The organism is Gimesia chilikensis (assembly GCF_007744075.1).
Taxonomy (GTDB): domain Bacteria; phylum Planctomycetota; class Planctomycetia; order Planctomycetales; family Planctomycetaceae; genus Gimesia; species Gimesia chilikensis_A.
Window position 1 is genome coordinate 3,100,132 of record NZ_CP036266.1, and the last position, 57,671, is coordinate 3,157,802.

44 protein-coding genes and 1 tRNA gene (2 of these 45 only partly in view) are annotated in these 57,671 nt (G+C 51.5%); 20 read left to right on the top strand and 25 right to left on the bottom strand.

Annotation, left to right across the window (positions count from 1 at the left end):
- Positions 1–452 carry the 5' end (the start) of a DUF1598 domain-containing protein gene (locus HG66A1_RS11805; protein WP_145183756.1) on the bottom strand. Its footprint begins 979 nt before the window's first position, so the window shows 452 of its 1,431 coding nt (coding positions 1–452); its start codon is at positions 450–452; the stop codon falls past the left edge of the window.
- A gap of 394 nt (positions 453–846) precedes the next feature.
- Between HG66A1_RS11805 and HG66A1_RS11810 the strand changes: the two genes are divergently transcribed.
- Complete coding sequence (locus HG66A1_RS11810; protein ID WP_145183759.1) at positions 847–1,932, top strand: alpha/beta hydrolase; 1,086 nt, start codon at positions 847–849, stop codon at positions 1,930–1,932.
- A gap of 226 nt (positions 1,933–2,158) precedes the next feature.
- Here the strand turns inward: HG66A1_RS11810 and HG66A1_RS11815 are convergent, their stop codons facing one another.
- From HG66A1_RS11815 to HG66A1_RS11835, 5 genes are all read right to left on the bottom strand, one after another.
- Positions 2,159–2,473 (bottom strand): hypothetical protein, encoded by a 315-nt coding sequence (locus tag HG66A1_RS11815; protein ID WP_145183762.1) that lies wholly within the window; start codon positions 2,471–2,473, stop codon positions 2,159–2,161.
- Between the two features lie 21 nt (positions 2,474–2,494).
- A complete protein-coding gene (locus HG66A1_RS11820) occupies positions 2,495–2,935 on the bottom strand; it encodes a hypothetical protein (RefSeq protein WP_145183765.1) in 441 nt (146 codons plus the stop codon).
- A 172-nt stretch (positions 2,936–3,107) separates the two neighbouring features.
- Positions 3,108–3,842, bottom strand: a complete 735-nt coding sequence (locus tag HG66A1_RS11825; RefSeq protein ID WP_145183768.1) for an MBL fold metallo-hydrolase — start codon at positions 3,840–3,842, stop codon at positions 3,108–3,110.
- Between the two features lie 95 nt (positions 3,843–3,937).
- A complete protein-coding gene (locus tag HG66A1_RS11830; RefSeq protein ID WP_145183771.1) occupies positions 3,938–8,059 on the bottom strand; it encodes an FAD-dependent oxidoreductase in 4,122 nt (1,373 codons plus the stop codon).
- A gap of 69 nt (positions 8,060–8,128) precedes the next feature.
- A complete protein-coding gene (locus HG66A1_RS11835) occupies positions 8,129–9,304 on the bottom strand; it encodes a sialidase family protein (RefSeq protein ID WP_145183774.1) in 1,176 nt (391 codons plus the stop codon).
- A 130-nt stretch (positions 9,305–9,434) separates the two neighbouring features.
- Here HG66A1_RS11835 and HG66A1_RS11840 point away from each other — a divergent pair, with 130 nt between their 5' ends.
- Positions 9,435–10,493: a GntR family transcriptional regulator gene (locus HG66A1_RS11840; RefSeq protein WP_145183777.1), complete on the top strand. Its 1,059-nt coding sequence runs from the start codon at positions 9,435–9,437 to the stop codon at positions 10,491–10,493.
- Positions 10,494–10,518: 25 nt separating this feature from the next.
- Here the strand turns inward: HG66A1_RS11840 and HG66A1_RS11845 are convergent, their stop codons facing one another.
- Together HG66A1_RS11845 and HG66A1_RS11850 are read right to left on the bottom strand one after the other, a co-directional pair.
- Positions 10,519–11,616 (bottom strand): linear amide C-N hydrolase, encoded by a 1,098-nt coding sequence (locus HG66A1_RS11845; RefSeq protein ID WP_145183780.1) that lies wholly within the window; start codon positions 11,614–11,616, stop codon positions 10,519–10,521.
- Positions 11,617–11,861: 245 nt separating this feature from the next.
- Positions 11,862–13,478 carry a phytoene desaturase family protein gene (locus tag HG66A1_RS11850; RefSeq protein WP_145183783.1) on the bottom strand — a complete coding sequence of 539 codons (1,617 nt, stop codon included), beginning with the start codon at positions 13,476–13,478 and terminating at the stop codon, positions 11,862–11,864.
- Between the two features lie 213 nt (positions 13,479–13,691).
- Here HG66A1_RS11850 and HG66A1_RS11855 point away from each other — a divergent pair, with 213 nt between their 5' ends.
- The 3 genes from HG66A1_RS11855 to HG66A1_RS11865 all read left to right on the top strand — a co-directional run bounded on the left by HG66A1_RS11855 (position 13,692) and on the right by HG66A1_RS11865 (position 17,139).
- Positions 13,692–15,248 (top strand): sulfatase, encoded by a 1,557-nt coding sequence (locus HG66A1_RS11855; protein WP_145040038.1) that lies wholly within the window; start codon positions 13,692–13,694, stop codon positions 15,246–15,248.
- A 224-nt stretch (positions 15,249–15,472) separates the two neighbouring features.
- A complete protein-coding gene (locus tag HG66A1_RS11860) occupies positions 15,473–15,907 on the top strand; it encodes a hypothetical protein (protein WP_145183785.1) in 435 nt (144 codons plus the stop codon).
- A gap of 140 nt (positions 15,908–16,047) precedes the next feature.
- Positions 16,048–17,139, top strand: a complete 1,092-nt coding sequence (locus HG66A1_RS11865) for an acyltransferase family protein (RefSeq protein ID WP_145183787.1) — start codon at positions 16,048–16,050, stop codon at positions 17,137–17,139.
- Positions 17,140–17,145: 6 nt separating this feature from the next.
- On the opposite strand, the gene HG66A1_RS11870 is transcribed toward HG66A1_RS11865, so the two are convergent.
- The 3 genes from HG66A1_RS11870 to HG66A1_RS11880 form a co-directional block, all read right to left on the bottom strand.
- Positions 17,146–17,574: a carboxypeptidase regulatory-like domain-containing protein gene (locus HG66A1_RS11870; RefSeq protein ID WP_145183790.1), complete on the bottom strand. Its 429-nt coding sequence runs from the start codon at positions 17,572–17,574 to the stop codon at positions 17,146–17,148.
- A gap of 135 nt (positions 17,575–17,709) precedes the next feature.
- Positions 17,710–18,645 carry a DUF1559 domain-containing protein gene (locus HG66A1_RS11875; RefSeq protein ID WP_145183793.1) on the bottom strand — a complete coding sequence of 312 codons (936 nt, stop codon included), beginning with the start codon at positions 18,643–18,645 and terminating at the stop codon, positions 17,710–17,712.
- Between the two features lie 485 nt (positions 18,646–19,130).
- Positions 19,131–20,123: a thioredoxin family protein gene (locus HG66A1_RS11880; protein ID WP_145183796.1), complete on the bottom strand. Its 993-nt coding sequence runs from the start codon at positions 20,121–20,123 to the stop codon at positions 19,131–19,133.
- 287 nt (positions 20,124–20,410) lie between these two features.
- Here HG66A1_RS11880 and HG66A1_RS11885 point away from each other — a divergent pair, with 287 nt between their 5' ends.
- Entirely contained in the window at positions 20,411–22,459 is a 2,049-nt protein-coding gene (locus HG66A1_RS11885) for a PEP/pyruvate-binding domain-containing protein (RefSeq protein ID WP_145183798.1), read from the top strand.
- 36 nt (positions 22,460–22,495) lie between these two features.
- Here the strand turns inward: HG66A1_RS11885 and HG66A1_RS11890 are convergent.
- From HG66A1_RS11890 to HG66A1_RS11910, 5 genes are all read right to left on the bottom strand, one after another.
- Positions 22,496–22,577: transfer RNA gene (locus HG66A1_RS11890), tRNA-Leu, on the bottom strand.
- A gap of 135 nt (positions 22,578–22,712) precedes the next feature.
- The gene (locus HG66A1_RS11895; RefSeq protein ID WP_145183801.1) at positions 22,713–23,237 is read right to left on the bottom strand and encodes a UvrB/UvrC motif-containing protein; all 525 of its coding nucleotides are present in this window, start codon (positions 23,235–23,237) and stop codon (positions 22,713–22,715) included.
- 117 nt (positions 23,238–23,354) lie between these two features.
- The gene (locus HG66A1_RS11900) at positions 23,355–23,738 is read right to left on the bottom strand and encodes a CoA-binding protein (protein WP_145183804.1); all 384 of its coding nucleotides are present in this window, start codon (positions 23,736–23,738) and stop codon (positions 23,355–23,357) included.
- Complete coding sequence (locus tag HG66A1_RS11905) at positions 23,738–24,679, bottom strand: DUF6807 family protein (RefSeq protein ID WP_232106809.1); 942 nt, start codon at positions 24,677–24,679, stop codon at positions 23,738–23,740. Before HG66A1_RS11905 ends, HG66A1_RS11900 begins: the two co-directional genes overlap by 1 nt.
- Positions 24,680–24,859: 180 nt before the next feature.
- Positions 24,860–26,356 carry a Gfo/Idh/MocA family oxidoreductase gene (locus HG66A1_RS11910; protein ID WP_145183810.1) on the bottom strand — a complete coding sequence of 499 codons (1,497 nt, stop codon included), beginning with the start codon at positions 26,354–26,356 and terminating at the stop codon, positions 24,860–24,862.
- 323 nt (positions 26,357–26,679) lie between these two features.
- Here HG66A1_RS11910 and HG66A1_RS11915 point away from each other — a divergent pair, with 323 nt between their 5' ends.
- The 4 genes from HG66A1_RS11915 to HG66A1_RS11930 all read left to right on the top strand — a co-directional run bounded on the left by HG66A1_RS11915 (position 26,680) and on the right by HG66A1_RS11930 (position 33,597).
- The gene (locus tag HG66A1_RS11915; RefSeq protein WP_232106810.1) at positions 26,680–27,612 is read left to right on the top strand and encodes a bifunctional riboflavin kinase/FAD synthetase; all 933 of its coding nucleotides are present in this window, start codon (positions 26,680–26,682) and stop codon (positions 27,610–27,612) included.
- A 79-nt stretch (positions 27,613–27,691) separates the two neighbouring features.
- Positions 27,692–28,699: a DHH family phosphoesterase gene (locus HG66A1_RS11920; protein ID WP_145183812.1), complete on the top strand. Its 1,008-nt coding sequence runs from the start codon at positions 27,692–27,694 to the stop codon at positions 28,697–28,699.
- A 124-nt stretch (positions 28,700–28,823) separates the two neighbouring features.
- Positions 28,824–31,874 carry a PVC-type heme-binding CxxCH protein gene (locus HG66A1_RS11925; RefSeq protein WP_145183815.1) on the top strand — a complete coding sequence of 1,017 codons (3,051 nt, stop codon included), beginning with the start codon at positions 28,824–28,826 and terminating at the stop codon, positions 31,872–31,874.
- A gap of 82 nt (positions 31,875–31,956) precedes the next feature.
- On the top strand, positions 31,957–33,597 hold the full coding sequence (locus HG66A1_RS11930) for a S41 family peptidase (protein WP_145183818.1): 1,641 nt from the start codon (positions 31,957–31,959) through the stop codon (positions 33,595–33,597).
- 17 nt (positions 33,598–33,614) lie between these two features.
- Here HG66A1_RS11930 and HG66A1_RS11935 read toward each other — a convergent pair whose 3' ends face one another.
- From HG66A1_RS11935 to HG66A1_RS11945, 3 genes are all read right to left on the bottom strand, one after another.
- Positions 33,615–35,612: a cytochrome b N-terminal domain-containing protein gene (locus HG66A1_RS11935; protein ID WP_145183822.1), complete on the bottom strand. Its 1,998-nt coding sequence runs from the start codon at positions 35,610–35,612 to the stop codon at positions 33,615–33,617.
- A 77-nt stretch (positions 35,613–35,689) separates the two neighbouring features.
- Positions 35,690–36,208 carry a ubiquinol-cytochrome c reductase iron-sulfur subunit gene (locus HG66A1_RS11940; RefSeq protein WP_145183825.1) on the bottom strand — a complete coding sequence of 173 codons (519 nt, stop codon included), beginning with the start codon at positions 36,206–36,208 and terminating at the stop codon, positions 35,690–35,692.
- 468 nt (positions 36,209–36,676) lie between these two features.
- Entirely contained in the window at positions 36,677–37,186 is a 510-nt protein-coding gene (locus tag HG66A1_RS11945; protein WP_232105146.1) for a HEAT repeat domain-containing protein, read from the bottom strand.
- 16 nt (positions 37,187–37,202) lie between these two features.
- Between HG66A1_RS11945 and HG66A1_RS31960 the strand changes: the two genes are divergently transcribed.
- The 3 genes from HG66A1_RS31960 to HG66A1_RS11955 all read left to right on the top strand — a co-directional run bounded on the left by HG66A1_RS31960 (position 37,203) and on the right by HG66A1_RS11955 (position 40,897).
- The gene (locus tag HG66A1_RS31960) at positions 37,203–37,424 is read left to right on the top strand and encodes a hypothetical protein (RefSeq protein WP_187782284.1); all 222 of its coding nucleotides are present in this window, start codon (positions 37,203–37,205) and stop codon (positions 37,422–37,424) included.
- A 1,295-nt stretch (positions 37,425–38,719) separates the two neighbouring features.
- Complete coding sequence (locus HG66A1_RS11950; protein ID WP_145183828.1) at positions 38,720–40,102, top strand: tetratricopeptide repeat protein; 1,383 nt, start codon at positions 38,720–38,722, stop codon at positions 40,100–40,102.
- Between the two features lie 33 nt (positions 40,103–40,135).
- A complete protein-coding gene (locus HG66A1_RS11955) occupies positions 40,136–40,897 on the top strand; it encodes a polyprenol monophosphomannose synthase (RefSeq protein ID WP_145183831.1) in 762 nt (253 codons plus the stop codon).
- A 15-nt stretch (positions 40,898–40,912) separates the two neighbouring features.
- On the opposite strand, the gene panB is transcribed toward HG66A1_RS11955, so the two are convergent.
- Positions 40,913–41,728 (bottom strand): 3-methyl-2-oxobutanoate hydroxymethyltransferase, encoded by an 816-nt coding sequence (panB, locus tag HG66A1_RS11960; protein WP_145183834.1) that lies wholly within the window; start codon positions 41,726–41,728, stop codon positions 40,913–40,915.
- Between the two features lie 640 nt (positions 41,729–42,368).
- Between panB and HG66A1_RS11965 the strand changes: the two genes are divergently transcribed.
- The 4 genes from HG66A1_RS11965 to HG66A1_RS11980 all read left to right on the top strand — a co-directional run bounded on the left by HG66A1_RS11965 (position 42,369) and on the right by HG66A1_RS11980 (position 46,794).
- Complete coding sequence (locus HG66A1_RS11965; RefSeq protein ID WP_232106811.1) at positions 42,369–43,421, top strand: FAD-dependent oxidoreductase; 1,053 nt, start codon at positions 42,369–42,371, stop codon at positions 43,419–43,421.
- 54 nt (positions 43,422–43,475) lie between these two features.
- Positions 43,476–44,615 (top strand): M24 family metallopeptidase, encoded by a 1,140-nt coding sequence (locus HG66A1_RS11970; protein WP_145183841.1) that lies wholly within the window; start codon positions 43,476–43,478, stop codon positions 44,613–44,615.
- A gap of 39 nt (positions 44,616–44,654) precedes the next feature.
- On the top strand, positions 44,655–45,845 hold the full coding sequence (bioF, locus tag HG66A1_RS11975) for an 8-amino-7-oxononanoate synthase (protein ID WP_145183843.1): 1,191 nt from the start codon (positions 44,655–44,657) through the stop codon (positions 45,843–45,845).
- 70 nt (positions 45,846–45,915) lie between these two features.
- Entirely contained in the window at positions 45,916–46,794 is an 879-nt protein-coding gene (locus HG66A1_RS11980) for an alpha/beta fold hydrolase (protein ID WP_145183846.1), read from the top strand.
- Positions 46,795–46,800: 6 nt separating this feature from the next.
- Here the strand turns inward: HG66A1_RS11980 and HG66A1_RS11985 are convergent, their stop codons facing one another.
- From HG66A1_RS11985 to HG66A1_RS11995, 3 genes are all read right to left on the bottom strand, one after another.
- The gene (locus tag HG66A1_RS11985; protein WP_145183849.1) at positions 46,801–48,054 is read right to left on the bottom strand and encodes a DEAD/DEAH box helicase; all 1,254 of its coding nucleotides are present in this window, start codon (positions 48,052–48,054) and stop codon (positions 46,801–46,803) included.
- Between the two features lie 66 nt (positions 48,055–48,120).
- Positions 48,121–50,115: an ATP-dependent zinc metalloprotease FtsH gene (gene ftsH, locus HG66A1_RS11990; protein ID WP_145183852.1), complete on the bottom strand. Its 1,995-nt coding sequence runs from the start codon at positions 50,113–50,115 to the stop codon at positions 48,121–48,123.
- Positions 50,116–50,404: 289 nt separating this feature from the next.
- Positions 50,405–51,262, bottom strand: a complete 858-nt coding sequence (locus tag HG66A1_RS11995) for a glycosyltransferase family 2 protein (protein WP_197993969.1) — start codon at positions 51,260–51,262, stop codon at positions 50,405–50,407.
- Positions 51,263–51,644: 382 nt separating this feature from the next.
- On the opposite strand from HG66A1_RS11995, the gene HG66A1_RS12000 reads away from it, so the two are divergent.
- From HG66A1_RS12000 to HG66A1_RS12010, 3 genes are all read left to right on the top strand, one after another.
- Entirely contained in the window at positions 51,645–52,673 is a 1,029-nt protein-coding gene (locus HG66A1_RS12000) for an aldose 1-epimerase family protein (RefSeq protein ID WP_197997112.1), read from the top strand.
- A 456-nt stretch (positions 52,674–53,129) separates the two neighbouring features.
- Positions 53,130–54,950, top strand: coding sequence for a 30S ribosomal protein S1 (gene rpsA / locus HG66A1_RS12005; RefSeq protein ID WP_145183858.1), 1,821 nt, complete (start codon positions 53,130–53,132; stop codon positions 54,948–54,950).
- 483 nt (positions 54,951–55,433) lie between these two features.
- On the top strand, positions 55,434–56,273 hold the full coding sequence (locus tag HG66A1_RS12010) for an RNA polymerase sigma factor RpoD/SigA (RefSeq protein WP_145040100.1): 840 nt from the start codon (positions 55,434–55,436) through the stop codon (positions 56,271–56,273).
- A 46-nt stretch (positions 56,274–56,319) separates the two neighbouring features.
- Here the strand turns inward: HG66A1_RS12010 and HG66A1_RS12015 are convergent, their stop codons facing one another.
- Positions 56,320–57,375 (bottom strand): hypothetical protein, encoded by a 1,056-nt coding sequence (locus HG66A1_RS12015; protein ID WP_145183861.1) that lies wholly within the window; start codon positions 57,373–57,375, stop codon positions 56,320–56,322.
- Positions 57,375–57,671 carry the end of a hypothetical protein gene (locus tag HG66A1_RS12020; protein ID WP_145183864.1) on the bottom strand. 2,043 nt of this gene lie beyond the right edge of the window, so 297 of the gene's 2,340 nt are visible here — the last part of the coding sequence; its start codon lies beyond the right edge, outside the window; it ends in the stop codon at positions 57,375–57,377. The genes HG66A1_RS12015 and HG66A1_RS12020 overlap by 1 nt, the downstream gene beginning before the upstream one ends.

Genomic DNA, 57,671 nt, shown 5'->3' on the forward strand with positions numbered 1-57,671 from the left:
GCGATCACCAGGTCATGGTTCTCCCGATCGACAAACAGGTAATCAATTCGCCATAACCCTGCCAGATATTGCACCTCGGGGGGCAGTGGCTCATTTTTGGTTTTATATTCCTGGCAGAGTTTCTCCAACTGCACCAGCGAAACCTTGCGGAACTCCGACTTTTGATTGATGTCTGCAGACAGAGCCTGGGCCGCCAGGGCCTGTAACCGTTTCTGGTTTAGTTGCTTGCTGTTCAACGTGATCTGAAACGGCGCCGAAATGACTCCATTCGCATCAATGGTGATCCCACCGGCATTCTGATTGTTGTTCTGGTTATTGGTGTTGTTACCGTTATTGTTGCCTCCGTTATTCGTCTGGGCCAGACTGACTGTAGTGAAACAGGCCATCAGGCAGAGCATTGTTCCGAACTGGATATGTCTTCGTTTATTTCGGAAGTAAGAGAGGAGTTTCATCGACCAGCGCTTTCCGCCCTGTCAGGGCTGTTCCAGATTGCGGCCCGCAAATTCCAGACTATTTATGTCATTCTATCAGTCCAGATACCCCGAAGTCAGACCTGTTTTGTAATTCTTGCCCGGCAGAACCGGATTTGTTTTTCGAACTTTAGTACAGATTTTGTTTCTGTTCTGGAGTAAATACTGACACTCTCACTCGGGGCTCAAAATCGTGGAAGGAATCGGTCCAGGTTGGCTTAAATCAATCTTTTTGTGTCTGTCATGGTAGAAAAAGTATGCGTTATTCATAGTGCCAAAGAATTTGCTTGAGAAGTAACAGCACGGCACTTTAAAATGTCCATCGATTTTCTTGAATCGTTTCCCTCTCTTAGAACTATTGAAAACGGGTGACTCAATGCTACAAATGCGTTTCATAAATATCGCTCTCTGCGTCCTCGCCATCTGTGTCTTTGGGGTTAGCTCGTATCCCGTCTGGGCAGCCGATGAAAAACCGCAGCCGGACGAACGCCTGCAGAAGTTGTTGAAACGCTTTCCGGCGGCTGATAAAAACAAAGATGGTATTCTCACCCGAGACGAAGCGCGGGCTTATCGTCAGCAAATGCAGAAACGTCAGGGAAGACCGTTCAATTCTGTTGAACCGACCCATGCTGATGTGAAATACGGTGACCATGCACGGAACGTACTCGACTTCTACCAGGCCAAATCCGATCAGCCGACCCCCCTGGTCGTCTACATTCACGGCGGCGGATTTGTAGGAGGCAGTAAGCGGGTGAATCCCGGCTTTCTACAGCAGTGTCTGGATGCCGGCATCAGCGTCGCTGCGATTCACTACCGCTTTATTGACGGGAAAAAAGTTCTGCTCCCCGAGCCCCAGCGCGACGGAGCCCGGGCCGTGCAGTTTCTCCGTAGTAAAGCCAAGGAGTGGAACATTGACCCGAAGCGGGTGGCCTGCTTTGGGGGCTCCGCCGGCGCCGGGATCTCGATGTGGATCGGCTTTCACGACGACCTGGCCAAACCGGACAGCGACGATCCCATTGAACGCGAATCGACCCGCATTCAGGCGGTCGGCACCTTTGGCGGACAGAGCACATACGATCCGATCAAAATCAAAGCTCTGGTAGGTGGCCGGGCCTGGGAGCATGCTTCGATCTTCAAAGCTTACGGCGTGGACACAGCAGAAGAAGCCCTGCATCCCACTCTGGAACAACAGAAACGCTATGACGAATCGTCTGCGATCATGCATCTGACGAAAGACGATCCACCACTCTACATGGTCTATAGCGAAGCAGACGGTCCCCTGCCCGCCAACGCCCGCCCCGGCCAGGGTATCCATCACCCCAATTTCGGGCGTGATCTGGTGAAAAAGATGAACGAACTCGAAATCGAAAACGTCTTTATCTACACGCCGGAAGCCAAAGGCCGCAATCCTCAACGCGAAATGCTGGAATTCTTCCAGAAGCAGTTCGCGAAGGTGAAATAGTACTGATATGCTTTCGTGACTTTTGTGGTAGCAAAAAGAACCATGAACAGTTGAATTGAGATCGTCCCTCCCTTACCCGAAAACGAGGCCATTGGGGGGACAATTAACGTCGAATTGATCCGGCGGGATCAGATTCTCTCCAGGGGAAAGACAGTTTTAATCCGATATTGTCTACTTAAAAAGCATAATCAATGGCACTTCATCTGCTGCAAATATGAAAAAGGAATCACCCCGTCTGTTTCGTAACGGTGACTTCTTTCTGGTGTAGCGAGTACTTCAGAGACTCAGGACTTTTTACCACCGTCAGCCCGGGGACTTGATAGTGCTCCATATCAGAAAAATGGGGTTCACCTGCAGCATAAACATACCCGCGACGAATCAGACCATTCTCCAGTTTTAAAGTTTCGGGAACGCCACAACAGGGAGCCAGGCAACGAATGACATCCAATTCCGGCCAGTAACTCTCTACATTTTCAAGAATCCCCAGCAGAGTCCATGGCCGACCACAATGCTTACAAATCTGATCCTCTCTGTGTTTCATTGACTTTTCATCCATCTAAACTCAAAACAGCCCGACGCGCTCAAACACCCGATAGGGGCCGTAGGGAGACTGAGGGGGCTGGTTGTTCCACCAGGACCAGTGGCAGACAGATTTTCCGTCCAGGTCAAACACGACAGTCACGCTGACTTCTTCACCCTTCCAGGTTCGCAGTAAATAGTCCTGGGGCGGACCATAACCGGCTGACTTTGGATTCGTTTCATCCAGTAACATAGTGGAATTAACAATCACTCCCCTGGATTCTTTTGTAAGGTCGGGGGGCGTCCCGATGATGGCATCAGCGTCCTCCACACTGGTCCCCAGTCGAATTTGTGCCGTTTTGATCTCAAGCGGTGTTGGCTCATGCTGCGCACTGTGCTTGTTGTAGACCAGCATTATCATCAGCAGTAGAAAAACGACGGACGGGCCGAAGAGGATCAGTAACTTTCTAAAAGACGGATGCATTGGACAGAACCTCGCGAAACATTCCAAAGGACTCTCACGGTTTATTCTGACGGATCTCAATCAAGCAGGCAAGCACTTTTTCAGTCTGCCGTCTCTCAGCATGATCTCTTCACCAATAGAAACGTTCGTATTTTAAGTCCCTTGCGTGGTGGAAGAAAATGGCCTTGGTTCTTCAACCGAAGACCGACTTCATCGCGGTCGACAGATCCCGAAAGGCCTGTTCCCCATCTCCGGCGAAACTGGAACCGTGCATGATCGCCAGCGTTTTGGGTTTCAGGTCCGCCAGACGGTTGAGAATTCGGTCCGTCTGTTTCGTGTAAGGGATATAATCGGCCAGCGGTCCCGCCTGCATCTGCTGCATCGCGGCCAGCACCTGTTCTGACAGATCGCTTTCGGTGAGCGCATCTACATTCCCTCCCTGATGGAACAGATCCGAACAGAACAGTGTCCCCTGCGTCTCTTCATAGAGCAGACCCGCGTCCCAGCCGTGCGGCAGCTGTGCGGTCGAGCAGAAGCGGTACTGATATTTGCCCGTGTTAAGTTGCTCGCCGTCGACCATCCCTTTGGGCGGCCGGATCGCGAAGTCATTGATATTCACCATTGCCGAAACCAGGCTACAGACCGGCTCCGCCCCGGGAGCCACTTCCAGCCACTGGTTCAGCGCCCCGCATTCATCCGACTCGAAATGACTGAAGGCGATATACCGCAGTTTTGCAGGATCCATCACCTGCGCGACCGCTTGCTGTACCAGCGGAAAGCTGGACTTGTACCCGGTCGTAAACAGCAGCGGTGCGTCATCCCGCACCAGGAAATAATTAAACTGCAGATCCAGGGCTGGCGCATAACATCCAATCCGAAACACATCCGGAGCGATTTCATTAACGGTGGGCGTATCGAAGTCGAACATGGATGCTTCCTGAAGAAAGAGCACTCTGGGAATGAAGAACAAAACGTTCAGATCATACTTCAACTGCGAAAACAGTCAACTTGAGTTTCAGATCCTCAGGAAGACCGTGGTTCAACACTTCCCCATGCTTTTAGGAGAAACGCCCCGCGCGTCTCCCCCGTCGCTGGCGATGTTTCCTCTTCCGCCTGCTGGACCTCTACAGCCAGCTTACCGGGATCCGATGTCCCCTGCTCCATCTGTTTCAGCCCTCGTTCCCACACATCATGGACCGCTTTGGTTAGTGGTTCGTTCAGACGGGCGTTATAGTCGTTGAAGAAGCCTTTGGTGGCGAAGTACTGGGCGGCGGGGATTGAGGGATCTGAGTTGTTGACTTTCAGGTCGTTGAAGAAACTGACCAGCTGCCGGCGGCGGACCAGCGTTTTCAGTAGCAGGTCGGGATTGAGATCCGCAGGCGTGGTTCCCTGCTGCTTTGCCAGGGCGGCGGCGTAACCAGCGGCTTCGCCTGTGGAGAGAAAGACCGGTTCCAGGCGGATTGCGCCCCAGGCGATGTGGGTCGCGGAGAGGCAGACCGGCACCAGCAGATTGTCGACCCCCTGCGGCAACAGTGCGCGATATGGAATCTGAGACGGGCGGGACTCTTCGGTCAGGATCAGTTTGCCGTCATATTTGAAGCCGGGGCGGCTGTCGGTTGTGCAGGAGTGCGAGTCCATGTACCAGTCGGTCACCGCGATGCTGTCCTGGTGGATCGGTGTGCGATGGTAGCCATCCGCCAGCATCCCGTCATTTTCGTTGAAGACGTGCCGGCCCACGATCCGCCGTGCTTCGCGGACGTACATTTCGTAAGGCACGTGATCAAAGTCGGCGTATTCGTCTTTAGGCAGCCCCCATTTAAGGTACTCCTGTCGTTTGGTTTCCGGGATTGATTCATCGTGCTGCAGGAACCACATCAGTCCCAGGCCGAAGTCGAGGTGCTGCTGGATGATCTTCTCGCGGGTCGGCCAGTCGGCTTCAGGATAGGCATGGTTATGACCGGGCATGATCGGGCTGTTGACGTGTGATTTGTGGTTTGGCCCCTGGCTCGCCGGGATGTACCGACGGTGAAAGTCCAGGTAGTTTGCACGATCATAACTCGCCGGCTTTGGGATCGGCAGCCGGTTGGCGGGATCAGACGTCACACAGAACCGGTAGTTATAGGCCTGCACTGCGCCATCCACCGAGAATGGGCTGGTGGGATCGATACTCCCCTGACGGGCACCATAGACGCGGATGTTGAGCCCCTCATTGACGATGCTCTCTGGCCGATGACCGTCAATGTTGACGAAGACTTTGCCCGCGTGTGGCTCGTTATATTCATCGCGGGCTTCGCGGCCCACGCGGTAAGGGACGTCGGCCAGCGCGAACAGATCCCCTTCATAGGTGGCATCAACAATCGTGGTTCCCTTCACCTGAATCGTCCCGGGCGTGCCGTATCGGCAGAGGGTGACTGATTTAATGAGGGAGCCCTGGCGATCGACGTCCGTCGGGTAGTGGTGCAGGAGCAGTGTGATGTTCTTTTCCTGCGCCACCAGCCGGTTGTACTCCCGCTCGGCGACGTGTGGTTCGGCCCAGCCGATCGGGTATTTTTCATGGGTATAACGGACGGTCTGATGATCGCGCGAGTCGCGGCCGAAGGTGTCGATATAGTAGTTTTCGATGTTTTCCAACAGCTCGCTGAACAGCGGGGAACGCGGCCCGCCATACAGGGCGTCCCACTGCATCAGACCGTTGGTCATCATTCCGCCGATATGCCCGTTGTGCTGTACCAGCAGGACCGAACACCCTTCGCGGGCCGCCCGGACGGCTGTTGCCACACCGCCCCCGGTGCCGCCGACCACAATGACGTCATAAGATTTCCCGGCGACTTCATCCGCGTCCGCAGACGGTGCCAGCTGGACCGGCTCGGTGGAGTGCCGCGTCGATTCACCGGGCGTGCGGGGCAACGTCTTTTCCGCCAGCGGGGAGAAGGCGACCTGTGCTGCCTGGGCCGCGTTGGGCTGACTGAATTTCGGTTTGGCTTCCATCGTCAGCTGAGGGTATCCCGATTTTCGTTTCCCCGTCCGTTCTGCTTCAGCGAGTTTCACGGGCAGCAACTGCAGGCCATCGACGACGACATAGCCGTCGGCCCCTTGATTGGAAACTGTGACGGAGGCAGGCTGTCCTGCTTCAAAGTGAAAGGTTCCCAGCGAGACTGGCACCTGTTTGACCAGCGCTGGCTGACGCTGATTGATAATGACGGTTTTCTTGCCGTCGGCACTTTGAATCATCACCGGAACTTTACTGGAACGGTTCGGATGCCAGGTATAGAGCAGCCGGACTTCATAGTCGCCTGACTGTTTGATCGCGGGAGTGAACCGGGCCGACTTCTGGCCCCGGTCCTTGTTTCCATCGTGGGAATAGTTCCTGCCGATTGGTGAAGGCTGACCGTTACTCTCCGCCCAGCTGCCTATGAATTCAGCGTCGGAATCGTCGAGTACGATGCCCGGTAATTTTTCGGGGTTTACGATCACTCGTGCAGTCGACTTCCCGTTTTGCACAGGTGCGGGCCAGTCGAGTAGTTGCCCGTCAGCCAGCAGCTGGGTGCGGAGTCGCTGGTAATTCACTTCCTGAATAGCGCATCCCACATCGATAGCCTGGCTGGCAGCGGTTGCGGCGGATTGGCTGAGAATCATCAGCACTGGTTCCATGCGGGTTGAACCAAAAGCGACGTGACTGGCGGAGATCGCGAAGGTGACCAGCAGGTTATCGCATTCTTCTGCCTTGGGGACGATTGCGTCGAAACCGATCGGATAGGGGCCGCGGGTGCTATGGTGACCCAGCAGTTTGCCTTCCCGCACCATTATTCCGTTGTGCACGATCCGGCGGATTTCGTGGATGTCGATGCCGTACGAGGCCAGACCGACCGATTTGGGGGCGACCACCTGGTGGCGACAAAAATGTTCGGTCATCACCAGGTCGGAGACCATCCGTCGCGATTCGCGAATATAGAGCTGGTGCGGCCAACCTCCGTTATCCTGGAATTCGTCTTTACAGAGCCCGTAGCGACTAACCTGATCACGTACTTTCTGCGGAACGCGTTCGTCCGTCTTCAGAAAGTAGAAGAGGCCGCGGGCGTAGTTTTCGTGTTCCTTGATAATCTGCTGACGCTCAGCGTGTGAGGCTTCACTGTACCCCTTGTTGCCGCCGACGTAGTTCAAACCGAAATAGGCGGTGTTGAAATCAAACTTGCCGTTGGGAAGGGCATCGTGCTTGGTAAACCAGCGGAGGTCCATATCATCGCCTGCTTTCTCACAGGCAGCGATATAGCGGGCCACGATCTCGTAACGGGCCGGGTCGTAGTTGGCAGGAGGTGCGATCGGGATCCGGTTCTCCGGTTGATCGGTGACACATAAACGGAAGCAGTAAGCCTGTACTCCGGGAGCAGCTTCACCGATTGTTCCCAGTTCTCCTTCCTCGATCAGGGGTAGCAGGCCGCTTTCCGGTTTACCAGGGATTTTGTATGGATCGAGGGGGATGGCACGATCCCAGAGCCCCCGTCGATCTTTGCGGCGGCCGATTTTGTCATACTTACCAAAATGGACTTGAGGGATTTCATACAACTGTACGCCGTTCAATGTTTCGTCGTATTGTGAATTGGCTTCACGGGTCAGCGAATACGACACGCCGGCTGCGGCCAGCAGATCGCCTTCGTAGGTGCAGTCGATAAACATCTCTGCTGCGATGCGGGTCCCCTGCTCTGTGGTCAGTTCCACGATCCGTGGTCCCTGCTTTTGAACTTTCTGTAGTGGTTCTCCCCGGATGACCTTCACGCCGGCTTCTTTGATCATTTCTTCAAAGACTGTTTCTGCGACGTGCGGCTCCAGTCGCGTTTCCAGCGGCTTGCCATATTTCTTACCGATCCGTTCGTAGAACTCGCGGGCCATGCCAGCCACCGTGGCTGACTTTCCCATATCAGAGAAGCTGAGTCCACCGGAACTCATGCCGCCCAGGTGCTGGCCCGGTTCGATCAGGATAGCGGTCTTACCAAGACGGGCTGCTTTGACAGCTGCAACGACACCACCAGAGGTGCCGCCATAGACGCAGATGTCGACTTTATGGTCTGGTTCTGCAGCAGACAGAGGGGACAGGATTACGAGGAGGCTGTAGAACAGCACAACAACTAGGCTGAGGGAACGAGGCATGATCAACTTTCAATCGAGTTCGGTGAGCGTAACCGGTGAGGAGGGACGAATGAATTACAACAGACAGGCTCAATCCTCTAATATCCATTTCAATGGAAATCGAGCCACTGTCAAGCCGGTTGTGTCGTAACCGTTATTTTTCAGGCCGCCATCTTCATAGAAGCAGACAATGGTGCCATCAGGAAGGGCTGCCAGATCGCTATAGCCACTGATCCCTGGTTCAAGCACTCTTTTGCCGCTCCAGGTCTGGCAGTCGTTGAAGCTTACCTGCAGTGTCAGGTTTTTGCGGTCCCGGTTGGGGCCTCTGCGTTTGCTGGAACCTTCCAGGTTGTCGGGATTTGCAAACACGATGGCATTCTGAGGCTGAGGCTTGCTCGCCGGAACGCGCAGGATGCTGCCCATGCAGACCGGTTCGAGCAGTTGCGGATCAAAATGTTTATCAGTCCAGCCGGTCGCGCCGTTCTCACTGATGGCAATCAACCGACGGTGCGGCTTCGATTCGGTGCGGATATTCACGAGGACTTTGTCATTAAACAACTGGACGGCAACCGTTTCGCTGGGATTGACGATCGTCTCGCCTGCGATCTGCTCCCCCTGGTTGACGATGATCTCGCCACGGTGCCAGGTCTTGCCGTGATCGTCGCTAAAGATGGTGGAGACGCAGGAAGGACGATGTTTCTTCCCTCCGGTGGAAAGCCAGACTGGTACCAGCAGCCGCCCGTTCTGTAGTTGAATACCATGTCCGGGACCGGTGGCGATGACATTCCAGTCGTACTCTTTGCGGAACTCTTCAAAGACCGGGGTGATTTCTACGCGAGGGCTGAAGGTCTTTCCGTCGTCATTACTTTGGGTGTAATAACAGCGGGCATAGTTTTCACAATAGAGGAGATGCACCTGTCCGGTCTGAGCATCGTTAAAGGCAATGACATTGTTGACTGTTTCTTCTTTCGCATTGTGAATGACCTGTGGCTTTGCCCAGGTCTGTCCCCCATCGGTACTGCGGCGCATCAAAATATCGATATCGGCCCAGTCGCCAGCTGTCTTGCGGGCTTCGCAGTAAGCGAGCAGTGTTCCTTTGCTGGTGGCAATGATGCCCGGAATTCTGTAGTGGTGATATTGACCATCCCGGGCGGAAAAGATCATTGTCTTTTGCAGGTCACCTGCTTGAGTGGCCTGCAGCAGGCTCAAGGTCATCAGCAGGAACAGGGAACAGGTTTTCGCCGGGCGCAGGAGAAAAGGGGGCATGGGCTGATTTCCAGTAAAAAGGTTTAATAATATTTTTGTTGCGATATTATTATCTGTATCGTAATATTATAAAAGTTGATCCGGAAATCAAAGCAAAAACTGTCCTTTTTCGAGTGAATGTACTTTCTCAATGAAACCAGCGATTGTGGATCTGGCCGAGCGAATCCAGTCCGATATTCAACAGCGAAAGCTGCAGCCCGGGGATCCCTACTACACAACCAGTGAAACAGCACGTTCGTTTCAGGTCAGTGGAACGACTGCCAACCGGGCTCTGCAACTGCTCACTCAGCGACGGGTTCTGGTGCGTAAACAACGGGCCGGTACGTTCATTGCTGATCCGGAATCAAACCAGACTGAGCAGGCCCTGCGTCGCGTGCATCTGGTGGTACACCAGAAATATCTCGAACGGGAAGGCCTGCTGGCCGACGGTATTCTGATTGGCCTGCAGCGGGAACTTCCCGAGGCAGAACTTGAATTCAACTTCCTGCCGCACCGGGATGAAGAAGCGTATGTGGAAGAGATTGTGAACCGGGCGCTCAAGTCGAACGAGACTGAAGGCTTTGTTTTGCAACGAGCACAGGTGGGCGTGCAGCGGATCCTGCAGGAGAGCGGACTGCCGACAGTTGTAAATGGGGTACTGCAACCATCGATTACTGGCCTGGCTCATATTGACCGGGATCAGGGGGAGATTGGTCGGCTCTTATTTCAGCATCTGCTCCAACAGAATTGCCAGCGGGTACTGATCGTATTTCGCGATCAAGTGACAGCCGGCGATCATCTTCTACTGGATGCTGTGCAGCGGGAGATGCACGGCGCAGGCTGGGGAATCGATCGGCTGACGGTTCGCTGTCTTCCGGCAGATGATCGGGCGATACAGGTCTCCGCTCAGGATGTCCTGAAACGCTCCTCAGATAAGCATGGAATCCTCTGTCGCTCTGAACCAGCGGCCCAGGCGATTGCGGCGATTATTTCCGAACTGAATTATACGCGGAAGAAGCAGCCTGTAATAGTGGTCGCGGATCATTTTGCCCGCGAGCAAGCCCCCTGCCTGTTCCCGCATATTCGCCCCTGCCTCTCTCCCGAAGCTTATGGGCAGGAGATTGGCAGGATGCTGGTCAGGCAGATGAATGGGGCAGCGCCAAGAAATCTGTTTTGCAACGTTTCGGTTGAGCTCGTCAAACCATCCTGATGCGATTTAGGAACTCAAGCGTGTTTCAGCGGGCACAGCCAGAGACATCGATGATCTGTTCGGGACCCTGGATGGAGATTGTCTGTATTTCCGGAGCATCCAGATTCAGGCAACCTAAATTGACCATCCGGATACTGCTGTCGTCATATGTGCGAAAGTAGTAACGCAGGTTTGTCAGATCGGAGACGCCGGTCCACATAGTGTAATCGCCGACGACTTTTCCCTGTTCGACTCCGCGAGCAACTCCTTTGGGAATGTCGAACTGATTCAAAATGTGAAATGTCTGTAGTACTCCCTCTTTCGCAGTTGTGACCGGAAATGCCGACGAAGAAAAAGCGACAGCACGTACAAAGCGGGATGGCGGTGTAAAGTCGCCAGGCAGGCCGAGCATTCCACTTCCCTGTCCGAATCCTTTTATTTCGACTCCTTCGACTTTGATATCGGATATATTATTGGTGAGCAGGTTGACGTAGTTGCTCAGGTTAGTTATCTGCCAGTCAAACGTTGGCGCATTGGTCAGAACACCCAGTGGGTTCTGATGGATATTCAACTCACCATTCACGTATTCGATTACAATCGATTTTCCACTTGTGTCATTGGCAATGTAGTGGAACGGGGGGACGCCACCCAGTTGAGGCATGACCACGTTGCCGACTTTGATTTTTTTTACCGCAGAAGTTACTTCATCGACATTCCGGCAAGTCCCCATCAGGTACAGAGGCAACTCAACAGGAGAAATACTGTGGGCCAGATCCTCCTCAGACAAATTTTGATAGTCAGTATAACCGGGAAAATAGAAGATGCCGACATGCAGCCCTTTTTCGTTAAGACCATCGACGATCACCGGTAGATTAAAGGCGTTCATACCGACCATCGCATAATTCGATGTCCAGCTTAAACCCGGTTTCTGATTCGGAGTACTTCCGACATTCTCACGATTACGGGGGATGATGATGATGTTGGATTTCAGGTCTTGAGCGAATTCCAAAGTACGGCCGAAGATGGCTGAACCATCTTTGGGCTTGATTGTGATCCCGGTGCAGGCGGATGTATCAGAAGCAGGAATTGAAAGAGTTAAAACAAGGGCAACCAGGATGGCAGGCAAACCTGTGAGGCGTTTCACGGTATTTCTCCCGGGTAGAGAATGAATTCAAGTTGTCAGTGACTCGAACATTATCACTAACGTTGGTTTCGGCACTCTTTGATTCGGCTGAAAATGGAACAAAGGATGAGCATTGCGCAAGACATTTCGTTCCTCATCTTGAATTGTGGGACAGGATATCGACAGCACCGATTACGAGAGCTGGAACTGTTGCGAAAGCAAACTGAGACTTCTTTTTTATCAGCGTTCCCTGATGTATGCACTGATTAATTTTTGCCATCGCGGAGCATCTCCCGTGCTGCATTGCGACCGCAGGCGCCCATCACACCCCCCCCCGGGTGCGCGGCACTCCCACACAGATAAAGTCCCTTGATCGGAGTTCGGTAATCACTCCAGCCAGGGACGGGGCGTAGATTATAAAGCTGATGGGCGGGCATTGCCCCCTGAAAGATATTGCCGCCGGTTAAGCTGAAGGTTCGTTCCAAATCAAGTGGAGAGAGAATCTGGCGATGCAGGACTGATGCAGGAACGTTGGGGGCGAATTCCGCTATCCGTTGCAGGCAGCGGTCGGCGAACTCTTCTTTGATTTCGTCCCAGTTCCCCTGCTTAAGCTGATAGGGGGCGTATTGCACGAAAAGAGAGAGGATGTGCTGGCCTTCTGGTGCCAGGGTGTTGTCGACTGCAGTGGGGATCGTCATCTCGATAATCGGCTTTTGTGAGGGCATGCCATACTTGGCATCGTCGTAGGCCCGTTCTATTTCTTCGCAACTGGCGCCGATGTGGATAGTTCCCCGATGTTGTGGGCCGGGTTCATTATGGCCAGGCAGACAGGTGAAATCAGGTAGTTCACTAACAGCTACGTTGATCTTCATGCTGGCGCTGCTGTAATCGATGCGGCTGACCGCTGCAGAGAAGTTCTGAGGAAGTGTTCCGGCAGGGATCAGTTTTTCGAATGTCACATGTGCGTCGGCATTGGAGGCCACGCTCCGCGTGGCTATTGTTTCACCGGAGGAGAGGCGGACGCCGGTTGTCTGCTGTCCCTGGATCAGGATTTCATCCACCGAAACGCCGGTACGGATTTCGACACCGGATGCCTGGGCAGAGGCGGCCATGGCCTGACTGAGTGCGCCCATTCCCCCCTCGACGTAACCCCAGACACCACGCGCACCACCGGCAGAACCCATGACGTGATGCAGTAAAACGTAGGCGGTTCCGGGGGCGGAGGGGGGCTGAAAGGTGCCGATGATTGCGTCGGTTGCCAGTGTTGACTTCAGAACGTCTGATTCAAACCAGCGATCCAAAATCGGCAGAGCTGGTCCGGTGAGCAGTTCGATTGCTTCCGGGATTGTTTCTCCCAGTCGTTTCAGTGACTGATGCAGGTGGTAGGCTGTTTTCGTGTCGCGGAGTTTTTTCCCCAGGCCGATTGATCTCCAGGATGCGGGGAGAGGAAGCAGGTCGGGAGGAGTCTGTACCAGCGCAGGCTCCAGGCACTCGGCGATTCGTTCCAGCATCGCTTCATAGCGGGGGAACTGCTCTGCATCGCGCTGGCTGAACTGCGCGATCTGTTCCTGGTTTTGTTTCAGATCCGGTCCCAGCAGCAAAGAACGCCCATCAGTACAGGGGGTGAAGGAACTCGGATTGCGCGGCAGGACACGATAACCATAACGAGCCAGTTCCATTTCCTGTTCAATTTCAGGCAGCAACAGGCTGACCAGGTACGACGCGGTAGAGACCTTAAAGCCGGGCCAGAGTTCTTCGGTCACACAGGCTCCGCCCACAAGCTCGCGGCGTTCCAGGACCAGCACCTTCCAACCCTGTCGTGCGAGTTGATGTGCACAGACCAGTCCGTTATGCCCTGCTCCAATAATGACACAATCGTACATTCCATTGTTCCCTTTGTGGAAAATTACGTATGGATTTACAGCCTGTATTATGCGGAGATTTACAGGTGTTGCCAGAGTACGCGTTGTTTCCCGAGCTGCTTTTATTGTATTGGCTTGTGCCCTTTGCTAACTTGGGAGTGTATAAGTTTAATCCCGTCTGTGTGACAATCCGTCTCTAACCAAGAATTACTCTCAATTTATACTGGTGTTGCCATGCGATTGATTTCGACGCTCTGTCTACTGGTCCTGATGGGGACCACTTCCCTGTCCGCCGCAGATTCCGCTCCTGCAGATCTCAAACTGGAAAAGATCAAAGGTGCCAAACCGCGTAATGTGGTCTTTATTCTCGCGGACGATCATCGTTATGACGTGATGGGTTTTGCCGGTCATCCCTGGGTAGAGACTCCTGCAATGGATGCGATGGCCAAACAGGGGGTTTACTTCAAGAATGCAGTCGTTACCACCTCGCTCTGCTCTCCCAGTCGGGCTTCGATTCTGACCGGACAGTATATGCACAATCATGGTGTGGTCGATAATAACGTACTGACCCCGCCTGGGACGAAATTCTTTCCCCAATACCTGCAGGCCGCCGGCTACCAGACAGGTTTTTTCGGGAAGTGGCACATGGGCGGTCACTCGGACGACCCACGGCCCGGTTTCGACAGATGGGTTTCCTTTCGCGGCCAGGGGCACTATTACCCGCCCGAACATTTGAAGAAATGGTCATTGAATGTCGATGGCAAAAGAGTTCCGCAGAAAGGTTACATTACCGACGAACTGACGGACTATGCCATCGACTGGTTGAACGAAAGTGTCAAAACGCAGGATAAACCCTTCTTCATGTATCTCTCACACAAGGGAGTGCATGGGATGTTCCACCCTGCGGAACGTCATGCGGGACGCTACAAAGATAAATCGATGCCGATCCCTAAAACGATGGCCAATACCTCTGAGAATTACTTCAACAAGCCGATGTGGCTGAAGAACCAGCGAAACAGCTGGCACGGTGTTGATTTTGCCTATCACCAGGATACGGATATCGAAGAGCATTATCGTCTATACTGTGAAGCCCTGCTGAGCGTGGACGAATCGATCGCTCGCGTGCGGAAGTGGCTGAAAGACAACGGCTATGGTGAAAACACACTGGTCATGTACATGGGGGATAACGGCTTTCAGTGGGGCGAACATGGCCTGATTGACAAGCGGACCGCATATGAAGCGTCCATGCGTGTGCCTCTGGTCGGCGTCTGTCCCGGTCTCTGGAAACCAGGCACCGTGGTAGATGAAGTCGTCGCCAACATCGATATCGGCCCTACCTGCCTGGCAGCTGCCGGCTTGAAAACACCGCCTCAGATGGATGGTCAAAGTTTCCTGGAACTGGCAGCAGGGAAATTACCGGCAGCCGATTGGAGGAAGAATATTCTCTATGAATATTACTGGGAATTCAATTTCCCTCAGACGCCAACGACCTTCGCACTGCGGACACCACGTTATAAATTCATCCAATATCATGGTATCTGGGATATTGACGAACTTTACGACATGGAGAAAGATCCATTGGAACAGCACAATCTGATTTTTGATCCTGAATATCAGAAGCAGATCAGAAAGATGCGGGCCGATCTGCATGCGATCCTGGAGAAGTCAGAGGCGAACCGAGTTCCCTTCAGTCACAAACGGAGCATGGGAGCTAACCTGCGGCTTGAGAGTGGATCAAAGCCGGCTGATTTCAACGATAAGCTGTTGCGGGAGAAAAATGCTAAAGAGTAGCGGCTTTGGATCTAAAAGAATTATTCCAGACAAGTCATGTGGCTTCCATTCACTTCGGGTGCTGGTCGGTACACTCCTGTTGAATCAGTCGATTTTTCTGATTGATGAACCACTCTCCTGAAATGACATTGCCAGCCGTTTTCAAGGAGGTACAATTGATCGTGGGCCGACTAAAGGACTGAGCTACCCGCGCTCTTTCTCCTCAAACCAGTAAAGGAGTCGTGATGACTGGATATCATGAGGACGATCCTCGGACGCAATTTCATGTGTGTCCCAGCTGTCGAGCAGACATTGATCGTAACAGTAGTCGTTGTGAATTCTGCAATTGTGAATTCGATTTTGAACCTGCTTTTCACGAACCGGACACGCGGCTCGCAAGTTCAGAAGAGGAAGTCAATACCGATAAAAGAACACGTTATCTGGTGTTGTTGACCCTGAATATTGCCACCGGGCTGGTGGGGGTGCTGGCATCGTCTCTGGAAGAGGCGGCCCCGACTCGGCTCTCACCCCCTGAGTCTCCACGGATCTCTGCGGAACAGCGGGAAGAGATGGTTCGATATCTGCAGCAACAGAGTCGAGCTCATGTTGAGGAACTGAATGCCCGTTTGGAGCTGAAAGTGACTTCGGGCGAACGTAGATCGGTTCCGATTCGGTTTTAAGCTCCTGTATGCAAGCAGTTTTGACTACCTGAACCGCTTTAAAGCAGTCTCGTTAATGACCCATATTGACAGAGTTTGCCTGTTTTGCGACAGTCCTCGCTGGTACTTCGCCGCTCACACTGTCAATTTCGGGTCAGAAAATGGATTTACTGCCACTCGATCATCCCCGCCTCAAGAAGAATAACTTTGATCTGCTCAGGCTGCTGCTGGCTCTGACAGTCTGTCTGGTGCATGCAGCGGAACTTTCCGGATTTAGTCCGTTAGCTGCGCTGCCTGAATATCTTTCATCGCGGATTGCAGTCCAGGCATTCTTCGTCGTCAGCGGGTTTTTGATCGTGATGAGTTACGAACGTTCCTCTTCGCTTTCCTCTTATACCAGCAAACGAATCAGACGGATTTATCCAGCGTACGTTACCGTCATTTTACTGGCAGCCCTTGGACTGGTTCTGGTAAGCCGTCTATCTCTGACTGAGTACTTTTCTTTTACCTGGGTAAAATATCTGCTGGCTAATCTGACGTTTCTGAATTTTCTGCAGTCCACTTTACCGGGAGTCTTTGAAGCGAATCGGATGCCGGCGGTGAATGGCGCGCTCTGGACACTGAAAGTGGAAGTGATGTTTTATGTTTCCGTTCCAGTGCTGGTATATTGCCTGCGGCGTGTCCCCCGCTTGCCACTGCTGATTCTCGTTTATGTCGTGTCGATCGTATATGCCCAACTGTTGCTAGATGCTTCAATCCGGACAGAGAATCCGTTTTATGAACAGCTGGCACGCCAACTACCCGGGCAGCTTTGTTTCTTCATCGCAGGAGCGGCACTGTTTTATTACCTGCTTTTTTTCGAACGTCATATCAGACTTTTGGTCACTCTGGCGACTGTCATGTTGCTGACGCATCACTGGACTCCCCTGCCCTGGCTGCAACCTGCTGCGCTGGCAGTGATTGTCCTGTTTTTCGGTCTGTTTCTGTATGCAGGCAACTTTGGAAAGTATGGAGATTTCTCCTACGGGGTTTATATCCTGCACTTCCCGCTAATCCAGTTGCTTTTGAACGCCGGTTGGTCTGAAGAGCATGCCTGGTCTTTCCTGGGGACAGCGGTCTGCCTGACGTTGCTCGGGGCAATCCTGATGTGGAATCTGGTCGAAAAGCGGTTTCTGCTGCGAAGCAGTCACTACGTCAGTTCAGAGAAAGCTGAGCCAAAAACTGATCCTGCTAAGCAGCCAGTCCGGATCTGATGCGACCTACTTCGATTTGAGATCGAAATTAATTGTGTTCCCATCTGCTTTTACATCTGCCGTAAGTTCAGACTTATCGTTGTATTTCGTGGGAACCAGTTGTTTGCCTGCGTCTTCCGGATTATCAGTGAGCTTAATGATTACAACCCGGTGTTTACCGAGGGAGGCACCTGAGGCGTCTTCGTTGTAGTCCAGGTTGTATGATCCATCCTCTTGGGTCGTGGCGCTTGATGCACGGCGTCTGGCATTTCCAGTCGTTTCCTGAGGTTCAAAGATAACCTTCGCATTAACCAGTGGAGCACCATCCATAGTCACCACACCGTTTACATCCGCCAATTCAGGGACTGCTTCACCACTGCCACCAGCACATCCAGAAAAACAAAAAAGCAACGAACTGATGAGAATGAATTTAAGCGAATTAAAAGAAAGATACATTTATCTGATCCAGTCAGAAAGTTAAAATCTGTAGAAGAAATTGCGAGCGTCGCAGAGAAATGAATCCGACCGCAGTGGACGAAACCACCGCGGCCAGTGTCGAATTACCTTTAAGTCAGTGACAGGAAGTCGGGTTTAGAATTCCGGAATGACTTCGCCACCACCGATGGAGACCAGAGCCTGAACTACTCCTACGCGGTCCACATTTTCGCTCAGGAATCGAACGGCACCATCACCCATCAGGATGTGACCTCCACCGACATGGTGGCTACCAGCTCCCCAAGCGTATTGTTTTCCATTGGTATGGTCAAAATTAAGAGTATAACCAGTTACACCTGGTAGGATGAAAAAGGTGTGTGTGGCGGCATTCCAGTAAGGTCCGTAGCTGGTCGATGTCTTGTTCAACTGGGTTTCACACATGACCATAGTGTTACTGGTTCCATCTTTGAAGTCACGAAACTGAGCCGCGCCGTTCGGACCCATCGCAGCTTTGAGCGTGCTGTTGTTTGCTCTCCAACTTCCTCCGTTACCCCCGGTCGTGTAATTCACGACGCCGTAACTGGTCCGCCATCCGGGACTTGTATAATAAGCACCAGAAGTCGTAGAGTTTTGTTGAGTTCCCGGATCAGAGGGGCATAGAAAAACGGGGACGGGAGATGTCACAACCGAATATTGGTCTGTAGTCACGGAACCCGTGCAACCAGTGCCGTGGTTAGCGCGTCCGCTGGGCAGACTCCAGTTGTACTGATTATAAATATTTGCCTGATCGATAAAGGGCAGGATCATCTGGTAGCAGGTATGATTGAGCAGGTTGCCCGTGGCCCCATGGACTGTGTCACAATACTGCAGACCAGCGTTAATAGTTGCCGGAGGCAGCACTCGATGTGTGTCATGATAATTGTGAAGTGCCAGCCCGATTTGCTTAAGATTGTTTTTGCAAGTACTGCGTCGAGCTGCTTCGCGGGCCTGTTGAACTGCGGGAAGAAGGAGAGCAATTAGAATTGCAATGATGGCAATAACGACCAGCAATTCAATCAGGGTAAAACCAAGTTTGTGAGGGCGCGTGCGCATGAGTGTGCCTTTCAAAGATAATTGATGAAACGAAATAGAATTCAGAAGAATTGAAGTGATTAGTATTTCGTTCAATCAGAGCGCTTGATTCTTCGCGAGAATACCAAGGCTGTGTGTATCAATGATGCACATAGCTGAATTTATTATGCTTTGAGTAAAGAGAAGCAACAAGATTGTTTATTAAGAAATGTTATTAATCTTGTGGATCCAGGGCGATATTTTTTGAGGACTCAAAAAAACGGCTGTAACTGCTGAACACTTTACACAGTTGCATGTATCGATCTTGATTAGATGTGGTAGATAGATCTACAGCAATTCCCTGACAGGTGCCTATCTAGGACGGTGGGCATTCCGGCTGTCATCAGGCAACAGAGCTGTCGATCGGAATCGAACGGCGTTCCTGGGAATGTTAAGCGAAAAAGATGTTAGGAGCTTTGTTCTGAGAATGTCGACAGGTAATCGAATCTCCCAGAATAAACTCAATCTCAATGGCGACGCTGCAGCAGTGAACTCAGGGCGCGACTCTCTCGCAGTTTGGCGATCCGTTTTCCATTTTCATAAATGATATATGTAGGAAGCCCGATTACATTTTCCTGACGTGCCTGTTCGAGATTGCGATCATAATCCAGAACCTTTACTACCAGTCCTCGAGCGCGCAGTTGAGGTAGAATGGTCCTGCGATCCTCTTCGCACTGGCGGCAGTCAGCACCAGTAAACATTTTGACTTCGTATCGGCTGGCAATTTGCTGGTCGAGCTGATTATGTTTCTGCCAGGCTGCAGTGTATGCCGCCTCCTGGTTTTGGAAACCGTAGTGGGTGTGAAACGCGGTATCCCAGTTCGTCTGATAGGCAGTATCCAAAAAACGGACAAACTCCTGTTTCCCTTCTCGATCGATCAGGTATTCTGCCAGATAGAAACCTTGAGCGTACAGGACAGCGATTCCGCCTAGATTATCCGGATAATTCTGCATGACCAGCAGCCTGCGAATCGGGATCTGCCCTTCGGTGCCGACGACTTCGCGAGCCAGTTCACGGATCGGTCGTTTTTCGGCTTCTGCTTCCTCATAGGTCGCAGCCCCTTCGTCTGCCCAGCGTGGTAAGGGACGACGGAAGTGGGATGCGAAGACTGTGTGCAGCACCTCGTGCGGAATAACACTCTCCAGCAGGCTTTGGGAAGATCCCTGTACCTGCATATCCCAGCCAAATACCTGTCCCTGGTCGAAGGAGAAGGTAGTTGCCCCTCCCCCTGCATGGTCTCCTGCATTAACTCGAATCGGACAGGGAGCATACCAGTTGGGTATTGGATGCCCGAGCCATTCCCGCGCATGTCGATCACGATAATGCTCGGCTGCTTCTCCCACTTGAACTGCGAGTGTTGCGTCTCGGCAGTATACGGTGAAGTTTTTGGTGCGATACTCAAAAAGACTGGCATCCCCCTCAAATAGTAGCAGTGGAAGTAAGAGCAGAAAATATCTCATGTTACAGTCCGTTGCTGACTAACCAGGAGAAAGGTTTAAAGTAGGACAGGCTTGCGATGCGTAATTAGGAGCATCAAGTCCCAGCCAGGGAGTTAAAGTTCAGGGGGGAACCATAAGTAGAAATGGATTTGAAGTACAGATCACTCTCCATAGCCAGGTGCTGAATATCAGCAGGAAATGAGGATTTTATAATTTTGAGATCTGTGTAAATGAATAGTATTTCTTGGCAGTAGAGAACTCGGTAAGCTTTGGTCTGAAAAATGATCTGATCCAGGAGAACCAGAGCGATGCCACAGCTGATCTATCGACTATCCGAAATCAATGCGACCCACGTGGCGGAAGCCGGAGGCAAAGGGGCATCGCTGGGAGAACTGATTCAGGCTAAGGCCCCGGTTCCTCCTGGCTTTGTGGTCTCCAGTTGCGCATTTCGAGAATATTTTTTCCAGGGGGAGCCTAAACTTGCTGTCGTTGATGTCATTCAGAGACTAATTGCGAATCAACTGTCCCTGGCCCAGGCACGCGCTGAAATTCAGAGCTGTCTCGAGGAAGTCTGTTTTCCAGAACCACTCGAAGTGGCTGTCAGGCAGGCAACTGATGAAATGCAGCTAAAGCGTGTTTCCGTACGCTCCAGTGCCACCTGTGAGGACAGCGCTACGAGCGCCTGGGCCGGCCAGCTGGAAACCTGGCTGGACGTGTCACCAGACGAAATTACAAAACGGATTCGCGACTGCTGGCTCTCTCTCTTCAGCGAATCTGCTCTCGCCTATGGAGCGACTCACGGTTATGCCTCAGGGGAAATCGCGGTGGCGGTCGTCATACAGCAGATGGTGGCTAGCGAAATTTCGGGCATTGGTTTTTCTGTCCACCCGGTAACTCAGGAACCGGACATCCAATTGATCGAGGCCTGTCTGGGATTGGGGGAGGCCATTGTTTCAGGACGGATTGTTCCAGACCAATTCATCGTAGAGCGTGACTCTTTTCAGATACTGGAGTCGGTCATCGGTGAGCAGAAGGAGGCCCTCTGGCTGGGGGATGGAAATACGAAGCCCGTCTGGCAGGAACTGGATGGTCGAGGCAGCCAGCCTAAAATCAGTACCTCACAGGTTACGGAATATGCCGGGATCCTGGCACGATTGCATGATCATTACGGGCATCCCATCGACACGGAATGGGCCATCGAGAATGGGAACTTCCAGATCCTCCAGGCACGTCCTATCACTACGCTGGCTGCTGAGTATGATCAAAGTCTGTTTGATCAAAGTCTGGAATGGCATTTTTGTGTAAGGCGTCCGTTTTTCCTGCTGGCTGCTTCGATTCTCCCCTACTGGATGGATGCCAGGCATGCGGATCATACGTTGGGGACACATCTCAATGAAGCACTGCTGATACAAGACGAAACGGGTATGATGAATCTGTTTAGTTCTCAAAAATCGGCTGATGAGTTCCTCGATCGAATTGGATATCTGTTCCAGAATGATCGAGACGAAATCATTCGTATCCTCCGTTATGGATTGGGGATTTATGCACAGGGCCCGGCCGTCATTGAACAGGGAGTGAGTGGGTTCGCCGATCTGGCAGAACTGGAGGATTTTTTCGCTGATGTTGCCCAGCATACAACTGTGTTTCCAGCCTGGTTACTGACGTATATAGAATTACATCAGATTGATGATCCTGAGGTACGCTCTCTGGCAGAGCAGATTCGTTCTCATTCTCTCTACCCCGTGATTGAAAGAAAACTGCTTAAACCTCTGGCGAAACAGACTGCTGAAAGGCTGGGATTTTCACAGCCAGATCGCGCCTGTGATCTGGTGTTATGGAGCGAACTGAAACAGGGGCTCGTCACTCGAGAACTGCTGGAAACACGTCTGCAGTCGATCGATTCCGGAGAACGCTACATCTTTCAGCTGCTTGATGGACAGGAGAGCTTTCATCTGGTTTCACAGACTGGTTATCTGTTGACTCGTCTCGCGAAACAGCGACAGAGTCTGCCAGTGGGAGATTCTAATGAGTTGACTGGGCAGGCCGCCTGGCCGGGAATCTTTCGTGGTCGGGCCCGGGTGGTTCTGAGCCTGGATTCTCAAGGTTTTTCGGTTCAGGCTGATGAAGTGCTGGTTTCGATCCAGTCGAATCCTGCCCTGCTCCCACTCATGAAAACCTGCGGTGCGGTTGTCACTGACGATGGTGGTATCGCCTGTCATGCAGCGATTCTGGCCCGCGAACTCAAAAAGCCGACGCTCATTGGCACAGGTAGAGCCACGAAAATGATCCAGGATGGCGATTTGATCGAAGTCGACACATACGCGCAAGTAGTGCGAATTCTGGAGCAGGCGCAATAAAAAAGCACTGATGCCAGGAGCATTAGTGCTTTTGAGTGGGGATGACAGGACTTGAACCTGCACGCCTTGCGGCACTAGATCCTAAATCTAGCGTGTCTGCCAATTCCACCACATCCCCGGTTGAATTGTGAATCTGCAGGAATACTAACGATTTCAGGGAGGAGACACAAATCGACCGACTGAAAAAAGTGCGACTTTACGGGGTTTCAGCCAGATTTACCGTATTTCGGACGTCAAAACAGTCGATGAAAGCTTACTCGGCAGAGGTGTCCGATTCCGGCTCTGCATGTTCTTCCTGCTCCAGCTTGGAAATCTCGTCTCTTAGCGAAGCGGCCGCTTCGTAATTTTCTTCTGCAATCGCTGCGGTCAACTCACGCCGGAGTTTGATTAAATTGTACTGCTGCTGACTGGAAGTGGGGGCTCGCTTGGGGAATTTACCAATGTGCACGCACTCACCGTGGATGTTTTCAAGTAATTGAATCAGCGGTTCTCGGAAGGCGATGTAGTCATGCGGGCAGCCGAGTCGTCCTTCACTGCGAAATTCCTGAAATGTGATTCCGCAATTGGGACATTCCATCTCTTCATCTAACTGCAGTTCCTGAGAACTCAGTTCAATCAGAGTCGCATCATCCTGAGGTTCCCATTCGTCCTGCGATGTCTGCCCGCTGATATATTCCTGAAAGTGTTCTTCACAGAAATGCAGTGCCTGTGCCTCACCATTCTGAATCTCAGTCAGGTGATAGACTGCCGGCTTGTTACAGACTTTACATTTTTTCATGATCGATGCTTCATTGCGTACCGAGTGAGGGTTAATCAATCCAGACCGCTTTGCAGCGTGTCTGATCTCATTCTATACGAACCAGTTGCAGGGCTCAATCGCGATTTTGGGATCGTTTTAGTCTGCATGATCCGCCGGGGACTCACCGATGGCGATGATGCTACAGGCCTGAATCACATTTAATCCCAGTTCCCGTGCCCGCTCCAGCAGATCCGGGCTTTCGCTCCCCGGATTAAACCAGACCTCTTTAGCTCCTCTCTGTTGGATTTCTTCCAGCAGCTGGATTCCAACGGAAGGTGGCACATAGACACTGATTCGGTCCAGATTCTCCGCAGGTACATCCTGCAGGCTGGGATAGGCGGTCAAACCTTCGATTTCATTTGCACTGGGATGGATAGGATAAACTTCGTATCCCTGGCTCAAATGTGCGCGGACCGATTTGTTTCCATATTTCTGGCGGTCTGTGCTGGCACCAATGATTGCAACTGTCGGTTTACTCATCAGGAGTCCTGTTTCTTCAACGAGGAGACAAACTGGTCGTAACGTTTCTGAACCTCGGACTGGGAAGGAGTCTTCCCTTCACTCACAATCAATCGATAGTTCATCTTAAGCGGATGTCTTTCATCAATTTTTGTATCGAAAAAGGCACCAAAGCGACCATAGGGGCGCTCGGAATATCGCGATGGTTTCGGTACATTCGGATCTTCCATGTACTCCACATTGTAATGCTTGCCGTCAATATCATATGACATGGCAAGCCAGCCCAGATTCACATGCTTGTCGGGATCGGTTCGGTCTGAGACCTGGTAGGGAGCCGGTTGCTGAGGCGATCCCTCGGGGCGAACATAGGTCGCATTATTGGACTCGGCTACTGGCTGGGCGGCACGGTACTGGAAACCGGCATGTTGACGATCGCCGTCGAGAGTAATTTCGCCGCGTTTACTTTGTAAGGTAGTTTGCCAGTCGATCTGCCAGGCTGGTGCTTCAGAGCTGGAAACCTTGATCGGAGTAACCGTTACTTTGCGTGTTTCAATAATCACGGGCTTCCCGTCGCCATCCTCCCAGTGGATCTCCGCAGTCATTGTCCCCGCATCGGGGCCGCCCTGCATTGATATAAACTTGTCATGACGTAGATGGGCTCCGTTTTTACAGTGCCAGAAGTCGAGTGTTTTGCCATCAAAGCTGGTTTTATTCCAGCCGACATATAATCCACGATGATGTGTGTACTTCCCACCGGGGCCCTTGGTAATCACCGCTCCGCTCTGGGGACCGTAAACATGATGAAAGACTTTGTAAGTGTCGTGAAATGTTTCCGGGGTGGATTTATCAAACGGGTAGACATACTGCAGCACTGGTTGACCGTTATAGTACAGGTCTGCCACTTTCTGATCCGGATGATCTTTCCAGGTGAAACCTTTCTTTTCAGCAGCAGAAACGTTCAACTGAGTGAAAATGATCAGAAACAGACAGCAGGCAAGTTGAGAGGTAATATGTTTAATCTTGATTTCCAGTCTGGTCAGTAAGAATACGAAGTTCGAGATCGGTTAACTCTTACTCTCAGTGTAAAAAAAATCCCGCGTTCCGGGTAGGGAACGCGGGATTTGAGAAATTAAACCTTAGTATTAACCGGCATTATTATTGGGATTGTTCTTCGGAGGCTTTCCGTCAATCCATGGGCCTGCCAGAGCCATGTAGCTGGGCTCTTCCAGAAGGCTTCCCTTATCCCCTGCTTTCCAGCCGGGGATGTGCTTGGGTTTCTGTCGCGCTTCGGACATGGCTTCCCATTTCTTGGCCCAACTGCCGTCGCCATCCGAAATCTGGCCTGTCTCACCATCGAAGTGGTAAACCTTACCATGTCGGTAGCTGTTGGAGCCCAGGTTGACCACGGCGATCGCAGCTGCACCCAGATCAGGTGGGTTGTTACACTTGCTCTGATCATTGGCTTCCATCGCTTCGATCCAGTTCTTGAAGTGAGCGTAGGTTGTGTCTTTGATCTGAGCAACGTCAATCCGCTGCTGTTTCAGCGAGCTGTCACGGGTGACCTGAGGTCGTTCAGGGATGAAGTCGTACCCATCAAAACCTTCTCCGTTGCCAAATACGAAGGAACCATTATGTCCGCGGATGATCTGTTTGATCCGGGTTTCCTGGTTACACATGGTGGCATTGATCAATCCCTGCACGCCTTCATTGAAGTCAGCAGCAACGGTAGCGACATCGGGTACGTCACGACCATCGTATTCCAGATACAGCCCCCCTGCACCAACGACGCGTCCCGGGAACCGGAGTCCGGTGGCTTTCAACATGGAAGTGGTTCTATGTACGAACAGGTCGGTATACATCCCTGACCCGAATGGCCAGAAGCGACGCCACTGTGCATAGACAGCGCGGTCAAACGGCTGATACTCGGCCAGACCGTCATCAACACCCAACCAGAGTTTCCAGTCGATGTTGGTGGGGTTCATTTCTTTTTTCAGAGCGTAGTAACGCCACTGTCCCATGGAAGAGTTCCGGAAATATTCTGTCTGGAACTGGAGCACCTTACCTAACTGGCCATCCTGCAGACGGGCCCGAACGTCATCCCAGACAGGGAGGCTGGTAGACTGCACACCAACCTGCATGATTTTGCCGGTCTTTTTCCAGGCATCAACGACTGCCAGGGCTTCTTCGACTTTTTTCGTCATCGGCTTTTCACAGTAAACGTTCAAGCCGGCGTTCATGGAATCGATGGTCTGCTTGGCATGCCAGTGGTCGGGAGTTCCGATCGCGACGGCATCCAGCTTTTCCTTCTCAATCATGTCGCGGTAGTCAGTGTATTTCGCGACATCGTTGCCGAGCTCTTTTTTGATGTAGTTGGCAGTCCGGTCACGGTGTTCGGAATAGACATCGGCGACAGCAACCAGCTCGATGTTTTTACCATCTTTTTTCAACTGGACGAGTTTTTTGACGTGAGCACCAAAACCGCGTCCCCCGGGGCCGATAAATCCGATTCGAATGGCTTCGTTACTGTTTCCAGCTCCCAATGCGGGGGCCGTGGCCAGTCCGGCAATCGCACTGGCGGCGACGGCGGTCGTTCCTGAGGTTTTCAGGAAATCTCTACGATTGATGGGGCTTTGATCCATTTCGTTATCTCCAGTTATTTAATAAAGTGAATCTGTTACTGGATGGTATCATCTTGAGTTTTGAGATACCAAAAGCATGCTTGAAAAAACAGGTGAGCACCCTCCGGATGCAGGCTGGTCCAGAGATGTGGAACCAGACCTGGCGCAGATCGGGGAGAGCGAGGAAACACCTTTCCTACGCATAATAGTAGCAATATTTGGGAGCAGATGGTACTTATCGCTCTACATTTTCTGAATTCGTGTCGATTCAAGGGGTACTTCCGACGATCTGTCCCGATCCAGGCGAATTACTAAATAAAGACAAATAAATATTGGGTTCAGCGGTGTTAATACGTGGTACAGAAGGATTCGACGCCTGTCGGGGCGGAATGATCTCGATCGGGAACTTTGATGGCGTCCACCGGGGCCATCAGAAGATGATTCAGACTCTGGTCGATCATGCCCGCCAGAGAGAGCTGCCGGCGATGGTCTTCACATTTGATCCCCATCCAATTCACCTGCTTCGCCCCGAACACGCCCCTCCCGAACTGATGGGAATTGAGGAACGTGCCGCGATTCTGGAGCAACTGGGCGTAGATTGTGTCATCGCATACCCCACCAGCCGGGAACTGCTGAATTTGAGTCCACAGGAGTTTTTTCAGCAGATTCTGTGTGATCAGCTAAATGCGCGAGGGCTCGTGGAAGGTCCCAACTTTTATTTTGGTAAAGATCGTGCAGGAGATGTGACACTGCTGGAGTCTCTCTGTGAAGAGGCGGGTATGTTTTTCAAGGTCGTTGAACCCAGCATGTGCGCTGAGCGGATGATTTCCTCTTCGGAAATTCGCAAAGCGATCCAGACGGGGCATGTCGACCTGGCAGCAGAGATGCTGGGGCGACTCTATCAGATTAAGGGGACAGTCGGTCATGGGGATGCCCGGGGACGGGGTCTTGGTTTTCCTACCGCGAATCTTTCAGGAGTGCCGACATTACTTCCGGGGGAAGGTGTCTACAGTGGATTTGCCATCACAGAGGGAAAACGTTTCCCCGCGGCAATCAATCTGGGAGGCAATCCAACTTTCCAAAATCAGGACGCGAAAGTCGAAGTCCATTTGATCGGTTTTACAGGAGAAATTTACGATCAGGAGTTGCGAGTAGAATTTCTATACAAACTGAGAGACGTCCAAACTTTTGTTGATGTCGAGGCGCTCAAAACACAATTGACGATTGATGTTGAATCAGCAAAAAAGCAGGCCACTGAATGGAAGGGCCTGGAATAATCTTCTATGATGTTCAGATGCTGAGCTGGTGTCAGTTCAGGTAATCAGCAGGAACACACAACTAGATCAGGAATCATGAATGAGCAAGATTGACTGGAGCCCCCTCTGTGAACTGATCGGTGCGCATCAGAAGGTGCTTCTCTCGTGTCATGTTCGTCCTGATGCGGATGCACTCGGCTCAGAACTGGCCCTTGCCGGTTTCCTCAGGCAACTGGGAAAAGAGGTTCGTATCATCAATCCTTCGGTTCAACCGAAGGGGATGGATTTTCTGGTGGGCGAACATGAAGTTCGCCATGTCGGCGATGGGGTCGCTACCGAAGATTTCGAATGGGCAGAGATCCATATTATCCTGGATACAAGTGCCTGGTCACAACTGCCGGGACTGGCGAACTTTTATCGTAAAACAAAGTCGCGGAAAGTCATCATTGACCATCATGTCAGCTCGGATTCTCTGGGGGCAGACGAGTTTAAAGATGTGACCTCTCCCGCGACCGGCTGTCTTATTTTTGATCTGGGACAGGCTTTGAACTGTAAATTGACCCCGGAAATCGCCACGTTTCTCTATGCTGCAATCGCCACAGACACAGGCTGGTTCAGATTCCCTTCCACTACTGCCTACACAATGCAGATTATAAGCGAACTGATCCGGGCTGGTGCAGAACCGCATCGAATCTATGAAAATCTGTACGAACAGAACAACTTGCCTCAATTAAAACTGATGGGCCGTGTGCTGGGGAAAGTTCAGTCTGATTTTGACGGGCTGCTGGCCTACACCATCGTGACCTGTGAAGATTTCAGTGCCACAGGGACGACTCCCGTGGACACTGAAGGGCTGGTTAACTACTGTCTGACCCTGGCTGGGACGCAGGCAGCATTCATTGCAGTGGAGCAACGGAGTCGACAGGTAAAAGTCAGTTTTCGCTGTCGTACTGACTGGGATGTCTCAAAGATTGCCGAATCCTTCGGCGGTGGTGGGCATCGTCAGGCCTCTGGTGCGATGCTGAATGGCCCCCTCTCTTCCGCGGTTACCAAAGTGCTTGGTAAATTTCGCGAGATGTTTGAAACAAGCGAAAATTCGCGAGTCTGATTTTCTGACAGAATCGGGGATCTGAAACCCGATTTGATTGCTCTTGCTTCCAGCCTGCTATAGCATTGATAATCATATTTTTAACTGTCTATGCTCACTGACATGAAGTTAACAAGGATTATCGATGCGCTTATTCGATCTACGCCCCCATTGTTTCGTCTTCCTGGTCTCTGCCCTGCTCCTGGGCTCTCTGTCTCTGCTCAAAGCTGATGACTTCAAAATAGAAAATACTCAGGATCCCAAGGATCAGGCAACTTCTGCCGAACAGACAGTCAAAAATATGACTGTCCCCGAGGGTTTTAAAGTAGATCTGTTTGCCAGTGAACCTGATGTGCATCAACCAATCGGCTTTGCCATCGATGACCGGGGGCGTCTCTGGGTGGCGGAGTGTTTCACCTATGAAGCCCATGGAGTCTATCAGGATCAGTATCAGGATCGAATTGTCATTCTGGAAGATTCCGACGGTGATGGTCAGATGGATCAGCGGAAGGTGTTCTGGCAGGGACAGGGGCCGTTGACCAGCGTATCAGTCGGATCTAACGGCGTCTGGGCTTTGTGCCGTGGTGAATTGCTTTACATTGAGGATAAAAATCACGATGACGTGCCCGATGGTGAACCGCAGGTGTTACTCGAAGGCTGGAACTATAAAACTGTCCGTCACAATATTGTCAGCGGACTGACCTGGGGACCGGACGGCTGGCTCTACGGTCGGCACGGTATTACTGATTCGTCGTTGGTTGGGACTCCCGAAACGGAACCTTCCCGGCGAACACTGATCCACTGTGGGATCTGGCGGTATCATCCTCATCGTAAGATCGTGGAGGAAGTCAGCTCCGGTACCACCAATCCCTGGGGGTTTGACTATGATGAATACGGCCAGATGTTTTTCACCAACAACGTCAACGGCCATCTCTGGCATATGATTCCCGGGTCACACTATATTCGCATGTCCGGACACGGCAGTGATCCCAATCCCTACGCGTATGAACTGATGACGAAGTGCGCCGACCATGATCACTGGGACAGCTCCTCTGGAAAGTGGACCGATTCACGTGATACATCGGGGGTTCACGGTGAATTGGGGGGCGGACACAGTCATTGTGGCGGCATGATCTATCTGGGTGATAACTGGCCGTCCAAATATCGAAACTCGATCTTTCTGTGTAATACACATGGCCATCGTGTCAATAATGACGCGCTGGTTCGTGAAGGTTCAGGGTACAAGGGGACGCATCGGCCCGATTTCCTGTTAACTGGTTCAGACTGGTTTCGTGGCATCGAATTAAAGTACGGTCCGGATGGTGCAGTCTACCTCACGGACTGGGCCGATCTGGGAGAATGTCATGACCATGATGGCGTGCATCGCACCAGCGGACGTATTTATAAAGTCAGTTATGGGAAACCGACTTTCCCCGGAAAAATCGATCTCAACAAACTGTCCGACAGCGAGTTGGTTAAGCTGCAACTGCATCCCAACGACTGGTATGTACGCCATGCGCGTCGCATTCTCATGGAGCGTGCCGGTGAGTCGGAAAACTGGAACCAGGCCAAGGCGGAACTATTGAAAATCTTTGAGACGAACAGAGATGTCTCCCGTCGTTTGCGTGCCATGTGGACTCTCTTTTGTATGAATCAGGCGAATGATGCCTGGCTTACCAAACAGTTGCAGGATCCGAACGAACATGTGCGGATCTGGGCCATTCGATATCTGGTCGATGACGATCAGGTACCTGCTTCAGCTGTGAAGGAATTTGCCCGACTGGCGAAGGATGAAAAATCAGGCCTGGTGCGGCTCTATCTGGCTTCTGCACTACAGTCGCTGCCTGAGTCTGATCGCTGGGAAATTGTATCAGCCCTGGATGCCCATCACCAGAATACAGAGGATCGTAACTTTACGCTGATGCTCTGGTACGGAATTGAACCGGCTGTGATGGCTGACAGCGATGCAGCAATTCATTATCTGAAACACGCAACTCGTCCGTTGGTCCGTCAACTTGTAGCCCGGCGGCTGACCGAAGACATCGATCAGCATCCTGAATATGTTAAGAGTCTGGTTCAGCAGGTGATTGACACGAAAGACATCGAAGTCAAACAGGATCTGTTAACCGGAATGCAGGCGGCTCTAGAAGGTCGTCTTAAGGCAGAAACGCCTGGCAACTGGAATACACTGAAACAACAGGCCGAGAAAACAGATTCAAAAGAACTGCGAGAGCTGGTTACAGGATTGTCGGTTGTCTTTGGTGATGGCCAGACGATGGAAGTACTCAAGAAAATTGCGATGGATCAAGATCAGCCGATGAAGAGCCGCTATCAGGCATTAGAATCCCTGTTAAATAACTCTCAGGATAAAGATCTCCTGCCTGTGATTCAGCAAGCTGCCTACACGACCGAATTGCAGGTCCTGGCATTTCGGGGGCTCTCACGTTTCTATGATCCCAAAACTGTGGAACGCATGCTGGGGCGTTACCGCAACATTAAACATCAGGGGCGTCTGGCTCTGATGGATACGCTTTGCAGTCGGAAGGAATACGTACTACTGCTCCTGGCTGCCATCGACAAGAAACAGGTGCCCCAGGAAGATGTCTCCGCATTTCATGTGCGTCAATTACGCAACTTTAAAGACAAAGCTGTAGTGGCAAAACTGAATCAGGTCTGGGGACTGACTCGGGAAACTCCAGAGAAAAAGCGGGCCCAGATCGAAGGTTATAAAACGCTTCTCACTGCAGAGCGTCTACAGCATGCCGATCGTGTGAAGGGGCGAGCACTTTATGAGAAGACTTGTGCAAAATGCCATCGTCTCTTCGGTAGCGGAGGAAACATTGGACCTGATCTCACGGGCTCTAACCGGACCAATATGGATTATCTGCTCGAAAACATGGTCGACCCCTCTGCCCTGATTCCCAAGGGATACGAGATGGTGGTGGTCGCTCTGGAAGATGGTCGGGTATTGAATGGGAATGTTGTTCGTAAGACTGACCAACAGCTCACACTGCAAACACAGACAGAGCTGATGGTACTGGACCGACGCCAGATCGAAGAGATGAGTCAGTCCAATCTCTCACTGATGCCGGAGGGACAATTGGATAAGCTGAGCGAACAGGAGATTGCTGATCTGATTGCCTATCTCTCTGGCCATTCTCAAGTGAAATTACCTGAGTCACTCGAGTCAAAATAACGGATCAGCGGCGGCCGTCCCGCTATGCAGGCACCTGGTTCATCAAACTGGAATCCTTTCTCGTCTGAGAAGAGGTGCTGTGATGCATTCTGTAACTGCCTGCCGGCGTTGGACGTTTCGTCTGGTCTGTTCCGTTTTGGTAATGAGTCTGGTGTCAGCGCGGACCATTCCGGTCGGTGCCACCGATCTGGCAAAACAGTATCCAGCGACGATCGATTTCTCAATACAGAATCAAAGCTACAACTGGCAGACAGGTCCGCAGGACGTCTGGCGGCTCGAGTCATTCGAGTACCAGCTGGGGGATCAGTTTCAGATCAAGCTCGGACCATCCCAGGTCGTCCTGGGGAAAAATGGCTCGAATGTCCTCTGGGCGGCCGTCTATCCGGATCAACCAGGGGACATCCTCAAAGCGAGTGGCGGTCAGGGAGACCACATCACCAGCATCTGGATTCGCTTTCATCCTGCACGCGTGGGAGAGCTGTTCCCCGCCGATACGGTCGTGAAACAGGGAGACGCAGATCTCATCAAACAGGCTCGTCGACTCGTGAATCATAAACTCCGTTCCAGCTGGCATGCAGGAGCCAGACCTATAGTGCCCTCCCGGGAATCGGTGGTGATCGACTGTGAAACCTCAGAAAGTGAACGGCGATTTTATGTCATCGATACTAATAAACAGACCGCCCGGTACGTGGATGCCTTTCGTCAGCAGACGCTATCTGTGCCCCTGCCACTGGAACAGGGACAGGCGGTGCGGATCTTCGATCAGGTCTGGTATGCCTTTGATCGTGAGTATGCCCTGTTTGCAGTCAAACAGCAGATCGACTGGCAACAGTTGAAACAGGAGTACCGGCCCCGGGCAGCGAATGCGAAAACTAATCAGGACCTGGCAGAAACGCTGAATGCGATGCTGGCGGAATTAAAAGATCTGCACCTGTACGTCAGGGTGTCTGGACGTTTTCTGAATGGTTATCAGAGGAAGCGACTGTTTAACGCCAGTCCCGCGGCTGCGGTTAACCTGATTGGACCACTGAATCAGATCAAAGGTTTGCGCTGGGGACGGACTCAGGACCACATCGGGTACATTGCCGTTGATTCACTGTCCATTTCCAGTCTGCCAGATCGGTTTGAAGTGGCTTTGAAGCAGATGCAGGAGACCCGTGGCCTGATTCTGGATCTGCGTGCTAACGGAGGTGGTGCAGAACCGCTGGCCAGGAAAATGGCAGGTTATTTTGCCGAAGCGTCGACACTATATGCCATGCATCAGTATCGCAGTGGCCCCAAGCACACCGATCTGGGGGCGCTGCAGAAGCGGATCTTTGCACCCGATCAGAACTGGTATTACCGGGGGCCCGTAATAGTGTTGCAGGGAGAACGAACGATGAGTTCCGCCGAGGCCTTTGTGTTGATGCTGGCGGCCTGCCCGCATGTTACCACTATGGGAGACCGGACAGCAGGCTCCAGCGGCAATCCCCGCCAGCTGGACGTGGGAGCGGAAATCATAGTCAACCTGCCCCGCTGGGTTCCCCAGGATGCGAGCGGGAAATCCTTTGATACTGTTGGCATTCAACCTGACGTACCCGTGAAGGCTGCCCCCGAGGAGTTTACCAGAATCGCTGATCCTGTCCTCACAGCGGCCCTGAAACACTTACGAAAACAGACATCCGATTCTGAGAGAACAGATGCGGTTCTCGTTCCCCGCTCAGGAAACAACACGCAACAATAAGCGGGAGAGCGTCTCTATTATTTTTCCTCTGTCGGACGCTGCCATTCGCCACGCATCCACTTGACGAGCAGTTTAATATCATGCTCTGAGATTTTGGACTCTTCAAAGGAAGGCATGATGTTTTTCTCGCCGTAGAAATGCTCGGCTCCGGGTTTACGGATGAAATCGATCAGCCACTTTTCAGAGCCGTAGCCGTTGAAGTCTGGAGCGGCTCCCCCACCCTCTTCGTTGGGATCGCCAGCCTTCATAGCGTGACACTGAGCGCAGTAGCCATAGAACTCGACGACTTTGCCTGCCTTATCTTTAAAGTCCACACCGCTGAAGACGGAAATACCCCGCTGAATGACTTCTTGCGAAGGTTTCACATAGTCACGCCGTTTCGCTTCCCGCGCAACGAGAGCTGCGACCGCTTCGACATCTTCTTTAGTGAGGATCCCTTCCGGTCCGACATAGCTGTCTGCCCAGTCGCTCATGTCGCCATTCAGAATCGCATCCCCTCCCTTGACCGTAGCCAGGTGCCCAAAGAATTTGGTAGAGCGTGGATCCAGCAGAAATTCGGTTAACCATTTTGTGGTTGCGAAGCCAGCCAGATCAGAGGCACGAGGTGTGGCGATGACTTTTTTACCATCCTTCATTTCCATGATGTTATGCCCGGTTCCGTCATGTCCATTCCAGGTATGACAGATACCACAGTGCCGGGCAAAGATTATCGGCCCCATCGATTTGGGGTCATTTCGCAGGAGAGACGCAGGCCCTTCTGGCGGCACCCCATTTTTGCTGGCCAGCCAGGAAGCACGTGCTGCATATGCCAGTTCCTGTGATCGGTTGAGTTCATAATCCGGTGCACTGCGTTCTGCCTGGATTCCGTACCAGCTGATACCGGAAATAATCAGGAGACCACCGACATAAACCACGATCGCCAGACGCTGTCCCCATTGCTCACCAAAGACTTTTTCATAGAAGGGAACCAGTACCAGAATCGCCAGGATCACACCCGGAAGTACTGCGGTGACAAGCACCTCAAGTTCTTTGGGAACCATGTGCCGTAACTCGAACAGAAAACGAACAAACCATTCAGGACGTGCAACATAAGGGATTGCGCTGTCTGCTGGAGCCTCAAGTTTAATTTCACTGGCGGGTAGATCTGCTTGCCAGTCTCCGATGCCAACGTCCAGATGCTTGTTTTTCAATGCAGGATAGGCAACGATCTGCAGAATCACGATTCCAACCAGGATCAGAGTCAGAACCAGGGTACGAGTCGTCTGGTAAGGCCAGTAAGGTTGCGTAATCTCGTCTTTGACTGGATCGTCTTCATCCAGTTCAAAATCCACATTCGGATCATCGTTTGCTTCTTTGACTTTAGCGGTTCGCAGGCGTTCACGGCGGATCAACGCCATGTGAAATACGAACAGCATGATGGCAATGACAGGCAGTGCCATCACGTGAATGGTGTAGAGCCGTGTCAGGGTCAGATTGCCGAATTCACTTCCGCCTACTACCAGAGAACGCAAAGTGGAACCGATGACTGGCATTGTGCCGGCGATCCCGGTTTCAATCTGATACGACCAATACCCCTTCTGGTCCCAGGGAAGCGCGTTCCCGGTAATCGTCAGTCCGATAATCACCCCACCAATCAGCAGGCTGGTCCAGTAGATGAATTCTTTCGGTTTACGGTAGCCAGCTGAGATAATCACCAGAAAAATATGGATGATGATCGCGACAATCATCATATGCGCCGTGTAGTGATGTAATCCGCGGACAAACCAGCCCAGGTCTACCTGGGTTTCCATATAATGCACACTTCCCCAGGCCGAGGCTTCAGAGGGACTGTAAACGGTCATCATGAGTGCGCCGGTGATGATTTCCACCAGCATCATCAATACTAGAGCGCCTCCCCAGATAAACTGCCAGCGAGAGCGTCGTTTGGTCGGAAAGTTTAATAGGAAGATCGCATGGAAAAAATTCTTGTATCCGGTTCGTTCATCGATCCACTGTTTTGTTTTTTCTGACAGCACGGAAATCTCTCCCCAGGGGACACAGATTAATTCGTCAAGGTGATTAAGTCGCAGTGTGAAAATTTAAGGGCATTGAATCAGCCTATCGAAACTTTTTCCGAAATTCCTGCTTCAAATTTCTGAAATTCGACTTCAACCCACTGCTCTCCTCGCACTTTTACAATCGAGGTCTTTAATTCGTCCATACCGCGGGGAGCAGGTCCACTGACTACGGCACCATCTGTCTGGAAGGTGGCGGCATGGCAGGGACAAAAGAATTCTTCGTCGCCGGGCACATAGTCAACCACGCAACCCAAGTGGGGGCAGGTTGAAGAGAATGCAGTTACTTTTCCATCTTGACTCTTGGTGATCCAGACAGATCCGATCGGGCCGGAAGGGTATTTTGTCCAGGCATCAACTCGCTGATCCACAATAGTGAACCGCTGAGGCACCCCGGGTTCCAGATCGTCCAGACGGGACAGCTGGTAAGTCTGTTCAGTTTTTCGGCCCCGTTTCAGTGTTGAAAACAGGAAACCCAGTGCGGGAACCGCCAGAATGGTGGCGTAGACAGATCCCAGAATACCGCTGCAATATTTGAGGAATTTACGACGTCGCATTGGTGTGAACCTTCAAATCTGGATCGTCGATTCAGATCAGCCGTCCGAGGAATCGGAATGCTCCCGGAATCAGACAACGAGTGACTTACAGGGTCATGGTAAGTTTCTTTACTCTCGGACAGTAGTCTTCAGCAGGATATAGTTGGCAGGATGCAACCCGTATTTTGAGTCGCATGTTTGGTGGGTATTTCCAATCGCTCAAGCCCGACATCAATTCGAGACTTCTGATTGTTATCCTGATTCTTAGAGGTATCCTAACAAATCAGGTCACAGAATACGAACGATAAATTAAGTCTATTTGTTTCAGGTCTTTAAGGCAATCAATTATTGTATTTTGGATTATACTGTCCAGAATGGGCAGGTTTCAATACAGGAATTCAGGTTATAAACACAAAAAAACGGCTCCCCTGAATCCAGAGGAGCCGTTTTCGTTTTTCAGATCGGTCAAGCTGACCGGTTGATTGAAGACTAGTCAATCAGACCGAACAGGTTTGACAGGCTGTTACCGCTCAGGCGGCGAGTCTGCTTCTGCTGATCCTGCAGACGACTTGGGAAGTAAGCCTTAGGATCAGAAGTTGGAGCAGGAGCAGCAGGAGCTGCAGAAGGAGCACATCCGGCAGGAGCACATCCATTGTCGCAGCAAGGCTGTTCGCAGCAACCTTCAACAACTTCGTATCCGCAAAGTTCCAGAGCCTGGATAGCTTCGCGAACAACTTTCTTGTCGCAGTCACCCAGAGCACAGGTCAGAGCAGCTGTCAGCTCAGGAGAGCAGCAGCAGCAGTTTTTGCGGAGCTGGTCACCGATTTCATCAGCAGCTTTAGCACGAACGCGTTCGTCAGCGTCGTTCAGAGCGTAGATGAAGGCACACATGATTTCCGGGTTGCAGTCACAGCGGAACTTGTCGCCCAGTTTGTGGATAGCTTTGCGACGGTGTTTAGCGTAGCAAGCAGTCTGAGACTGGTAGATCAGTTCAGCGATTTCGCAAGGATCAGCGTTGCAGCAAGGCTGTTCGTTGCAGCAGGAATCTGCAGCCGGAGCAGCACAGGTCTTAGGAGCGGGGCAGCAGCTTTTGGGAGCTGGAGCACAGCAAGCCTTAGGAGCCGGTGCGGCACATGCTTTAGGAGCAGGAGCACAGCAGGCTTGTGGAGCCGGTGCGGCACATGCTTTGGGAGCAGGAGCACAGCAGGCTTTTGGAGCCGGAGCGGCACATGCTTGAGGAGCAGGAGCACAGCAAGCCTTAGGGGCTGGTGCGGCACATGCTTTGGGAGCAGGAGCACAGCAGTTATCCTGAGTGCAGGAATCGGTGCTGCAGCAGTTCCGTTTGAACCAGCCACGCAGCTTCTTGCGAAGCGGTTTGCAGCAGGTTGGAGCAGATTCACAGCAGCAAGGCGGTTTAATGTTAGAGCACTGACGCTGATAAGTATAAACGTTAGGCTCACAAGGTTTGGTAATAGTGGGTTTACAGCATTCTGGTTGACAGGTCGAGGCACATTCACAGCTCTTTGCAGCCCCGCAATTAAGCGAAAGGTCAAAAAGATCTGCTTGTGCAACGGCATTCATCCCCAATGCCACAACAAATGCACTGAACAGACTAATCCATTTCATAGAACAGCGTCTCCTTCTTGGGTCGTTTTCTGACCATCATAGACAGATTGATGTGCCTCTTGTGTCACATCACAGTGGTTACGGCGCGAATTTTGGTTTGTTCCTATTGGGACTGCTATTGGTCCAAGTTGAAATCTTCAACTCGCGCTGGCTTGATTCTCAGGGCATCGTTCCGAGGTCAGATACCCTTACGATAAACTTCTAGTAATTTCGATTGTGGACGATGCTCTCCAGCACCGTCCTGATTCACATCCGAATTGTTTGTTTTGATCATTCAGATATGAATTCTCATTGCGACTGGTACAATCTATCGGCGTGCTGTAATTACCGCTTGAATGTCTCAAGTCATTATCAGATAAAAAGGTTACGTCATTTTTACACACGATTATGTGCGTCGTAACGGTTGGATAATCTAGGGTAGATTTATGCTGTGAAATCCGGGTGAACTACCCTTATAAAGTGTCAAACTGGGAGGGCTGTGTGTTAGAAGAGAAGTTGAAGTTGACCGTTTCGGCTATGCCTAATGTGCGGAGAGACCTGTTCCCGGGAGCTGTTTTTATTGAAGGGTTTGCACCAGGTGACTCTCGAGGCTCCTCGAAATATCAGCGTTAAAACTTAACCAGCCAGCCTGGTTTGTGAGTGAATTTATCGATCAGGACTGATGACTCCGGTCGCACCTGATTTTTCCGGTCTGCCTGCTGATTCGTTTGCCTCTACAGTGTGAATTGTGCGTGAAAAAGATATTCTCCCACATTGATGAGTTATGACCCTGGCTCATGTTCTGATTTCAGAGGTAGTTTTCTGTCAGAGGCTTTCGTTTATAGTGATTGAACCGTTCTTGCTTTTCCGCAAACGGGGAACCATAATGAAGGCATCTCGTTATTTCTGGGCCACAGGAGAGAATGAATGCGATACTTTCTCATATTGAGCGCGGCCTGTCTGCTTTCAGGTTTTGCCATTCCTGGCTGGGCGCAAAATCGACACCATGGTGCGCACGGGCATCATCACTCTCATCACGGCCACAGCCATTCTTATCCTCGATATTACGGCCGGAACTGGGCCAGCCCTGGCTGGTCGGTCAGCGGGAATAATGGAAGCGTCTATTTCAATTTCGCTTTTCCCGGGAATACCTACTATGGAAATCCCTGGGGACCTTATTTCTACAACCGCTTCGGTTACTACAGCACTGATGCATTTGTGGCCAGCAATCCTGTGCTGTTTTCTAATGGGTACTCCTTAAACGGTATGTATCCGATCCTGCCCGGTCAGGGATTTTCACCGCCGACGGTCTATCCCTACAGTAATGTTCCGGGGACGCTGCCATTAACCAATCCGGGAACTGTCAGTAATCAGCCACTCAATAACGCAGTACAGCAGGATCTTCAACGGTGGACTGATCCGGACTATTTACCAGAGCCCTCACGCAAGATTCAAAAATACATCGTCCCTTCCACACGGCATGCGCGAGAACTGAGCCTCCGAAATCAGGTTAAGGGAGATGAGTATTTCCAGAAACTGGATTACCGTAGAGCCTACGAACGCTACAAATTTGCAGCATCATTGGCAAAAGATCTGGCCACTCCGCATTTCAAGAAGGGTTATGCTCTGTTGGCACTCAAACAGTATGATCGAGCAGCCTATGAATTTAAGCAGGGGCTGGCTCTGGATCCCTCCTGGCCTGTGACGGGAGAAAGTTTGAGTGAACTGTTTGGTCCTGACAATGCGATTGCCAGAGATTCCCTGGTCCACCAGGTAGCGGACTGGGTAAAGGAAGATATTCGCGATCCGGAACGCTTATTCGTATTTGGCGTTGTATTGCATTTCAATGGTCAGGCAGAACAGGCACATGATGTTTTTGAGACTGCAGCCCGACTGGCTGGACGGGGGGATCACTTCCTCGCTTTTCTGGATCCTAAGGTTCAGCAGGCTGGTCAGCAGGTGGTCCCGCAGAAGAACCAAGCTTCCGGTGGTCACATCGTCAATCCGGCAAATACGCGGCCTCCGGCATTTGAATCGAAGAAATCTGAGCCTCAACTCCAGACTCAACCTCTGGGACCAAGGCGTTCGGCTCCTATCTCAGGAACGCTACCGCCGCCTCCGGCTGTAAAGCAGCAACCCGCTCGCAAAGAGTCTGGAAACAAAACAACTGCCCCCAAACCGCTTCCCGAAATCAATAATCTTGGGTTGCCTCCCCTTCCCCAGGCAGAAGATACACCGGGTGCGCCGTTGATTCCTGCTCCGGAGCCTGCTACAAGTCAACAAACACCGTTGCTGATTCCCCCCAAATGATTTGACTGCTTGAATGCTGGGCTTCTGAAACCGATGAATGAATCTGCTACTCCGCGCCTGCTGGTGACATTATGTACTTACAATGAGAAGGAAAATCTGGAACAGCTGATTCCGGAGATTCATCATCATCTCCCCTATGCTGCCATTCTGGTGATCGATGACAACTCGCCGGATGGAACAGGCGATTATGTCAAATCGCTCAAAAAGACGGATTCGCGAATTCATTCGATACACCGCAGCGGTAAACTCGGCCTGGGAACTGCTACGATTGCCGGTTTTCAGTATGCAATTGAAAACCACTATGATCTGGTGCTGAATCTCGATGCAGACTTCAGCCACCCTCCTCGATTTATGCCTGATCTCGTTGCTGCAACTGAACAGGCAGATGTAGCGATCGGCTCTCGGTATGTGCCCGGCGGAAAAATTGAGGGCTGGGGGCCGAAGCGTTATTTCATGAGTGGTGCGATCAACTGGTATGCTCGACTGCTGCTACGCTTGAAATCACGTGACTGCAGCGGCAGTTTTCGCTGTTATCGTGTTCCGAAACTGGCCGAGATCGATTTTAAACTGCTGCGTGCTAAAGGATATGCATTTCAGGAAGAAATTCTTTACCGCTGTCGCAGGGTTGGCTGTACCTTTCAGGAGGTTCCCTTCACGTTCGAAGAGCGTCGCTATGGCAGTTCCAAAATCAACATGAAAGAGGCTTTTTCAGCTCTCTGGGTCATGTTCGTGCTGGGGATCGACAATCTTCAGGGAAAGCGGGTAAAAGTTTTACCCGCTGAATCCGCTAAATAAGTGGATTAAAAGATATCAGGTATGGCTGTGTGATTCATCCGGGAAGGCACCTTCCCGAACTTCACTGGCATAAGCCTGCACTGCTGCAGTGATATCTGATGCCAGATCCGCGTATTTTTTGAGGAATCGCGGGTGAAATTCGGCATTCATACCCAGCATATCAGGAGTGACAAGCACCTGTCCGTCGCAACCTGATCCGGATCCGATACCGATGGTGGGAACTGTGACGGTTTCTGTGATGCGTTTGGCAATGGGAGCCGTAATCATTTCGAGTAGAATCCCAAACGCTCCTGCGCGTTCTGCTGCCAGGGCATCTGCTATCAACTGGTCTTCGTCCCGTTGAATTTTCCCCATACCTCCCAGAGCACGCACTGATTGAGGTTTCAGTCCCAGGTGAGCCATCACAGGGATATCGGCGGCAGCAATCGCTTCAATCGTTTTCGCCTGGTTCACGCCGCCTTCAAGTTTGACGGCGTCTGCACCGGTCTCTTTAAGAATCCGGCCGGCATTCTCCAATGCCTGAGCGGGAGAAACGTGGAACGACATGAATGGCATATCGACGATCACCATAGCCCGCTGAACAGCTCGGACCACCATTTCACCATGATAGATCATCTGATCGACGGTCACGGGCAGTGTTGTGCTCTTGCCCTGCACGACCATTCCTAAAGTGTCGCCTACCAGCAGGCAGTCTAATCCTGCTTCATCCAGAAGTTTTGCTGACAGATAATCGTAGGCTGTCAGCATCGTAATTTTCTGTTGTTTCTGTTTGGCGGCGATGAAACGGGGGACGGTAAACTTTTTCGGCCGTGCTGGCGACGCATTCGACACGGAACTCTCCTTAAAACATGTAGCAGCCCTGGCAACCCGGCCAGGAGATAAGTCATTTAATTATATGATTCTAGACTGATCAGGTCAGTTTGTGGTTCACAATATGAAAACCAGCTCCGGAATAGCAAGACTCTGATCGCCAAATCTTAGAAAACTGCTCCGCAGTAGCGTGTGTTGCATTTTGCGCTGTCTTATTTTGCAACTAATGTTGCATTATGCAACGGGTTCAAGAGTAGCCCCCAAACGGCTAAAAATTATTTAAAACTCTAAAAGACTATATATCAGGCTCTTAGGGATAAAAATGCGGAAAAAATATTGAGTGGTACAGCTTGTGCAATATACCTATGGCAGCGATGGTGGCAAGCGTTGGCCCGCACTTGCTCCATTCAGCACAGAAAAGGTGCTCCATTCACTTCGGTGTTTTGGAGCACCTTTTTTTGTTTCCTCTTTTCCGTCTCAGCACTTAATCCTGTCCTCCCGGCTTCTGGAATTCCTACCCCAACTTCAGTAGGATTGTGACACACGCCAGGTTCGTATGCTGGCTGTATTTACCAATCCCTTTCCACTGGCAGATTCATGTACTGAAAGTTTGTTTCAAGCACTTCAGTCAGGAAGAATGCATCTCAGGAGGATATCAATCGTGCCAGAAAAAGTTGTTGTGATCGGATCAGGGCCCGCTGCCTGGGCAGCCTGCATTTATACATCTCGTGCCAATCTCGAGCCATTGTGTTTCGAAGGAGCAGTGACTGAAGAAAACCGTTTGCAGGGAACACTTCCCCTCGGTCAGTTGGCATTAACAACCGAAGTCGAGAATTATCCCGGATTTCCTGCGGGTAATCTGGAGTCGTACCTGAATGATTCCATTGAGGAATCCAAACGCAAATATATGGCTCCTCACACTGGTCATGGAGTGAGTGGTCCGGAACTGATGGAGCTGATGCGGCAACAAGCCAAAAACTTTGGCACCAAGGTTATCACTGATGATGTGGTCGACGTCGATTTCTCATCACATCCCTATAAGGTGACTCCGTCAAAGGGAGAACCCGTAGAAGCCCTGGCGGTAATTATCGCAACAGGTGCCCGGGCTAATTATCTGGGGCTGGACTCAGAGAATCGTTTTAAGAACATGGGCGTTTCCGCCTGTGCGGTCTGCGATGGAGCGATGCCCCGCTTCCGCAATCATCCACTGGTGGTGGTTGGCGGTGGTGACAGCGCGATGGAAGAAGCCTCCTACCTGACCAAGTTTGCCTCCAAAGTTTACATCGTACATCGCCGTGATGAATTCCGGGCCAGTAAGATCATGGCGGACCGGGCACTCGCGAATGAAAAGATCGAAGTCAAATGGAACTCGGTCATCGATGAAGTTCTGGGGAACGACGAACAGGGCGTGACCGGTGTGCGGATTCGCAGCACCGTCGATGAAGGCCAGACCGAAGAGCTGGAAGCCACCGGCTACTTCGCTGCGATCGGGCATACGCCGAATGTCAATTTTCTGAAAGGTCAGATCGACCTGAACGACAAAGGTTTTATCCAGTGGCAGGTTCCCTTCCGCACGAATACAAATGTGGATGGAGTGTTCGCTGCCGGTGATGTGGCCGATGACAACTACAAGCAGGCAATCACCGCGGCTGGTAGCGGGTGTATGGCAGCCCTGGATGCGGAACGCTGGCTGGTTGCCAACGGTTACGAATAAGAAGCCGATTTGAAAAAACGCTGAAAACTAATCTGTCTGAAGGGCTATATCGTTATGTTGACAAAAGAAGGATGTCAGGCGCGACAGAAACGATTGTGGGATGCAGTTCCCGATCATCTGGAATGGATTCTGATTGCAGACCCGCGTCACGTCTTGTACCTCTCGAATTTTGTGGTGCAACCCTGCAGTTTTTCTCGGGGCGAACGGGCTCTGTTACTGCTGGATCGGGAAAAAGGCGTTACACTGATCGGAGATAATTTCACACTCCGGTCAGCAGCTGCCGAGTTCTATGTAGATCACGAGGCTGTTGAAACTTGGTACGACCACAAACATTCGGTCGAAAATCGAGATCACGCCCTGTTTAAAGCACTTGCGTCAGTTGTCCCGCAATTAAAAGGACGTTCAGGTGCCATCGAAGCTGAATGGCTGCCGGTTGGGGCACTGCAGGAACTGGAAATTACTCAGACCGATGCGACACTTGAATTGGGTAGCGTGCTGCGTCAGTTGCGCCGTCAGAAGCACGATGACGAGATTGCATTGCTGAAACAGTGCATGCAAGCCTGTGACGCAGGTCACGCCTGTGCCCGAGAAATTGTCGAGGCTGGTAAGAGTGAGTTTGATGTCTTTCGTAAAGTGCAAGCGGCGGTACTGCAGGCCGCCGGTCTGCCAGTGATTATTTATGGTGACTTCCGGGCTTCAACGCCTGAGGTCCCCAAGGCAGGCGGACTTCCTTCCGGACATGTTCTGGGCAACGGTGATCTGTTCGTTCTCGATTATTCGGTCGTGATTCACGGATACCGCAGCGATTTTACCAATACGATTGCGGTTGGCGAACCGAGTGCCGAGCAGGAAAAACTGTTTGGTCTCTGTCAGGCTGCTATGCAGGGGGGAGAGTCGACTCTCAAAGCGGGAACCAAATGTGCTGATGTGCATGCCGCAACAGCAGCCCCAATCTGGGATGCTGGATATAAAGAAAACTTCCAGCATCACGCCGGTCATGGCCTCGGGCTGGGACATCCGGAAGCACCGATTCTCGTGCCGGAGAGCATCGATACTCTTTTGGCAGGTGACGTGGTGACTCTAGAGCCTGGTGTCTATGTGGAAGGTGTCGGTGGCATGCGGATTGAGCATAATTACCTGATCACGGAAGATGGATTTGAACGGCTCAGCAATCATGTAATTGCACTCAAGTAGTCGGACTCTTGTAGTTCTTCCCGTCAGGTAGTCGAATTTATGACGTCCTCAGAACTCCCGGAATGGATGGAAACAGATCTCCAGCAGATCCGGGAGGCGGGGCTGTTTCGTTCACGCAGAATGTTTCAGCCTCTTGCTGGGGGACGTTGTCTGCTTGAAGGCCAGACACTGATCAATTTTTCCAGTAATGACTATCTCGATCTGGCACAGGATCCACGACTGGTCTCTGCAGCTTCTGTCGCACTGTCTGAGTTGGGAGTCGGGGCTCGCGCCAGTGCCCTAGTGAGTGGTCGAACCATCTGGCATGCTCGTCTGGAAGAGCAACTGGCAAAATTTGAAGGGGCTGAGGCGGCTCTGTTATTTCCGAGTGGCTATGCTGCCAACCTGGGGGTGATTTCGGCGGTCGCTCAGGAAGCAGATACCATTTTCTGTGACCGGTTAAATCATGCCAGCCTGATTGATGGTTGCCGACTTTCGGGAGCCCGGTTTCGTGTCTATCGACATGATCAACTGGAGAAACTGAAACGCGAGCTCGCGAAACCCACGGGAGCAGGCCGGAAGTTTATTGTTACCGATTCCGTATTCAGTATGGATGGCCTTTCCGCCCCTTTGCGTGATCTCTGTGATCTGGCAGAGGAGTTTGGGGCCAGCCTGATCATTGATGAGGCGCACGGTACCGGTGTGTACGGAGGTAAAGGGCGCGGTCTGGCTGAAGAGCTGGGAGTTGAAGACAGGGTGGCCATTCGGATTGGTACACTCAGTAAAGCCGTGGGCTGCCTGGGAGGCTTTGTTTCTGGTTCTGAAACATTGATCAACTGGCTCTGGAACCGCGTGCGTACCCAGATTTACTCCACTGCCCTGCCCCCGTCTATCTGTGCTGCTGCCTGTGCTGCACTGGAAGTCATCCAGACAGAACCAGAGCGGCGCGATCGACTGCATGAGCTGTCCCGCTATCTGAGATCAGGCCTCAAGGAACGTTCTCAACTGACGGTGCCTGCCTCCACCGGGCCAATTATACCTGTGATCCTGTCCGACCCTGCCTTAACGATGCAGGTGGCGGGGGATCTGCAGTCAGATGGTTTCATGGTGGGAGCAATCAGACCCCCCACAGTTCCTCAGGGGACTTCCCGATTACGAATTTCGCTGACCTGTGCCCATCAGAGGGAAGATCTGGAGCGGTTTTTAAAAGCACTGGATGGTTCACTCGCCAGAAACGGGGAATCCCGATAAGGTATGCAAAACCAGTAACAGAGAGCCATCGCTAGAAATGCTGTCAGAGACTACGATTGAAGAAGCCCACATGAATTTTCGTGAACAGATCCAAGAAGAATATCCGTTTACTTCGCACTGGCTGAAGATTGACGGACATCAATATCACTATCTGGATGAAGGCCAGGGAGAGCCTCTGCTGATGGTGCACGGAAATCCTACCTGGAGCTTCGCCTGGCGGCGGCTGGTGAAGCAGCTTTCCCGCTCTTATCGCGTGATTGCCGTCGATCACATGGGCTGTGGGCTCTCTGATAAGCCCCAGGATTATTCCTATACTCTTGCGGCACATATCGCGAATCTGAAAACCCTTATCACAGAACTGGATCTCAAGAACATCACGCTGTTTGCCCATGACTGGGGCGGCGCCATCGGAATGGGGGCTGCGGTCGACCTTCCTGAACGGTTCGGAAAGTTTGTCCTGATGAACACCGCCGCCTTTCGTTCACAGGAAATTCCCCTGCGAATTGCAGTCTGCAGAATTCCTGTTTTGGGTGCCTGGGGCGTCCGAGGTCTCAATCTCTTCTCCGGGGCTGCGATTAGGATGGCAGTGGAGAAACATGAGCGGATGACCGGGGATGTCAAAGCCGGTTTTTTGGGGCCATACGACAACTGGCAGAACCGGGTTGCTGTGCACCGTTTCGTGCAGGATATTCCTCTGAAGCCTTCGCACCCCAGTTATGAGACATTGAAGCATGTCGAGGACGGGTTAGCACAGTTCAAAGATAAGCCGATGCTGTTGGTCTGGGGAGAAAAAGACTGGTGCTTTACCACGAATTTTCTCGATGAATTCGAGCGTCGGTTCCCCCAGGCAGAGACGCTGCGAATTCCGGACGCGGGGCATTACGTCTTTGAAGACGCACATGAAATCATGCTGCCCCGCATTGAGCAGTTTCTCCAGCAACTGGTTTGACGCGGCTTAAAAATCACCGAACTCAGGATTGATCAGGTGCTCTGTGTTCCCCAGGTGAGAAATCTGTTCCAGTTCCTTGCGTGGTTTTTTGGGGCGGTAGGCTTCAAATTTATCCACCCGGAATTCCTGAATCATGTGGTTAATCCGGTTCTCAATATTGGTTAACTGATCACCTTCATCGGGGGCGACGAAGGTGAATGCGGCCCCCTTCAGATCTGATGAGAGTCTTCCAACTCGTCCAATACGGTGCACATAGTCATCACTGAATTCAGGAATATCAAAATTGATGATGTGTGAAATCCCACTGACATCAATCCCTCGTCCCATCACATCGGTGGCGATCAGCAGACGGATTTTTCCTTCACGGAATTTTTTCAGTACCCGGTCCCGTTTGGGTTGAGGCAGGTCCCCGTGAATGGCGGCAACGTCCTTCAGTTTTTTCGAGAAGATCCGATCCAGCTTGTCGGCTCCCCGTTTGGTTCTGGTGAAGACGATGGTCTGTTTCGGGCGTTCCTGGAACAAGAGTCTTGAGAGTAGTTTGATTTTTCGATCTGGATCGACAGTGATGTAATACTGATCGATGGCATCGACGCTGACTTTGTTCTCAGACAGATCGATCATCACAGGCTCATTCATATAGCGTTGTGCCAACCGCTCGACAGGCGGTGGCAGTGTTGCTGAGAGCAACAAAGTCTGACGTTCTTTGGGACACTTGCGGAGAATCTTCTCAATGTCTGGTCGGAAGCCGATGTCCAGCATTCGGTCTGCTTCATCCAGAACTGCAAAGCGAAGGGTGTTTAGCTTCAGATTACCACGGTTGATATGGTCGATGACTCGTCCAGGGGTACCAACGGCGATCTGGGCACCTTTCTTTAGCTGGTTTTCCTGGGGGCGAACAGGCTTGCCTCCCACAAGGACGGCCAGACTGAGTGACTTCGAAGGACAGAGTTTACGGATTTCCACAGCGACCTGTTCGCTCAACTCGCGGGTTGGAGCGAGGATCAGGGCCTGGATTCCAGGGCGTCTGAGGTCAATCTGTTGCAGAACCGGCAGCGAGAATGCTGCAGTTTTGCCCGTTCCCGTACGTGCCTGGCCGATACAGTCTTTGCCGGTGACAGCGATCGGAATCAACTCAGCCTGAATGGGGCTTGGTTTTTCATAACCTGCTTTGCTCAGGTTTTTTAATATTTTGTCATTGAGTCCTAACTGATCAAAGCTGGCGGTTGTGGTCTTTTTTTTCTTTTTCTTCTTCTGATTCATTTCCTGTAAATTCCTGCTGAGGCAGGAGAAATCTCGCTCTGCGCTGAGGCATCCTGTGCCGGAGCATTATTCTGGTGGCTGTTCATTTTCTGTATCAGTACCAGCCTGCTTCGCGTTATCCAGGTTCGCTTGTTCCCGAACCGAAACTCCGATCAGACGCTTGATGTCATTACTGTCAATGGCCTCTTGTTCTACGAGTGCTTTTGCCAGCAGGTCAAGTTTCTCCCTGTTTTCTGTTAAAATTTTCACTGCCCGTTCTTCAGCAGCGTTTAAGAATCGCTGCATTTCCTGGTCAATGACGTGTGCGGTTTCTTCACTGCACTCGCCTTGAGATTTCATCTCTTTACCCAGGAACGGGTTTTCATCTGAGTGGCGAAACGCCACAGGTCCAATTACACCACTCATGCCCCACTGTCCGACCATTTTACGTGTGATCTGTGTGGCACGCTTGATGTCGTCAGCTGCTCCGGCTGTATGTTCACCAAACACCAGCCCTTCTGCAGCACGACCACCCAACATGAAGGCTAACTGCGAGTGGAGTTGTTTCTCACCCATGTTATAACGCTCTTCATCGGGCAGCAGTTGTGTCACGCCCAACGCTCTGCCGCGAGGAATGACGGTCACTTTATGCACTGGATCGATCTCCGGAAGCAACCAGGCTAATAACGCGTGGCCAGCTTCGTGGTAAGCGGTCATTTCCCGCTCTTTTTCACTGAGAATCTCTTCGCGAGGTGGTCCCATTAAAACACGATCCCGTGCATTGTCAAAATCTTCTTTGTCAACCTGATCTTTATTGAGCCGTGTCGCAGACAGGGCCGCTTCATTTACCAAGTTCTTCAAATCAGCTCCCGAAAAGCCAATTGTTCCTGCAGCGATCTTTTCCAGGTCGACATCATCCGAGAGGGGGATTTTCCGCGAATGTACTTTCAGAATCGCGGCCCGGCCCTCTTTAGTAGGGCGGTCAACTGTGATATGCCGGTCGAATCGCCCGGGACGCAGCAATGCCGGGTCCAGAACATCGGGACGGTTGGTTGCGGCGATTACAATGACGGCTTCATTCTGTTGAAAACCATCCATTTCACTGAGCATCTGGTTGAGGGTCTGTTCGCGTTCATCATGTCCCCCGCCCAGTCCGGCACCACGAATTCGACCAACGGCATCGATTTCATCGACGAAGATGATACAGGGGGCATTTTCCTTGGCGTTGCGGAACAGGTCACGCACCCGGCTGGCACCGACGCCAACGAACATCTGGATAAATTCCGAACCGTTAATCGAATAAAAGGGAACACCGGCTTCCCCTGCGGTGGCGCGAGCCAGCAGAGTTTTTCCGGTCCCTGGCGAGCCCATCAAAAGCACCCCTTTGGGGATCTGAGCACCGAGACGCTGAAATTTGGCCGGAGTTTTCAGGAATTCAACCACTTCCTGCAGTTCCGCCTTCGCCTGTTCCATCGCTGCGACATCGTCGAACGTGGTCTGTTCCTCGGAAGGCCGGAATCGTTTGGCCGGGCTCTTGGTGAAATTACCAAGCATTCCCGATCCCATGGGATCGGCCGACCGTCGGAGCATAAACCAGAAGAAGCCGATGATCAGCAAGGGACCAATCAGCCAGGGTAAAATATACGTACCAATGCCGACACTGGTGCTCTCGGCTTTGAAGGTTACATTCTGTTTAATCAACTCGGGAACGAGGTCACGATCTTCAACGGGGTGAGAGGGGAGCACGGTATTAAACTCTTCCGCAAGCTTTTCCCCCTTCTTTTCTTTATCATCCGGATTTTTCGGACGGACTTTCCATTTACCGGTCAGAATATCTCCGTGGAACTCGACGGAATCGACGTTGCCCCTATTGAGCTCATCGATGAAAAAGCTGTAATCGACCTTCGAACCGGTATTCTCCGGAGAAGATTTCATCATCATCAGACTGCCAATGACCAGAATCAGCAGGATAATCAGCCAGGGGCCGGTTGATGGGGCACCTTGAGTTTCTTTGCTGGATGGCTTTTGGGGATCTTTGCCGGGAGGAGGAGTTCGTTGGGGATTCTCCTGCGGAGAGGCCATATGCTGTTCCGTTCGTTGCTTAAGATCTTCTTACTGGTTGCTGATGGCTGGGATCGTCCTGGCGTGTCATTGTCTTCTGGTTAGACATCCGTATTCGGCCAGGTAATTCTTCCTGCGAAGAGCGGGGAGACATGTGTATCATTGCCAGATTAAATATTATTTGCTGATTCTATGGGAAAATCCGCCCCGCAGGCAATGGTGGCAGACCTGATTTTAGAAAGGAACGGGTAAGCCGTTGTGAAAATAAGTGTAGCCGCTGAGCCAGCTTATTGCAGATTGGGGCTGGTCACTAATCCTTCAGACCGTAGCGGACGATACACCAGAGTGCTTTGACGCCGTCTTTCCAGCCGATTTTTTTCCCCTGATCATAAGTGCGTCCATCATAGCTGATCGACATCTCGAAAATACGACAGCGACGTCGGGCCACTTTGGCTGTCAGTTCCGGCTCGATACCAAATCGGTTCTGGCAGAGTCCAGGAGCGATTTCCTTGATCACATCCTTTTTGAACAGCTTATAGCAGGTCTCCATATCGGTCAGGTTGAGGTTGGTGAAGCAGTTTGAGAGGGTCGTCAAAAACCTGTTTCCCAGGTAGTGCCAATAGTAGAGAACGCGATGCGGCTGATCTCCCAGAAACCGGCTGCCATACACGACATCGGCACGACCTTCGATAATAGGCTGTAGCAAACGGGGGTACTCAGAGGGATCGTATTCCAGGTCAGCATCCTGAATCAGCATTACATCCCCCTGTGCTTCCAGGAAACCAGTGCGGACGGCTGCCCCTTTCCCCTGGTTGACCTCGTGGAAAATGACGCGGATTTCGTTATACGCATCCTGCTCCGACTGCGATTGCTCTTCGAGACGTTTGAGAATATCTCGAGTACCATCTGTGCTGCCATCATCGACGAGTACCAGTTCCTTGCGAATGGGTACTGCTTTGACCTGGCTGATCAGGTTCTCTACCGTCTTTTGTTCATTGAAAATCGGGATCACGACCGACAGTAGAAAATCTTGCGGGATCGGATAGAAGCCTAACTGACGGCAGCCCGCCTCACCCAGGTACGACTTCAGTGAGTCGTACCATTCGGTTGTGTAAGGATAGCCGTGCTCATCAGACTGTGGAAAACGTGCGATAGACGATGGTTCCATGATCAACTTTTAGTTGTAAAAGGGTTGTCGGTTTGTGATTAATCGGTTCTATTCTGTATTATAAGTCGTAAATAGCATCTGCAAGAGTAGTTTCTGTTTCGTTTTCGCATTCACTGGTGGATATGTGAAATGGAGCGGTTTACATTATCCATATCGTCAGACTGAAATTCATTATTGCGACGGTAATGACGAAAATATCGATTTTCTGATCCCAAAGCATTGAGGCGCCCCGATGAAACCAACTCAGATTTTGTTCACTGATGTGAGTTCTCAAACCTGGATCGAGAAGGTTCTTCTGAATTCAGAGAGTCACCCTGAGTTTTCAAAGCAATCAGAATGGTCTGTCGACAAACGACCATTACATGGAGGTCCATCTGAGGGAGTGGACCTGATTGAAGTTAATAACGGGCGTTTAAAGCTCAATATCATCCCTACCAGGGGTATGGGAGTCTGGAACGGGATGTTCGATGAGCTACCTCTCGGGTGGAGTTCTCCTGTCAAAGCCCCGGTCAATCCTGCATTAGTTAACCTCTCTGAACGGGGTGGCCTGGGCTGGCTGAGTGGATTCAATGAACTGATTTGTCGATGTGGGCTGATTTCCATGGGCCCCCCTGGAACAGATGCTGGCGGCAACCCGCTTGAGTCGGAACTGACCCTGCATGGTCGCATCGCGAATACTCCTGCCCATTATGTCTCAGTCGAACTGGATCCTGCAGACGGGGGATGGATACGAATTACCGGACGCATGACAGAGGGCATGCTGTTTGGCAGCCAGTTGCAGCTGGAATCGACCCTGGAGACTCAATTGGGTTCTGAATCATTTACAATCAAAGACCGTGTTATCAATGTAGGTGCCAGTGAAGCAGAATCCGAACTGCTTTATCACATCAATGTGGGGGCGCCCTTTCTGGAAGCGGGAGCTCAGTTCGCGATCCCTTTTGAAGAAATGGCTCCACGCGATCCCCGTGCTGCAGAGGGTGTTACGGCTTACCAGACCTATCTGGGGCCGACGCCTGGTTATGCCGAGCAAGCTTACTATTTTAAACCCGTCGCCGACGAGCAGGGGCTTACCCCTGCTCTGCTGTCTGGTAGAGAGGGTGAAATAGGGTTTCTGGTGGAGTTTGTGCAGGCGAAACTACCCTGTTTTACTCTCTGGAAAAATACTCAACCCGAAGCCGCTGGCTACGTGACTGGCCTGGAGCCTGGCATCAATTACCCTAATTTCCGTGCTACAGAACGCGAACAGGGGCGGCTTAAGGTATTACAGCCCGGTGAGAGTTACGAGACAGAGTTCAAAATCTCTATTTTGAATAATTCAGATTCGGTTGATGCCATCCGCCAGAAAATCACGAAACTAAGTCAACAGAGTCCGTCTGTGGTACACGAGTCGCCACATCCCCGGTTTTCCTGACATTAAATCAGGGTGAAATTGAATTCCGGCTCAATTTTGGTGAAAAATCGAAGAAATCAGCGATTTCATCACTTTCTGCCTCCTATATGGCTGGAATTAAATGAAAACCTTCTGATATATTTGCCGGACTGATCTGCTTTGTGCCTTGATTAATGCGTTGGGCATTGACCATGAAGTCAGACAGATGGTTTTGGAGAAGTTGGTATTCACTGGAACGTTGCGGGAGATTCTCTGATCTCTTCGCTTTTTTTTTAGATTGTCGGTTCCGGTTTGAAGGCAAGTTGACAGCCCTGTAGAGGCCCGCATCTGTCAAATATGATGCGATGATGTCAATAAAGAGACGCTTTTAAGCTTGTGAAATAGAACTTTGCTCTGTTTCCGCTGACATCAGAAAACCATGACTTCCAGTCGTGATATGAATTTCGAAATCAAAAGTGTAGTTGGATTTTTTTTAGTATGGTTGATCGTAACTTAATTCGAGAGTTTGGTATTTCTGACGAAGACCTGGATGCTGCATTTGCCGAGGTCATGCCCGAAGTTGAAGCGGGTGAAGAAGGTGATGAGAATGATTGGGTGCTGGATGATGTCTACGCATCTGTTTCCATTGCCTATGATGTAAATCAGATCATCGACGGGGTGGTCTTGAGTGTCGATGGTGAAGAGGTTCTCGTTGACATCGGATTCAAGAGTGAAGGTGTCGTACATATCGACGAATGGTCCGAAGAGGAAGAACCTCCTAAGGCCGGTGATAAAGTACAGGTCCTGCTCGAAGAGGTCGAAGATGAATTCGGCCTGACCATGCTCTCCAAACGCAAAGCAGACCGGATTCGCGAATGGGAAAAGGTCATCGCAACCCACGCCGAAGGCGATGTGGTTTCTGGTACCGTGGTTCGCAAAATCAAAGGTGGTTTGCTGATCAATATCGGCGTGAACGTCTTCCTGCCAGCCAGCCAGGTCGATATTCGTCGTCCCTCTGATATCGCCAACTACATTGGTCGTACAATTGAGTGTGTGATCCTCAAAATCGACGAAGCCCGTCGTAATATTGTGGTTTCACGTCGTAAGCTCATCGAAGAAAAACGCGAGAAGCTCAAACAGGACCTGCTCAGCAAAATCGAAGAAGGTCAGATCGTCAAAGGGGTTGTCAAGAACATCGCCGACTTTGGTGCCTTCGTCGACCTCGGTGGTATCGATGGTCTGTTGCACATTACTGACATGAGCTGGGGCCGTATCAATCATCCGACTGAGATCGTTAAGATTGATGACGAAATCGAAGTCATGATCCTGAGCGTCGATCGCGACAAAGAAAAGATCGCTCTGGGCCTCAAGCAGAAATCACCGAGCCCCTGGGAACTGGTCGAATCCAAATACCCCGTGGGAACCAAGGTTACTGGCACGGTTGTCAATGTCATGTCTTACGGGGCCTTTGTGAAACTGGAAGACGGGATTGAAGGTCTGGTTCACATCAGTGAAATGTCCTGGACCAAACGCATCAACCACCCCAGCGAACTGGTCAATATCGGCGACGAAGTCGAAGTTGTGGTTCTGGGCGTCAACAAAGACAAGCAGGAAATCTCTCTGGGGATGAAGCAGACTCAGTCCAATCCCTGGGACGAAGTTACCAAGAAATACCCGGAAGGTGCCAAGGTCAAAGGGACTGTTCGCAACCTTACCAACTACGGTGCATTCATCGAACTGGAAGAAGGTGTCGACGGGCTGTTGCACGTGAGCGACATGTCGTGGACCCGTAAGATTTCACACGCCAGTGAAGTAATGAAGAAAGGCGATGAAATCGAGTGTCTGGTAATTTCTGTTGACGAAGAACGCAAGCGGATTGCCCTGGGCCTGAAGCAGCTTTCTTCGGATCCCTGGGAAACCGACATTCCTCAGAAATACCAGCCAGGTGCAATCGTGCAGGGTGTGGTTACCAAGATCACCAATTTCGGTGTCTTTGTTGAGCTGGAAGACGAACTGGAAGGCCTGCTCCATATCTCTGAACTGGCAGACCACAAGGTTGAAAATCCGGAAGACATCGTCAAAGTCGGCGAAACCCTGGATGTAAAAATCCTGCGTGTCGACACAGACGATCGTAAAATCGGCCTGAGTCGTAAACTCGAAGAACCGATTGAAGAAGAAGCTGCTGCTGGTGAAAGCAGCGAAGTTACTTCCTCTCCTCGTAAGGAACTCATGGGTGGAACTGGTGGAGATGCTCCACTGTTCACTATGCCTTCAGAGAGTGCGGAAGCTTCCAAAGAAGAAGATTCCAGCGAAGAGTAAACTTGCATAACACTTTCAGTCACTGACTGTCAGTTGCATATAGAGCGGCGATCAGAAATGATCGCCGCTTTTTTTACGTCTAGAGCGAATTCGATGTTCTACCAGATACTTAAGTCGTGTCTGTTTCTCGAGTGTTGATGCACATGGATCAAAGTTGCTGGATGCAATGTCAGTGTGGGCTATTTGTGAAAAAGTACTGTAATAGCTGTGTTTTAGCTCGCTAATCTACCCCAGTTGATATAACCGTTACAGCTTCCGTAGAACCGTGTTTTCCCGGGCTGCTTTTCGACTCCTGTTTCAGAAAAGCGATGTTGCCTGCCGATAAAAACTCTACAGGGTGTCGGTATATCTAACCGACTGACTGTGATTGAATTATCGTGTCGAGAGGAAACGAGTTCCCGCGAACGGTTGCAAATCGAATGGAAAGCCATGGATAACGAACGGCCTTTCCATTTGTCACCAGAAACAGATAACAGGTTTTCCATGCAGAAAACTGCTCGACGGCGTTCCTCTTCAGCCGTACAGAATCCATTAGAAACATATCTTAAAGAGATCAATGAAACCGCCCTGCTCTCTGCCGAAGAAGAGCGAGAGCTGTCAAATCGCATTGAACATGGTGATAAAGAGGCACGCGACCGGATGGTTCGTGCGAATCTGCGACTGGTGGTGAATATTGCTCGTGCTTATTCCGGCAAAGGCCTGCCACTCCAGGACCTGATCGAAGAGGGTAACCTGGGGCTTCTGCGGGCAGTCGAAGGCTTCGACCCGGATATGGGGACCCGTTTCAGTACCTATGCCAGTTACTGGATCAAGCAATCAATCAAACGGGCTCTGGTAAATTCTGCGAAAACGATCCGTATTCCTGCCTACATGGTCGAACTGTTGACCAAGTGGCGGCGGGCAACTGCCCAGCTTCAGGATACTTTGGACCGTACTCCGACGACTGAGGAAGTTGCGCGTGAACTGGATCTTCCTCCCAAGAAACTGAAAATCGTCAAGAAAGCAATTCAGCTTTACAATTCCTCGCCGCAGTCAGAACAACAGGACGCCGGCTGGTCGTTGGGAGAAATGATTCCCGATGACCGTCTCAAAGGGCCGGACGATGAACTGGTCGAAAATGACAACCTCAAACATGTTTTCAGGCTGTTGAAGGAAATTCCAGATCGCGAAGCCAACATCCTGCGGATGCGGTTTGGGCTCGATGGTGAGGAACCGAAGACCCTCAAAGAGATTGGGCAGGCACTGGGACTGACGCGAGAGCGAGTCCGTCAGATTGAGAGTGAAGCTCTCAAAAAACTGGCCAAGGAAATCAGTGGCGAGTAATATTGCTTACCTTGTCAAAATTGAATCTACTATGCAAACAGACCGGTTATTCGCCGGTCTGTTCTGCTTTGACAGGGACCACCAGCGGGTCATGAATGGTGGGAGTGTTACCCCGCTCCGCTTGCCGATAGATCTCAGCCAGTTGAATCATTAATGGTTCCAACTGTTGATAGTAATCGTCTTCGGATTCAAATTCTGTCTTTCGCTGTTTGAGTTCCAGAATATTGATTTCCAGTGCATCACGGCGTTGCTTTTGAGTTCCAGTGATCTGGGAAACTGGTCGCAATGCACAGACGGCAAACTGCTGAGCTCGATGTCCGTCTGGCAGGCTGGCTGTTGCTCCTGGCTCGGGGAGATGATCCAACCCCTTAAATTGATCAGCTCTTGAGCCCCGCTGATCGCCGTTATCGTCCAGCAACGCATGCTCAGTGGCCAGTTGGCCCTGCTCCAGGTAATGAGCTTCTGTCTGACGACAAGCGGCCAGATAAGCTTCCAGGAGTGAGACCTGTCCGTCATGATCCAGATCTGACTCTGGCTCGGAAGCCGCTGCGGACAAAAACTTACCGAAATGGGAAAAGTAGAACTCAAATCCATTTTTGGTAGCAGAGATTACCACACGATTCTCCCCTGAGAGTGCCTGCAGGAAAGGACCACTGGCCGAAAAACAGTTCAACACTGCGAGTGGATGTGTAATCTGATCACAACAGACTTGCAGTTGTTCCGCAGTCAGGTCGGGGCCGCGGAGATTGAAGCGAGCTGATTTCCCATCAAACGTACCATGCCCGATCAGGATCAACCAGGTTGCACTGTAGGATTCCGGGGAACGCAGGAGTTCCCGTTCGATCAGAGTTCGATCAGAATTGCGGGCATCGAGGCTTTCTCCAATCACAGTCAACTCAGCCTGTTTTCCAACCGCAAGTTGTTTCCAGTTCTCAGCCCAGTCAGCGAATTGAATGGCATATTCGTCTGTTCCTTCAGCCCCGAGCACGAGGATAAAACGTTCTGGTCTGTCAGGTGATTCTGCGGCAGCAAGGTGCACTAGCGGATTCCCACAGATCAAAGAGCACGCCGCCAGAATAATGGTCATTCTGAAACTTCGCATCAGGGTAATCCTTTCCAGCGTCTGAGAGACCATTCTCCAAAAAGACATCCCAGGACAAGCAGCAACACCCCCGGATGATGCCAGAGTGGCGTGACAGCCTCTTCCATCACCGGTAACTTACGTTGATCCAGCGAATTGACAAATTGTCGCAATTTGGCAGCGGGAACGACCTCACCTTGAGAATCATGTGCCAACTGCTCAAGTAATGCCAGATCGGGTTGGGCCGAGCGAAACTCTTTGATTTCGGGAGCATGTACCCAGCCGCTGGTGACAGTTTGAGTTTTACCATCGGGAGC

Excerpts from the sequence above, each read along its gene's own strand:
- HG66A1_RS11810 (WP_145183759.1), top strand. The coding sequence starts at position 847 with ATGCTACAAATGCGTTTCATAAATATCGCTCTCTGCGTCCTCGCCATC.
- HG66A1_RS11815 (WP_145183762.1), bottom strand. The coding sequence starts at position 2,473 with ATGAAACACAGAGAGGATCAGATTTGTAAGCATTGTGGTCGGCCATGG.
- HG66A1_RS11820 (WP_145183765.1), bottom strand. The coding sequence starts at position 2,935 with ATGCATCCGTCTTTTAGAAAGTTACTGATCCTCTTCGGCCCGTCCGTC.
- HG66A1_RS11825 (WP_145183768.1), bottom strand. The coding sequence starts at position 3,842 with ATGTTCGACTTCGATACGCCCACCGTTAATGAAATCGCTCCGGATGTG.
- HG66A1_RS11830 (WP_145183771.1), bottom strand. The coding sequence starts at position 8,059 with ATGCCTCGTTCCCTCAGCCTAGTTGTTGTGCTGTTCTACAGCCTCCTC.
- HG66A1_RS11835 (WP_145183774.1), bottom strand. The coding sequence starts at position 9,304 with ATGCCCCCTTTTCTCCTGCGCCCGGCGAAAACCTGTTCCCTGTTCCTG.
- HG66A1_RS11840 (WP_145183777.1), top strand. The coding sequence starts at position 9,435 with ATGAAACCAGCGATTGTGGATCTGGCCGAGCGAATCCAGTCCGATATT.
- HG66A1_RS11850 (WP_145183783.1), bottom strand. The coding sequence starts at position 13,478 with ATGTACGATTGTGTCATTATTGGAGCAGGGCATAACGGACTGGTCTGT.
- HG66A1_RS11855 (WP_145040038.1), top strand. The coding sequence starts at position 13,692 with ATGCGATTGATTTCGACGCTCTGTCTACTGGTCCTGATGGGGACCACT.
- HG66A1_RS11860 (WP_145183785.1), top strand. The coding sequence starts at position 15,473 with ATGACTGGATATCATGAGGACGATCCTCGGACGCAATTTCATGTGTGT.
- HG66A1_RS11865 (WP_145183787.1), top strand. The coding sequence starts at position 16,048 with ATGGATTTACTGCCACTCGATCATCCCCGCCTCAAGAAGAATAACTTT.
- HG66A1_RS11870 (WP_145183790.1), bottom strand. The coding sequence starts at position 17,574 with ATGTATCTTTCTTTTAATTCGCTTAAATTCATTCTCATCAGTTCGTTG.
- HG66A1_RS11875 (WP_145183793.1), bottom strand. The coding sequence starts at position 18,645 with ATGCGCACGCGCCCTCACAAACTTGGTTTTACCCTGATTGAATTGCTG.
- HG66A1_RS11880 (WP_145183796.1), bottom strand. The coding sequence starts at position 20,123 with ATGAGATATTTTCTGCTCTTACTTCCACTGCTACTATTTGAGGGGGAT.
- HG66A1_RS11885 (WP_145183798.1), top strand. The coding sequence starts at position 20,411 with ATGCCACAGCTGATCTATCGACTATCCGAAATCAATGCGACCCACGTG.
- HG66A1_RS11895 (WP_145183801.1), bottom strand. The coding sequence starts at position 23,237 with ATGAAAAAATGTAAAGTCTGTAACAAGCCGGCAGTCTATCACCTGACT.
- HG66A1_RS11900 (WP_145183804.1), bottom strand. The coding sequence starts at position 23,738 with ATGAGTAAACCGACAGTTGCAATCATTGGTGCCAGCACAGACCGCCAG.
- HG66A1_RS11910 (WP_145183810.1), bottom strand. The coding sequence starts at position 26,356 with ATGGATCAAAGCCCCATCAATCGTAGAGATTTCCTGAAAACCTCAGGA.
- HG66A1_RS11920 (WP_145183812.1), top strand. The coding sequence starts at position 27,692 with ATGAGCAAGATTGACTGGAGCCCCCTCTGTGAACTGATCGGTGCGCAT.
- HG66A1_RS11925 (WP_145183815.1), top strand. The coding sequence starts at position 28,824 with ATGCGCTTATTCGATCTACGCCCCCATTGTTTCGTCTTCCTGGTCTCT.
- HG66A1_RS11930 (WP_145183818.1), top strand. The coding sequence starts at position 31,957 with ATGCATTCTGTAACTGCCTGCCGGCGTTGGACGTTTCGTCTGGTCTGT.
- HG66A1_RS11940 (WP_145183825.1), bottom strand. The coding sequence starts at position 36,208 with ATGCGACGTCGTAAATTCCTCAAATATTGCAGCGGTATTCTGGGATCT.
- HG66A1_RS11950 (WP_145183828.1), top strand. The coding sequence starts at position 38,720 with ATGCGATACTTTCTCATATTGAGCGCGGCCTGTCTGCTTTCAGGTTTT.
- HG66A1_RS11955 (WP_145183831.1), top strand. The coding sequence starts at position 40,136 with ATGAATGAATCTGCTACTCCGCGCCTGCTGGTGACATTATGTACTTAC.
- HG66A1_RS11970 (WP_145183841.1), top strand. The coding sequence starts at position 43,476 with ATGTTGACAAAAGAAGGATGTCAGGCGCGACAGAAACGATTGTGGGAT.
- bioF (WP_145183843.1), top strand. The coding sequence starts at position 44,655 with ATGACGTCCTCAGAACTCCCGGAATGGATGGAAACAGATCTCCAGCAG.
- HG66A1_RS11980 (WP_145183846.1), top strand. The coding sequence starts at position 45,916 with ATGAATTTTCGTGAACAGATCCAAGAAGAATATCCGTTTACTTCGCAC.
- HG66A1_RS11985 (WP_145183849.1), bottom strand. The coding sequence starts at position 48,054 with ATGAATCAGAAGAAGAAAAAGAAAAAAAAGACCACAACCGCCAGCTTT.
- ftsH (WP_145183852.1), bottom strand. The coding sequence starts at position 50,115 with ATGGCCTCTCCGCAGGAGAATCCCCAACGAACTCCTCCTCCCGGCAAA.
- HG66A1_RS11995 (WP_197993969.1), bottom strand. The coding sequence starts at position 51,262 with ATGGAACCATCGTCTATCGCACGTTTTCCACAGTCTGATGAGCACGGC.
- rpsA (WP_145183858.1), top strand. The coding sequence starts at position 53,130 with ATGGTTGATCGTAACTTAATTCGAGAGTTTGGTATTTCTGACGAAGAC.
- HG66A1_RS12010 (WP_145040100.1), top strand. The coding sequence starts at position 55,434 with ATGCAGAAAACTGCTCGACGGCGTTCCTCTTCAGCCGTACAGAATCCA.
- HG66A1_RS12015 (WP_145183861.1), bottom strand. The coding sequence starts at position 57,375 with ATGCGAAGTTTCAGAATGACCATTATTCTGGCGGCGTGCTCTTTGATC.